At 71.5% G+C, this 56,024-nt stretch carries 55 protein-coding genes (2 of these 55 cut by a window edge); 18 read left to right on the top strand and 37 right to left on the bottom strand.

Annotation, left to right across the window (positions count from 1 at the left end; all coding sequences use genetic code 11):
• Positions 1-1,940 carry the 5' portion of an ATP-dependent Clp protease ATP-binding subunit gene (locus AS97_RS21780; RefSeq protein WP_059142484.1) on the bottom strand. It extends 586 nt beyond the left edge of the window, so the window shows 1,940 of its 2,526 coding nt (coding positions 1-1,940); it begins with the start codon at positions 1,938-1,940; its stop codon lies beyond the left edge, outside the window.
• A 476-nt stretch (positions 1,941-2,416) separates the two neighbouring features.
• On the opposite strand from AS97_RS21780, the gene AS97_RS21785 reads away from it, so the two are divergent.
• The gene (locus AS97_RS21785; protein WP_059142483.1) at positions 2,417-3,016 is read left to right on the top strand and encodes an SCO3374 family protein; all 600 of its coding nucleotides are present in this window, start codon (positions 2,417-2,419) and stop codon (positions 3,014-3,016) included.
• Between the two features lie 5 nt (positions 3,017-3,021).
• Here the strand turns inward: AS97_RS21785 and AS97_RS21790 are convergent, their stop codons facing one another.
• From AS97_RS21790 to AS97_RS21835, 10 genes are all read right to left on the bottom strand, one after another.
• The gene (locus AS97_RS21790) at positions 3,022-3,357 is read right to left on the bottom strand and encodes an Lsr2 family protein (RefSeq protein ID WP_059142482.1); all 336 of its coding nucleotides are present in this window, start codon (positions 3,355-3,357) and stop codon (positions 3,022-3,024) included.
• 221 nt (positions 3,358-3,578) lie between these two features.
• Positions 3,579-4,103, bottom strand: a complete 525-nt coding sequence (locus AS97_RS21795) for an amino-acid N-acetyltransferase (protein ID WP_059142481.1) — start codon at positions 4,101-4,103, stop codon at positions 3,579-3,581.
• 22 nt (positions 4,104-4,125) lie between these two features.
• Positions 4,126-4,521, bottom strand: a complete 396-nt coding sequence (locus AS97_RS21800) for a BlaI/MecI/CopY family transcriptional regulator (protein WP_078642159.1) — start codon at positions 4,519-4,521, stop codon at positions 4,126-4,128.
• Positions 4,522-4,675: 154 nt separating this feature from the next.
• Positions 4,676-4,858: a hypothetical protein gene (locus AS97_RS21805; RefSeq protein WP_059142479.1), complete on the bottom strand. Its 183-nt coding sequence runs from the start codon at positions 4,856-4,858 to the stop codon at positions 4,676-4,678.
• Between the two features lie 217 nt (positions 4,859-5,075).
• A complete protein-coding gene (locus tag AS97_RS21810) occupies positions 5,076-5,885 on the bottom strand; it encodes a hypothetical protein (RefSeq protein WP_079059178.1) in 810 nt (269 codons plus the stop codon).
• Between the two features lie 346 nt (positions 5,886-6,231).
• A complete protein-coding gene (locus AS97_RS21815) occupies positions 6,232-7,029 on the bottom strand; it encodes a type III pantothenate kinase (protein ID WP_059142477.1) in 798 nt (265 codons plus the stop codon).
• Positions 7,030-7,032: 3 nt separating this feature from the next.
• Complete coding sequence (nadC, locus tag AS97_RS21820) at positions 7,033-8,067, bottom strand: carboxylating nicotinate-nucleotide diphosphorylase (protein ID WP_059142476.1); 1,035 nt, start codon at positions 8,065-8,067, stop codon at positions 7,033-7,035.
• A complete protein-coding gene (locus AS97_RS21825; protein ID WP_059142475.1) occupies positions 8,064-9,827 on the bottom strand; it encodes an L-aspartate oxidase in 1,764 nt (587 codons plus the stop codon). Before AS97_RS21825 ends, nadC begins: the two co-directional genes overlap by 4 nt.
• Positions 9,824-10,795 carry a pantoate--beta-alanine ligase gene (gene panC / locus AS97_RS21830; RefSeq protein WP_210565490.1) on the bottom strand — a complete coding sequence of 324 codons (972 nt, stop codon included), beginning with the start codon at positions 10,793-10,795 and terminating at the stop codon, positions 9,824-9,826. The genes AS97_RS21825 and panC overlap by 4 nt, the downstream gene beginning before the upstream one ends.
• Positions 10,792-11,727, bottom strand: coding sequence for a DUF2520 domain-containing protein (locus AS97_RS21835; protein WP_059142474.1), 936 nt, complete (start codon positions 11,725-11,727; stop codon positions 10,792-10,794). The genes panC and AS97_RS21835 overlap by 4 nt, the downstream gene beginning before the upstream one ends.
• A gap of 147 nt (positions 11,728-11,874) precedes the next feature.
• Here AS97_RS21835 and AS97_RS21840 point away from each other — a divergent pair, with 147 nt between their 5' ends.
• Positions 11,875-13,149 carry a beta-eliminating lyase-related protein gene (locus AS97_RS21840; protein ID WP_210565491.1) on the top strand — a complete coding sequence of 425 codons (1,275 nt, stop codon included), beginning with the start codon at positions 11,875-11,877 and terminating at the stop codon, positions 13,147-13,149.
• On the opposite strand, the gene AS97_RS21845 is transcribed toward AS97_RS21840, so the two are convergent.
• On the bottom strand, positions 13,057-13,431 hold the full coding sequence (locus AS97_RS21845) for a hypothetical protein (protein ID WP_210567464.1): 375 nt from the start codon (positions 13,429-13,431) through the stop codon (positions 13,057-13,059). The genes AS97_RS21840 and AS97_RS21845 overlap by 93 nt on opposite strands.
• Before the next feature lie 98 nt (positions 13,432-13,529).
• Here AS97_RS21845 and AS97_RS21850 point away from each other — a divergent pair, with 98 nt between their 5' ends.
• Both AS97_RS21850 and AS97_RS21855 read left to right on the top strand, forming a co-directional pair.
• Positions 13,530-14,612, top strand: a complete 1,083-nt coding sequence (locus AS97_RS21850) for a DUF5937 family protein (protein ID WP_125758598.1) — start codon at positions 13,530-13,532, stop codon at positions 14,610-14,612.
• Between the two features lie 99 nt (positions 14,613-14,711).
• The gene (locus AS97_RS21855; protein WP_059142471.1) at positions 14,712-15,059 is read left to right on the top strand and encodes a helix-turn-helix domain-containing protein; all 348 of its coding nucleotides are present in this window, start codon (positions 14,712-14,714) and stop codon (positions 15,057-15,059) included.
• Between the two features lie 156 nt (positions 15,060-15,215).
• Here AS97_RS21855 and AS97_RS21860 read toward each other — a convergent pair whose 3' ends face one another.
• Complete coding sequence (locus AS97_RS21860) at positions 15,216-15,905, bottom strand: response regulator transcription factor (protein ID WP_059142470.1); 690 nt, start codon at positions 15,903-15,905, stop codon at positions 15,216-15,218.
• Positions 15,906-16,033: 128 nt separating this feature from the next.
• Entirely contained in the window at positions 16,034-17,230 is a 1,197-nt protein-coding gene (locus tag AS97_RS21865; protein WP_059142513.1) for a sensor histidine kinase, read from the bottom strand.
• Positions 17,231-17,338: 108 nt separating this feature from the next.
• Between AS97_RS21865 and AS97_RS21870 the strand changes: the two genes are divergently transcribed.
• A complete protein-coding gene (locus AS97_RS21870) occupies positions 17,339-18,361 on the top strand; it encodes an SAM-dependent methyltransferase (RefSeq protein ID WP_210565492.1) in 1,023 nt (340 codons plus the stop codon).
• Positions 18,362-18,435: 74 nt separating this feature from the next.
• On the top strand, positions 18,436-19,578 hold the full coding sequence (locus AS97_RS21875) for an NADH-quinone oxidoreductase subunit D (RefSeq protein WP_059142468.1): 1,143 nt from the start codon (positions 18,436-18,438) through the stop codon (positions 19,576-19,578).
• Between the two features lie 86 nt (positions 19,579-19,664).
• On the opposite strand, the gene AS97_RS21880 is transcribed toward AS97_RS21875, so the two are convergent.
• The 4 genes from AS97_RS21880 to AS97_RS21895 form a co-directional block, all read right to left on the bottom strand.
• Positions 19,665-20,651 carry a hypothetical protein gene (locus AS97_RS21880; RefSeq protein WP_059142467.1) on the bottom strand — a complete coding sequence of 329 codons (987 nt, stop codon included), beginning with the start codon at positions 20,649-20,651 and terminating at the stop codon, positions 19,665-19,667.
• A 248-nt stretch (positions 20,652-20,899) separates the two neighbouring features.
• A complete protein-coding gene (locus AS97_RS21885) occupies positions 20,900-21,859 on the bottom strand; it encodes an ABC transporter substrate-binding protein (RefSeq protein WP_059142466.1) in 960 nt (319 codons plus the stop codon).
• Positions 21,860-22,112: 253 nt separating this feature from the next.
• Positions 22,113-22,850, bottom strand: a complete 738-nt coding sequence (locus tag AS97_RS21890; RefSeq protein WP_059142465.1) for an ABC transporter permease subunit — start codon at positions 22,848-22,850, stop codon at positions 22,113-22,115.
• Positions 22,850-23,533 (bottom strand): ABC transporter permease, encoded by a 684-nt coding sequence (locus AS97_RS21895; RefSeq protein ID WP_059142464.1) that lies wholly within the window; start codon positions 23,531-23,533, stop codon positions 22,850-22,852. Before AS97_RS21895 ends, AS97_RS21890 begins: the two co-directional genes overlap by 1 nt.
• A gap of 139 nt (positions 23,534-23,672) precedes the next feature.
• On the opposite strand from AS97_RS21895, the gene AS97_RS21900 reads away from it, so the two are divergent.
• Entirely contained in the window at positions 23,673-24,830 is a 1,158-nt protein-coding gene (locus tag AS97_RS21900; protein WP_059142463.1) for a betaine/proline/choline family ABC transporter ATP-binding protein, read from the top strand.
• Positions 24,831-24,921: 91 nt separating this feature from the next.
• Here AS97_RS21900 and AS97_RS21905 read toward each other — a convergent pair whose 3' ends face one another.
• Positions 24,922-26,052, bottom strand: coding sequence for an alpha/beta hydrolase-fold protein (locus AS97_RS21905; protein WP_059142462.1), 1,131 nt, complete (start codon positions 26,050-26,052; stop codon positions 24,922-24,924).
• Positions 26,053-26,195: 143 nt separating this feature from the next.
• Here AS97_RS21905 and AS97_RS21910 point away from each other — a divergent pair, with 143 nt between their 5' ends.
• The 6 genes from AS97_RS21910 (at position 26,196) to AS97_RS21935 (ending at position 31,136) form a co-directional block, all read left to right on the top strand.
• Positions 26,196-28,025: a phosphatidylglycerol lysyltransferase domain-containing protein gene (locus AS97_RS21910; RefSeq protein WP_059142512.1), complete on the top strand. Its 1,830-nt coding sequence runs from the start codon at positions 26,196-26,198 to the stop codon at positions 28,023-28,025.
• 34 nt (positions 28,026-28,059) lie between these two features.
• Complete coding sequence (folP, locus tag AS97_RS21915) at positions 28,060-28,938, top strand: dihydropteroate synthase (protein WP_059142461.1); 879 nt, start codon at positions 28,060-28,062, stop codon at positions 28,936-28,938.
• The gene (locus AS97_RS21920) at positions 28,935-29,420 is read left to right on the top strand and encodes a nuclear transport factor 2 family protein (protein WP_014061652.1); all 486 of its coding nucleotides are present in this window, start codon (positions 28,935-28,937) and stop codon (positions 29,418-29,420) included. Before folP ends, AS97_RS21920 begins: the two co-directional genes overlap by 4 nt.
• 207 nt (positions 29,421-29,627) lie before the next feature.
• Positions 29,628-29,987, top strand: coding sequence for a dihydroneopterin aldolase (folB, locus tag AS97_RS21925; protein WP_014061653.1), 360 nt, complete (start codon positions 29,628-29,630; stop codon positions 29,985-29,987).
• Positions 29,984-30,577 carry a 2-amino-4-hydroxy-6-hydroxymethyldihydropteridine diphosphokinase gene (gene folK, locus AS97_RS21930; RefSeq protein WP_086707070.1) on the top strand — a complete coding sequence of 198 codons (594 nt, stop codon included), beginning with the start codon at positions 29,984-29,986 and terminating at the stop codon, positions 30,575-30,577. The genes folB and folK overlap by 4 nt, the downstream gene beginning before the upstream one ends.
• A 61-nt stretch (positions 30,578-30,638) precedes the next feature.
• On the top strand, positions 30,639-31,136 hold the full coding sequence (locus AS97_RS21935; protein WP_059142459.1) for a DUF3180 domain-containing protein: 498 nt from the start codon (positions 30,639-30,641) through the stop codon (positions 31,134-31,136).
• Positions 31,137-31,231: 95 nt separating this feature from the next.
• Here AS97_RS21935 and folE read toward each other — a convergent pair whose 3' ends face one another.
• The 6 genes from folE to dacB form a co-directional block, all read right to left on the bottom strand.
• Entirely contained in the window at positions 31,232-31,837 is a 606-nt protein-coding gene (gene folE / locus AS97_RS21940; RefSeq protein ID WP_059142458.1) for a GTP cyclohydrolase I FolE, read from the bottom strand.
• 127 nt (positions 31,838-31,964) lie between these two features.
• Positions 31,965-34,007 carry an ATP-dependent zinc metalloprotease FtsH gene (ftsH, locus tag AS97_RS21945; RefSeq protein ID WP_059142457.1) on the bottom strand — a complete coding sequence of 681 codons (2,043 nt, stop codon included), beginning with the start codon at positions 34,005-34,007 and terminating at the stop codon, positions 31,965-31,967.
• Between the two features lie 244 nt (positions 34,008-34,251).
• Complete coding sequence (hpt, locus tag AS97_RS21950; protein ID WP_043241584.1) at positions 34,252-34,791, bottom strand: hypoxanthine phosphoribosyltransferase; 540 nt, start codon at positions 34,789-34,791, stop codon at positions 34,252-34,254.
• 61 nt (positions 34,792-34,852) lie between these two features.
• On the bottom strand, positions 34,853-35,956 hold the full coding sequence (tilS, locus tag AS97_RS21955) for a tRNA lysidine(34) synthetase TilS (protein ID WP_210565493.1): 1,104 nt from the start codon (positions 35,954-35,956) through the stop codon (positions 34,853-34,855).
• A gap of 203 nt (positions 35,957-36,159) precedes the next feature.
• On the bottom strand, positions 36,160-37,299 hold the full coding sequence (locus tag AS97_RS21960) for a zinc-dependent metalloprotease (RefSeq protein WP_059142455.1): 1,140 nt from the start codon (positions 37,297-37,299) through the stop codon (positions 36,160-36,162).
• Positions 37,300-37,439: 140 nt separating this feature from the next.
• Positions 37,440-39,038, bottom strand: a complete 1,599-nt coding sequence (gene dacB, locus AS97_RS21965) for a D-alanyl-D-alanine carboxypeptidase/D-alanyl-D-alanine-endopeptidase (protein WP_125758942.1) — start codon at positions 39,036-39,038, stop codon at positions 37,440-37,442.
• 86 nt (positions 39,039-39,124) lie between these two features.
• Here dacB and AS97_RS21970 point away from each other — a divergent pair, with 86 nt between their 5' ends.
• Complete coding sequence (locus tag AS97_RS21970; RefSeq protein ID WP_014061662.1) at positions 39,125-39,616, top strand: inorganic diphosphatase; 492 nt, start codon at positions 39,125-39,127, stop codon at positions 39,614-39,616.
• 121 nt (positions 39,617-39,737) lie between these two features.
• Here AS97_RS21970 and AS97_RS21975 read toward each other — a convergent pair whose 3' ends face one another.
• The 3 genes from AS97_RS21975 to AS97_RS21985 form a co-directional block, all read right to left on the bottom strand.
• Complete coding sequence (locus tag AS97_RS21975) at positions 39,738-41,444, bottom strand: threonine/serine exporter family protein (RefSeq protein WP_210565494.1); 1,707 nt, start codon at positions 41,442-41,444, stop codon at positions 39,738-39,740.
• A gap of 277 nt (positions 41,445-41,721) precedes the next feature.
• Positions 41,722-42,429: a VTT domain-containing protein gene (locus AS97_RS21980; protein WP_059142452.1), complete on the bottom strand. Its 708-nt coding sequence runs from the start codon at positions 42,427-42,429 to the stop codon at positions 41,722-41,724.
• Between the two features lie 199 nt (positions 42,430-42,628).
• Positions 42,629-43,387 carry a MerR family transcriptional regulator gene (locus AS97_RS21985; RefSeq protein ID WP_059142451.1) on the bottom strand — a complete coding sequence of 253 codons (759 nt, stop codon included), beginning with the start codon at positions 43,385-43,387 and terminating at the stop codon, positions 42,629-42,631.
• A gap of 124 nt (positions 43,388-43,511) precedes the next feature.
• Here AS97_RS21985 and leuE point away from each other — a divergent pair, with 124 nt between their 5' ends.
• Both leuE and AS97_RS21995 read left to right on the top strand, forming a co-directional pair.
• Positions 43,512-44,201 (top strand): leucine efflux protein LeuE, encoded by a 690-nt coding sequence (gene leuE, locus AS97_RS21990; protein ID WP_210565495.1) that lies wholly within the window; start codon positions 43,512-43,514, stop codon positions 44,199-44,201.
• A gap of 84 nt (positions 44,202-44,285) precedes the next feature.
• Positions 44,286-45,698 carry a glutamate decarboxylase gene (locus tag AS97_RS21995; RefSeq protein ID WP_125758944.1) on the top strand — a complete coding sequence of 471 codons (1,413 nt, stop codon included), beginning with the start codon at positions 44,286-44,288 and terminating at the stop codon, positions 45,696-45,698.
• Positions 45,699-45,731: 33 nt separating this feature from the next.
• Here AS97_RS21995 and AS97_RS22000 read toward each other — a convergent pair whose 3' ends face one another.
• From AS97_RS22000 to AS97_RS22030, 7 genes are all read right to left on the bottom strand, one after another.
• A complete protein-coding gene (locus AS97_RS22000) occupies positions 45,732-47,141 on the bottom strand; it encodes a hypothetical protein (protein WP_210565496.1) in 1,410 nt (469 codons plus the stop codon).
• Between the two features lie 73 nt (positions 47,142-47,214).
• Positions 47,215-48,000, bottom strand: coding sequence for an ABC transporter permease (locus AS97_RS22005; RefSeq protein WP_059142448.1), 786 nt, complete (start codon positions 47,998-48,000; stop codon positions 47,215-47,217).
• Positions 47,997-48,974 (bottom strand): ATP-binding cassette domain-containing protein, encoded by a 978-nt coding sequence (locus tag AS97_RS22010; RefSeq protein WP_059142447.1) that lies wholly within the window; start codon positions 48,972-48,974, stop codon positions 47,997-47,999. Before AS97_RS22010 ends, AS97_RS22005 begins: the two co-directional genes overlap by 4 nt.
• 145 nt (positions 48,975-49,119) lie before the next feature.
• A complete protein-coding gene (locus tag AS97_RS22015; protein ID WP_210565497.1) occupies positions 49,120-49,749 on the bottom strand; it encodes a PadR family transcriptional regulator in 630 nt (209 codons plus the stop codon).
• Positions 49,750-49,818: 69 nt separating this feature from the next.
• Positions 49,819-50,388, bottom strand: coding sequence for a DinB family protein (locus AS97_RS22020; RefSeq protein ID WP_059142445.1), 570 nt, complete (start codon positions 50,386-50,388; stop codon positions 49,819-49,821).
• A 115-nt stretch (positions 50,389-50,503) separates the two neighbouring features.
• Positions 50,504-51,961 carry an aldehyde dehydrogenase family protein gene (locus tag AS97_RS22025; protein WP_210565498.1) on the bottom strand — a complete coding sequence of 486 codons (1,458 nt, stop codon included), beginning with the start codon at positions 51,959-51,961 and terminating at the stop codon, positions 50,504-50,506.
• Positions 51,962-52,051: 90 nt separating this feature from the next.
• Positions 52,052-52,915, bottom strand: a complete 864-nt coding sequence (locus tag AS97_RS22030) for a helix-turn-helix transcriptional regulator (protein ID WP_059142443.1) — start codon at positions 52,913-52,915, stop codon at positions 52,052-52,054.
• A gap of 305 nt (positions 52,916-53,220) precedes the next feature.
• On the opposite strand from AS97_RS22030, the gene AS97_RS22035 reads away from it, so the two are divergent.
• Positions 53,221-53,712: an ATP-binding protein gene (locus AS97_RS22035; protein WP_059142442.1), complete on the top strand. Its 492-nt coding sequence runs from the start codon at positions 53,221-53,223 to the stop codon at positions 53,710-53,712.
• Between the two features lie 47 nt (positions 53,713-53,759).
• Here AS97_RS22035 and AS97_RS22040 read toward each other — a convergent pair whose 3' ends face one another.
• Together AS97_RS22040 and AS97_RS22045 are read right to left on the bottom strand one after the other, a co-directional pair.
• Positions 53,760-54,911, bottom strand: coding sequence for a site-2 protease family protein (locus AS97_RS22040; RefSeq protein WP_059142441.1), 1,152 nt, complete (start codon positions 54,909-54,911; stop codon positions 53,760-53,762).
• A gap of 62 nt (positions 54,912-54,973) precedes the next feature.
• Entirely contained in the window at positions 54,974-55,207 is a 234-nt protein-coding gene (locus AS97_RS22045) for a DUF397 domain-containing protein (RefSeq protein WP_236669926.1), read from the bottom strand.
• A 302-nt stretch (positions 55,208-55,509) separates the two neighbouring features.
• Between AS97_RS22045 and AS97_RS22050 the strand changes: the two genes are divergently transcribed.
• Positions 55,510-56,024, top strand: the beginning of a protein-coding gene (locus tag AS97_RS22050; RefSeq protein WP_210565499.1) for a bifunctional 3'-5' exonuclease/DNA polymerase. It continues 1,171 nt past the right edge of the window; only the first 515 of its 1,686 coding nucleotides appear in the window; the start codon lies at positions 55,510-55,512; the stop codon falls past the right edge of the window.

Raw genomic sequence — 56,024 nt, forward strand, 5'->3', positions numbered from 1 at the left:
TGGGAGTCGGTCAGCCGACCGTCCTCCAGGATCTGCAGCAGCGAGTTGAAGATGTCCGGGTGAGCCTTCTCGACCTCGTCGAAGAGGACCACGGAGAACGGCTTGCGGCGCACCTTCTCGGTGAGCTGGCCGCCCTCCTCGTAGCCCACGTATCCGGGCGGGGAGCCGAAGAGCCGCGAGACGGTGTGCTTCTCGCTGAACTCCGACATGTCGAGCGAGATCATCGCGTCCTCGTCGCCGAAGAGGAATTCGGCGAGAGTCTTGCTGAGCTCGGTCTTACCGACACCGGACGGGCCCGCGAAGATGAACGAGCCACCGGGGCGCTTGGGGTCCTTGAGGCCCGCACGCGTGCGCCGGATGGCCTGGGAGAGCGCCTTGATGGCGTCCTTCTGGCCGATGACGCGCTTGTGCAGCTCGTCCTCCATGCGCAGCAGCCGGGAGGACTCCTCCTCGGTCAGCTTGAAGACCGGGATGCCCGTGGCCGTGGCCAGGACCTCGGCGATCAGCTCCTCGTCGACCTCGGCCACGACGTCCATGTCGCCGGCCTTCCACTCCTTCTCCCGCTTCGCCTTGGCGGCCAGGAGCTGCTTCTCCTTGTCGCGCAGGCCCGCGGCCATCTCGAAGTCCTGCGAGTCGATCGCGGACTCCTTCTCCCGGCGCACATCGGCGATCTTCTCGTCGAATTCGCGCAGGTCCGGCGGTGCGGTCATCCGGCGGATCCGCATCCGGGAGCCGGCCTCGTCGATCAGGTCGATCGCCTTGTCCGGCAGGAAGCGGTCCGAGATGTAGCGGTCGGCCAGGGTGGCGGCCGCGACCAGGGCCGAGTCCGTGATCGAGACGCGGTGGTGCGCCTCGTAGCGGTCCCGCAGGCCCTTGAGGATCTCGATGGTGTGGGGCAGCGACGGCTCGGCGACCTGGATGGGCTGGAAGCGGCGCTCCAGGGCCGCGTCCTTCTCCAGGTACTTGCGGTACTCGTCGAGCGTGGTCGCGCCGATGGTCTGCAGCTCGCCCCGCGCCAGCATCGGCTTGAGGATGCTGGCGGCATCGATCGCGCCCTCGGCGGCACCCGCACCCACCAGGGTGTGGAGCTCGTCGATGAACAGGATGATGTCGCCGCGGGTGCGGATCTCCTTGAGCACCTTCTTCAGGCGCTCCTCGAAATCACCGCGGTAGCGGGAGCCGGCGACCAGGGCGCCCAGGTCCAGGGTGTAAAGGTGCTTGTCCTTGAGGGTCTCGGGCACCTCACCCTTGACGATCGCCTGGGCCAGTCCCTCGACGACCGCCGTCTTGCCGACGCCGGGCTCGCCGATGAGGACCGGGTTGTTCTTGGTACGGCGCGAAAGCACCTGCATGACCCGCTCGATCTCCTTCTCGCGCCCGATGACCGGGTCGAGCTTGGATTCGCGGGCGGCCTGGGTGAGATTGCGGCCGAACTGGTCCAGGACGAGCGAGGTGGAGGGAGTGCCCTCCGCCGGGCCGCCGGCGGTGGCGGCCTCCTTGCCCTGGTAGCCGGAGAGCAGCTGGATGACCTGCTGCCGCACCCGGTTCAGATCGGCGCCCAGCTTCACGAGGACCTGGGCGGCGACGCCCTCGCCCTCGCGGATCAGGCCGAGCAGGATGTGCTCCGTACCGATGTAGTTGTGGCCGAGCTGAAGGGCCTCGCGGAGCGACAGCTCCAGGACCTTCTTGGCACGGGGGGTGAAGGGAATGTGCCCGGACGGGGCCTGCTGGCCCTGCCCGATGATCTCCTCCACCTGCTGGCGGACCGCCTCGAGCGAAATCCCGAGGCTCTCCAGGGCCTTAGCGGCGACACCCTCACCCTCGTGGATCAGGCCCAGGAGGATGTGTTCGGTGCCGATGTAGTTGTGGTTGAGCATCCGGGCTTCTTCCTGAGCCAGGACGACAACCCGCCGCGCGCGGTCGGTGAACCTCTCGAACATCGTTAATCGCTCCTCAGAGCGGTCAGAAAGATCGGGGACGATCCCCTCCCTGTCCTTCCGCATGCTAGTCCCGCAACCCGGGACAGCTCATTCCAACTGCCGACAACCGTCCGGATCACCCCCGCTGGCGCGGGGCAAACAGCCACTGGCTTCCTGCCCGAACAGCCGACAACTGCCTTAACCCGATGGTGCGAGACGATGTTCCCGCAGGCCAGGCATCTACGCCCACCGCCAGTACGCCGATGGCGAACGCCGCTTCCTCCCGACACGCGGACCGCCCCTCCCCACTAGGGATGTCTTACCCGCAAGCACAGATACTCCATGCCGTGGGGCCCGGTTCCATCCGCTACGGGCGAACAACCTTGCGCCCGTTCACCGGCCCTGCACGGCCTCTTACGGGCACGGTGCGCGCACGGGCCCGCACGGTAGGTCATCCGGGGCGTAACCAAGGGGGCGGGCGGAGAGTTCTGCTGGGCATGATCCACAGGGTCCACGGCGCGAGGCCGTCCGCACCGGCACCGGCCCCCTCGTCACGCTGGTACGAGCGGGAGCTGGGCTGGCCGACGGCCGGCAGCGATCCCGTCGAATTGCTCACGGGGGTGGCCTTCGACGTCATCGAACTGCCGGCCGTGGCCGGATGGGCGATGCTGCGGCGCGTACCGCGGACCGGTCCGGTCGCGGTGGAGGGCGCCTGGATGCGGCTTCTGGTGGCCCCTGGCAGCGCCGACGAGCTTCCGGGGCTGCTCGACTGGCTGGAGTGGGGCGGTGTGGCCCTGGACCTGGGCGCGATCGGCGCCGGCGGCCGGATCACCGCGCCATGCCCCTCCCGCTCCCGGCCGCCGCTCCTGGACGCCGGAGCGCCCGGAGAGCGAGGCCCGCAGGAGGCCGCCGTATGGCTGCGACCTCCCGACCCGAAGGGCGAGGTGGAGCCAACGCTGCCGAGGACAGGCTTCGGGGGCGATGGGGGCGCCCCCGATCTCGTACGGCTCGTGAACGCGGCGGCTACCGAATGCCACCGCATCCGATTGATGCGCGCCCGGCCGCTGCCAAGGCAGCGGCGAGCCGGGAAAGGCTGACGCGCTCAGCCGTTGGCCTTCTCGTATGCCTCACGAACGGTCGCCGGAACACGGCCGCGGTCGTTGACCTCGTAGCCGTTCTCCTTCGCCCAGGCGCGGATCTTCGCGGTGTCCTGGCTGCCGCCCGACGCCGCGCGCGCCTTGCCCCGGCCGCCGGAGGCCCGGCCACCGGTGCGCCGGCCGCCCTTGGTGTAGGGCTCCAGGGCGTCACGGAGCTTGTCCGCGTTGGTGGTGGTGAGGTCGATCTCATAGCTCTTGCCGTCAAGGGAGAACGTCACGGTCTCGTCCGCCTCGCCGCCGTCGAGGTCGTCGACAAGAAGGACCTGAACCTTCTGTGCCATGGGGTTCCTTTCAGGGAAAACGGGGGGTTCGGGGGTGCGGCGTTAGCCGCTGATGACTCACCCCCCAGGTAATTACACTACGAGAGAATAGGAAACCGCCTTTCCCGGAAAAACACAAACCCCCCGGGAAGGTTCGGCCGATCCACCAAGCGGGAAGCCTCATGGAAGGTCATGTTCCGGAGCTATGTGATAGGGGAGCGATTCGGACATAGGGCCCGCGATCACAGTTGCAGAAGCATCCGGCTGTTGCCAAGGGTGTTCGGCTTCACCCGTTCGAGACCAAGGAACTCGGCGACGCCCTCGTCATAGGAACGCAGGAGCTCGCTGTACACATCGCCGTCGACCGGCGTCTCACCGATCTCCACGAAGCCGTGCCTGGTGAAGAAGTCGACTTCGAAGGTGAGGCAGAAAATGCGCCGCACCCCCAGCCAGCGCGCCGTCTGCAACAGCTTGTCGAGCACCAGGTGGCCTACGCCGGTGCCCTTGAGAGTCCGATCGACGGCGAGAGTGCGGACCTCCGCGAGGTCTTCCCACATGACGTGCAGCGCTCCACAGCCAATGACCTCAGCGTCCTCGTCGCGCTCGGCGACCCAGAACTCCTGGATGTCCTCGTAAAGCGTCACGGTGGCTTTGTCGAGCAGGATGCGATCGTCCACGTAGGAGTCGATGAGGCGGCGCACCGCTCGTACATCGCCGGTCCGGGCACGGCGGACGGTGACTACTTTTGATAGTGGGGAGGACAACATGACCGGACGCTATCGCCCTGGGTCATCGCCCCGACTCACCGGGGCTCTCCCCGGTCTCCCCCAGTTGTGCGACACGCATGGCATCCCGTAGTGCGTCGCGCTGCTCTTCGGACATCATCCCGAAGAACGCGACGAGAGCGGCCGCGGGGTTGTCACTGGTCGACCACGCTTCGTTCATCAGTGCGGCCGAGTAGGCGGCGCGCGTGGAGACCGCGGCATATCGATAGGCGCGGCCTTCCACCTCCCGGCGCAGCCAGCCCTTGTGGTGGAGGTTGTCCATTACCGTCATGACGGTGGTGTAGGCGATCGAGCGTTCCCGCTGAAGGTCTTCCAGGACTTCGCGGACCGTGACCGGGCGGTTCCACTTCCACACCCGCGTCATGACCGCGTCTTCGAGATCTCCCAATGGCCGAGGCACACCGAGAATAATAGTGGGAGATGTCCCGAATGTCGGGAGGTCTGCGCAGGAAAAGCCACACGCCCCGGAACGCGATGCGTCCCGGGGCGTGGTCCGGCGTGCCGCCGCCGTGGTGTGCGGGGGTGGCGGCGTCCGATGGGCCCGATCGATCCGATCAGGCCGTCTCGCGCTCCGGGGCCGGGCCCTCGGCCTCGGAGCGGGCCGCCAGCGCCTCGTCCACCGCGGCGTCCTCCTTGGACTTGTTGGCGCCGCCCTGGCTCTTCACCATCGTCACGATGAGCGCGGTGAAGGCCACGGCCATAAAGACGGGCGGGATCAGCGCGGAGACATAATCCATGGCTCTCGGCCTCCTTATTGCTCGAGACCACCAGATTACGCGGCGCGCCGCGCTCTCCCGGAGCCGGGCACCGGTCCGGGCGCGGCGGCCCGGGGCGGGGGCCCGGGGCGGGGGCGGGGGCCCGGAGCCGGAGCCGAGGCGGGAGCCCGGAGCCGGAGCCGAGGCGGGAGCCCGGAGCCGGGACCGAGGCGGCGCCCCGGAGCCGGGCCCGGCGGGGTCAGGCGGAACGGGCCCCGGCGCCGAGGCTCGACCCGCGCTCCGGAGGCGGCGAGGGGCGGCGCTTGGGCGGGAAGACCTCCGCCGGCGTGGGCACCGGACGCCCCGGGCGCGGCGCCCGGCGGCCGGGCTCCCGTCGCTTCGGCTCCTCGCGGTCGCCGTGCTCCGGCGCCGCGGGCTTCTTGCGCGGCTGCGGCTCCCGCTTGGGCTCGTCGGCCTTCTGAAGGGCCTCCCGCACGATCTCCGCCCCCTTTCGCACCACTCCCCGCGCGGCCGTCCTGGGCGCCGAGACCCCGCCGGGCAGGGCGCGCAGCCGGGGCCCGACCGGGCTCGTGCGCGGCTGTACGACGGCGCCGGCGCGCTCCGCGAGCCGGGCGCGCACGCCCCGTTCGGCAAGGCGCTCGCAGTGGCTCAGCAGCGCGCGTCGGCGCGTCGCCTCACCACCCCCGGCGGCCGACCCGCACAGCGCGCGGAGCGCGGCCAGATCCTCGGCCAGCGGCTCATAACCCGCCGCGAGGGCGCCCTGGAGCTGTTCGAGATAGCCGACGGCGGCGCCGGGCAGGGCGGCGCGGTAGCGGGCGAGCTCGTCGAGCAGGAACGCTCGCAGCCGCCCGCCCTCGCGGACCGCTTCGTCCACGGCCTCGGCGAGCCGGAGACAGTCCTGGACCTCCTCCGCCCGGTCCGGGCCGAGGGGGCCGGCAGAGGGAGTGACGGGGTCGGGTCGGAGGGCGATGGCGAGGGCGCGTCGGAGCACACGCAGCTCATCCGCACTGAACGCCATTCCGCCGCGGGATCCATATGGCGTGGGCATGGGGCGACTTTAAGTGCTAAGCGGACAAATTTCGCTGAGCGTCGGACGGTGCGGCGCGTTGCGGACGCCGAGCCGCCATACGGGGGAAGTGCCGGACGGGGCCGCGCCGAGGCGGCCCCGTCCGGACCCGGCACCCGGGGCGGACCGTCGCATCCGGGTGCCGGTGTACATGGTCGACGGCCCTTCCGCTTGTCAATACGGAATTCGAAGTGCCGTCTTTCCCTTGACCGCCCGTGACCAATGGCGAAGAGCGGTCGGCGCCCCCGGCGAATCCAGAGCGCGGGAATTCGTTTCGGAATGCCGTCAATACGGTCGAGCACGCAGGTGAAGAGCTGATCGCCGGTGCTCAGCCGCGCGAGACGTTCCGCTCGTAGACCAGTCTGAGGCCGATCAGGGTCAACCAGGGCTCATGCTCATCGATCACTGAGGATTCTCCTAGCACCATGGGCGCCAGCCCGCCGGTGGCGATCACGGTGACGTCCTCCGGGTCCTGCGCCAGCTCCCGCGCCATTCGGCGGACGATCCCGTCCACCTGGCCCGCGAAGCCGTAGAGGATGCCGGACTGCATGGCCTCCACCGTGTTCTTCCCGATCACGCTGCGCGGGCGGGCCAGCTCGATCTTGCGCAATTGCGCCCCGCGTACGCCCAGCGCCTCGACCGAGATCTCGATGCCCGGCGCGATCACCCCGCCCACGTACTCGCCGCGCGCGCTGACCGCGTCGAAGGTGGTCGCGGTGCCGAAGTCGACGACCACGCACGGACCCTCGTACAGCTCGACGGCGGCCAGCGCGTTGATGATCCGGTCGGCGCCGACCTCCTTGGGGTTGTCCATCAGGATCGGCACACCGGTCTTCACGCCCGGCTCGACCAGAACGGACGGCACATCGCCGTAGTAGCGGCGGGTCACCTCGCGCAGCTCGTGGAGCACCGAGGGGACGGTGGAGCAGATGGAGATGCCCGCGATGCCGTCGCCCAGCTCCTCGCCGAGCAGCGGGTGCATGCCCATCAGGCCCTGCAGCAGCACGGCGAGTTCATCGGCGGTGCGGCGGGCGTCGGTGGAGATCCGCCAGTGCTCGACGATCTCCTCGCCGTCGAACAGGCCCAGCACGGTGTGGGTGTTTCCGACGTCGATGGTCAGCAGCATCGATTACTTCCCCTCGGCCTCGCGCAGGTCCAGGCCGATGTCCAGGATCGGGGAGGAGTGGGTGAGCGCGCCGACCGCCAGATAGTCGACGCCCGTCTCGGCGTACGTACGGGCGCCTGCGAGCGTCAGCCGCCCCGAGGACTCCAGCGCGGCGCGCCCGGCGACCAGCTCGACGGCCTCTCGGGTGCGCTCCGGGGTGAAGTTGTCCAGCAGGATGAGGTCCGCGCCCGCCTCCAGGACCGGCGGGATCTGGTCGAGGGTGTCGACCTCCACCTCGATCGGCACGTCCGGGAACTCGGCCCGCACGGCGCCGAACGCCTCCGCGACACCGCCCGCCGCGATCACGTGGTTGTCCTTGACCAGCGCGGCGTCCGAGAGCGACATCCGGTGGTTGACCCCGCCGCCGCAGCGCACCGCGTACTTCTCCAGGGCGCGCAGCCCCGGGGTGGTCTTACGGGTGTCACGGACCTTGGTCTTCGTCCCGTCGAGGGCATCGGCCCACGCGCGGGTCGCCGTCGCGATACCGGAGAGCCGGCACAGGAGGTTGAGCGCGCTGCGCTCACCGGTGAGCAGGTCGCGGGTGCGGGTGCGGACGCTGAGCAGCTTCTGGCCCGCCGCCACCCGGTCGCCGTCCTCGACATGCCGCTCGACCTCGAACTCGTCCGTACAGACGACGGACAGGATCGCCTCGGCGATCCGCAGCCCCGCGACGGTGCCCGCCTCACGGGCCGTGAAGTCACCGGTGGCGAAGGCGTCCTCGGGGACGGTGGCCACGGTGGTGACGTCCACGCCCTGGTCGAGGTCCTCCTCGATGGCCATGTGCGCGATGTCCTCGACCTGGATGGGGTCGAGTCCGGCACCGATCAGCAGCTCGGCCAGGTCGGGGTCCAGACCGCACTCCATCGGGTCGAGCCCGGAGCCGTCGGCGTCGTCGCCGCAGCCGCAGGCGTCGCCGCAGCCCGCCGCCTCGCCGGGGCGGCCGATCTGCAGCAGCGGCAGGGACACGGATGGCTGGCGGTCTTCGGCGGTGCTGCTCACGGGCGGGACTCCGTCTCGGTTCGGGGGGTGGTCGGTGGGGGAAACGCTTCGGAGTCCGTGGAACGGACGTCCAGGGCGCCGTCCGGGCGGAGGGTGACCAGGAGGTGGCGGCGCCAGGCCGCGTCGTCCCGCGCGGGGCGGTCCTCGCGCCAGTGGCAGCCGCGGGTCTCCTCACGGCGGAGCGCGGCGGCGACCAGGACCCGGGCGACCAGATGGAGGTTGGTGGCCTCCCAGGTCTCGACCCCGGGCTCGGCCGTCTTGCCGTCCCGCCGCAGCTGCGCCGCGGCGGCGTCGTGGACGCCCTCCAGCCGGTCGGCGGCGCGGGCCAGGCTCTCGGCGGAGCGCAGCACTCCGGCGCCGTGGGTCATGATGTGCTGGATCTCGTAGCGGGCCTCGGAGGCGAGCAGGGGCGCTTCACCAGGGGCACCTGGGGCACCGGTGTACGGCTGCTCGGCGGTCGCGGCGGGGCGCGCGGGGCCCTCTGCGGCGGTGATGTCCTCCGCGATGCGCTCCGCGAAGACCAGGCCCTCCAGAAGGGAGTTGGAGGCCAGCCGGTTGGCGCCGTGCACCCCGGTGCAGGCGACCTCCCCGCAGGCGTAGAGCCCGGGGACGGTGGTACGGCCGCGCAGATCGGTACGGACCCCGCCGCTCGCGTAGTGCGCGGCCGGGGCGACCGGGATGGGCTCGGTCACCGGGTCGATACCGTGCGCGCGGCAGGCGGCGAGGATGGTCGGGAAGCGCCGCTCCCACATCCGGGCCCCGAAGTGGCGGGCGTCCAGGTACATATGCTCGGCGCCACGCTCCTGCATCCGCCGCGTGATGCCCTTGGCGACGATGTCACGGGGCGCCAGCTCGGCCAGCTCGTGCCGGCCCTGCATGAAGCGCACGCCGTCGGCGTCGACGAGATGGCCGCCCTCGCCGCGCACCGCCTCCGAGACCAGCGGCTGCTGGCCCTCCGCCTCCGGGCCCAGCCACAGCACCGTGGGGTGGAACTGCACGAACTCCAGATCGCTGACCTCGGCCCCGGCGCGCAGCGCGAGCGCGACCCCGTCACCGGTGGAGACGGCGGGGTTGGTGGTCGCGGAGAAGATCTGGCCCATGCCGCCCGTGGCGAGGACCACCGCGCCCGCCCGCACCGCGCCCACGCCGTCCCGCTGGCCCTCGCCCATGACGTGCAGGGTGACCCCGGCCGCCCGGCCGGAGCCGTCCTTGAGCAGGTCGAGCACCAGGGCGTTCTCCACGGTGTCGATACCGGCCGTGCGCACCGCCTCGACCAGGGCCCGGGAGATCTCCGCACCGGTCGCGTCGCCGCCCGCGTGGGCGATCCGGCGGCGGTGGTGGCCGCCCTCGCGGGTCAGCAGGATCTCGCCGGTGCCGTCGTCGGCGTCGAAGCGGGCGCCGGTGGCGATGAGCCGGCGCACCGCGTCGGGTCCCTCGGTGACCAGCGTCCGTACCGCCCGCTCGTCGCAGAGCCCGGCGCCGGCCACCAGGGTGTCGTCCAGATGCTGCTCGGGGGTGTCGCCCTCGCCGAGGGCGGCGGCTATGCCGCCCTGGGCCCAGCGCGTGGAGCCGTCGTCCAGGCGGGCCTTGGTGACCACGGTGACCTTGGCCCCGGCCGCGGCACAGCGCAGCGCCACGGTCAGCCCGGCGACTCCGGAGCCGACGACCACGACATCGGCCTCGGTGGCCCAGCCGGGGGCGGGAGCGCGCAGGGCGGTGGCGGGGGCCGCGGCGTCGGGCCGCCCGGTCGGATGGGTCATCGGGCGGCTCCGATCCACAGGCGGATGTTGTCTATCAGGCGGGTGGCGCCGACCTTGGCCGCGACGGCCAGCACGGCCTCGCCGGTGTGTCCGTCGGAGACCTCGGTGAAGTCGGCGGGGTCGGCCAGGCCCAGATAGTCGAGGACGAGCGGCGGCTCGAGCCGCGCCGCCTCGTCGAGCACCACGCGCGCCGCGGACCGCACCACGGCGGGGGACGCGACCCGTATGACCTCGTGCTCCTCGGCGCCGGCCGGACCCTCCCCGGCCGCCAGCAGCCCCGCGTCGCGCCCCGCGAACAGCGCCCGGGACAGGGCCAGCGCGGTGTCCCGCTCCTGGGCCGACAGATAGCGGTTACGGCTGGAGAGGGCGAGGCCGTCGCCCTCCCGGACGGTGGGAACGCCGACGATCTCGACCGGGAAGTCCAGGTCGCGCGCCATCCGGCGGACCAGCGCCAGCTGCTGGGCGTCCTTCTCGCCGAAGAAGGCGGCGTCGGGGCGGGTGAGATGGAGCAGCTTGGCGACGACGGTGAGCATCCCGTCGAAGTGGCCGGGCCGCGAGGCGCCCTCATAGCGCTCGCCCATGGAGCCGGCGGTGACCCGGATATGCGGCTCGCCGCCCGGATACATCTCCTCGGCGGACGGGGCGAAGACGATGTCCGCGCCCGCCTCGGCCGCGACCTTGAGGTCGGCGTCGAGGGTGCGCGGATAGCGGTCGAGGTCCTCGCCCGCGCCGAACTGCAGCGGATTGACGAAGACGGTGACGGTCACCAGGCCCTTGGCGCCCACCCGGGCGCGGGCGGCGCGGATGAGCGAGGCGTGCCCGTCGTGCAGTGCGCCCATGGTCATCACGACGGCCGTGCGCCCCGGCACGGCGAAGTTCGCGAGCGCCGTGTCCAGATCCGAGCGATGGCGGAACAGCTCCACATCCGGCTCCCCAGGAAGCGCCTTGGTCCACAGCCTCGGGCTCATGACTCACTGCCTCCCCGGCCCCGTGCGTCGGTCACATCCGAGAGCACGCCCAGCAGGTCCTCCGCGAGCTCCGGCTTGAGCAGGCCGTGCGCGAGCGCCCGGTCCGCGGTCGTGCGGGCCATGGCCAGATAGCCGGCGACGGCGTGCGGGGCGTGCCGCCGCAGCTCGGCGACATGGGCGGCGACCGTGCCCGCGTCGCCGCGCGCGACCGGGCCGGTCAGCGCGGCGTCGCCGCTGCGCAGCGCGTTGTCCAGCGCGGCGCCGAGGAGGGGGCCGAGCATCCGGTCGGGGGCCTCGACCCCGGACCCGCGCAGCAGCTCCAGGGACTGGGCGACCAGCGTGGTGAGGTGGTTGGCGCCGATGGCGAGGGCGGCGTGATAGAGCGGGCGGGACTCCTCCGCGATCCACTCGGGCTCCCCGCCCATCTCGATGACCAGCGCCTCGGCGGCCAGCCGCAGCTCCTCGGGGGCGGTGACGCCGAAGGAGCAGCCGGCCAGCCGCTGGACGTCCACCGAGGTGCCGGTGAAGGTCATGACGGGGTGCAGCGCGAGCGGCAGCGCACCGGCCCGCAGCGCGGGCTCCAGCACACTGACGCCATAGCGGCCGGAGGTGTGCACCAGCAGCTGGCCGGGGCGCACCGCACCGGTTTCGGTCAGGCCCGCGATCAGCTCGGGCAGGGCGTCGTCGGGGACGGTGAGCAGCACCAGCTCGGCCCGCGCCAGCACCTCGGAGGGCGGGACGACCGGGACCTCGGGGAGCAGGGCGGCGGCCCGGCGCACGGAGGCGTCGGAGACACCGGAGGCGGCGACCGGGCGGTGTCCGGCCAGCCGCAGCGAGGCGGCGAGGGCCGGGCCGACGCGGCCCGCGCCGACGACCCCGACGGTGAGCCGGGCCGGGCGGTCCTGCGGCTCGGGAAGTGGTTGTGCGTTCACGCGACAGCGGCCTTCCGTTCCAGTCCTCAGGGGGTACCGGACGATTCCCCGCCATGCTACGCGAGTGTTTCCGGGGGAGTTCGGCCGCAGCCCGGGCCTGTGGACAACTCTGTGGTCCGATGGACACCCGTGCGACATGATCGGCCCATGAAGGACAGGACGGGCACGGCGGACGGGTCGGACGGCACGCGCATCGCCGCGGACGGGACGGCGGACAAGGCCCCGGCCGAGACTCCGGCCGGGGCGGACGACGCCACCGGCGACACGGAGCGGGCCGCGCGAGTGCGCCGCCTCACGGCCTGGCGCGGCTCCGAGCGGACGCTCACCCGCGGGCCCGCGGAGCGGCGGATCGCCGAGCGGCTGTCCGCCCTCACGGCCGCTCTTACGGCCGGCCCCTCGCCGTACGGCGGGGACGGCTGGGTGGACATCTACGGGGACGGCATCGTCGAGGAGCTGGAGCGGCGGGTCGCCGCGCTGCTCGGCATGGAGGCCGCGGCGTTCTTCCCCACCGGCACCATGGCGCAGCAGGTCGCGCTGCGCTGCTGGGCGGGGCGCACCGGCAATCCGGTGGTGGCGGTGCATCCGCTGTCGCATCTGGAGGTGCATGAGCGGGACGCGTATCTGACGGTGAGCGGGCTGCGCGCGGCGCATCCCACCAGCGAGCCGCGGCCGCCCACCGCCGAGGAGGTCCTCGGCCTCGACGAGCCGTTCGGCACGCTCGCCCTCGAACTCCCGCTGCGCGACGCCGGATTCGTGCTGCCCGAGTGGGACGAGCTGGTCGCGGTCGTGGAGGCGGCGCGGGAGCGGGACGCGGTGGTGCACTTCGACGGGGCGCGGCTGTGGGAGTGCACGGTCCACTTCGGCCGGGAGCTGCCGGAGATCGCCGGCCTGGCGGACTCCGTCTATGTGTCCTTCTACAAGTCGCTCGACGGCATCTCGGGAGCGGCGCTGGCCGGGCCCGAGACCCTGGTGGCGGAGGCCAGGGCGTGGCGCCACCGGTACGGCGGCCAGCTCTTCCAGCAGTGGCCGGCGGCGCTGGCCGCGCTGGACGGCCTGGACCGTGAGCTGCCGAGGCTTCCGTCGTACGTGGCGCATGCGCGGATGGTGGCGCAGGCGCTGCGGACGGCGTTCACGGCCGAGGGGGTGGGGTGGTCCCGGGTGCATCCGGAGGTGCCGCACACCCACCAGTTCCAGGTGTGGCTGCCGTATCCGGCGGCGGTGCTGGACGAGGCGGGGGTGCGGCTGGCGGAGGAGACCGGGACGACGCTGTTCCGTCGCTGGCGGGAGCCTGGGCCGCCCGGTCTGGCCGCGACGGAGCTGACGGTCGCCTCACCCGCACTCGACTGGACGGCCGACGATGTCACGGCCGCGGCCGGTGCCTTCTTCGCCCGGGTCCGGGAGCTCACGGAGAGGGACGGCTGACCGGAGCCGCAAGGCGGCCAGCGCCTCCCTGATCGCCCTGACGGTGCGCGGCATCGCCCTGACGGCATGCGGCATCGCCCTTACGGCGCCCGGCGCGTCCGTAAGGCGGTCATCGCGGCCACGGCGGCGGGCCGCGCGCCCCGCCGTCACGGCCTGGACGTAGCGGTACTCGCGCAGTTCCCGGACGGTGCGCCAGTCGTGGCGGCCCGGTGCGGGCGGGGCGGGCTCGCCGCGCCGGGCGGCCCGGTACAGATCGAGTGCGTACTGCTCGGTGAGGGACATGGCTCGACGGTCCGCCGGGCCCCGGGCACCCGTCACGCCGATTGACGGCGGGCGTCAAACGAGCGCGGCGCCGGGGCGGGGTCCCGCACCATGGGCTCATGGCCAATGTCATCGACATCGCCGGGCTGCCGCCCGAGCGCATCGTCTTCAGCCCGTCCCCGCTCGCCGAGCTGGGCGCCGCGCTCCATGTGCTGTCCGAGCCCGGCCACCACCCCGGGCTGCACGGCTGGGCCACCGCCACGTCCTCCGCTCTCAAGCCGGACCTCGCCGACCGGCTCTGCGAGGCGGACTTCCTGTGGCGCTCCTCCCGCTCCGATCTGCTGCTCCCGGCCATCCCCGGGGCGACGCTCGCGGAGGAACTGGACGCGCTGGACCGGATCGACGACGAGACGTTCGTGGCGGCCGCCTTCGAGATCGCCTGCTCCGCCGCGTACACCCGGCGCACCCCCTCACCGCTGGTCGACGCGGACGAACGGGCCCGGGTCCGCGAGATGGCGGCCGCCCGGGGGCCGCGCCAGGCGGCGTTCACCCACCGCATGCTGGAGGACCCGGACGGGCTGCGGGTCTGGTTGCGACGGCTGCTGGAGGACTGCGACCAGGCGTTCTTCGCCGACACCTGGCGGCGGACGCGGATCCAGCTGGCCGCCGACGCCCGCCACAAGGCGGAACTGCTGCAGCGCAAGGGGCTCGAAGAGGCGCTGACGGCGGCCTCCGCCGCGCTGTCGCTGTCGGAGGACGGGGACAGCATCCTGGTCGACAAGCTGGCGGGCGGCCGTACGACGGCGTACGGGGACGGCATCACCTTCATCCCGACCGCCTTCGGCTGGCCGCATCTCATCGTCCTGTACGCCCCCGGCTGGCGCCCGGTGATCCAGTACCCGGTCGCCGCGCCCGAACTCCCCCCGCCCGCCGCCCTGGAGCTCGTCCAGCGCCGCCTCGAGGCCCTGGCCCACCCGATGCGGATGCGGCTGTGCCGCACCCTGGCCCGCGGCCCGCACACCACCGGTGAGCTCTCCGAGTCCTACGGCATCACGCCCCCGGAGGTCTCCCGCCATATCGCCGTGCTGAAGAAGGCCGGTCTCCTCACCACCCGCCGCCGCGGCCGCTACGTGCTGCACCAGCTCGACCTGCCGTCGGTGGCCCGCCTGGGCAGCGAATTCCTGGAGAGCGTGCTGCGGTAGGTCCCTGTCTGTAGCGTGCGGTCCCAAGGGCTCCGCCTAAAATGTTCACCCCGGAGTGAACAGGGACCGGGCCATGAGCGGCAGAGGAGCAGAGCGGCGATGAGCAACCGAAGCCACCGGGCCGCACCCGAGCACACCCACCCCGACGACGTCCCGGTGCGGACCGCGCTCGCGGCGCTCGCCGACCCCGTACGGCTTCAGCTGGTCCGCGAACTGGCCACCACCGCCGACTGGGAGCACACCTGCGGCACCTTCGACGTGCCGGTGGGCAAGGCGGCCCTCAGCCACCACTTCTCGGTGCTGCGCGCGGCCGGGCTGATCGAGCAGCGCGACATGGGCCCCAAGCGGGTCAACCGGCTGCGCCGCCCGGAGTTCGACCAGCGCTTCCCCGGGCTGCTCGACCTGGTCCTGCGCGACCGGCAGGAGAACGGCGAGAACGAACGGTAGGACGGCCGTCCCCACCGTAAGGACGCGGCTTACACCGAAAAACGCCGCCGTAAGAACGCCGACTCCACCGTAAGAGCGCTGCCGTAAGAACGCCGACGCCACCGTAAGGACGCCGCCGTAAGAACGCCGCCCTCACCGGAAGAGCGCCGCCCCGCCTCAGCGAGCCGGTCCCGCCGAGCCCCCGGCCCGCACCAGCCCCGTCTCGTAGGCCATCACCACCACCTGCACCCGGTCCCGCAGCTCCAACTTGGTGAGGATGCGCCCGACATGGGTCTTCACGGTCGCTTCCGACAGCACCAGCCGCGCCGCGATCTCGCCGTTCGACAGCCCCTGCGCGACCAGCAGCACCACCTCGCGCTCCCGGTCGGTGAGCCGCTCCAGTTCCGGACGGACCCGACCGCCGCTTCCCCCACCGCCCGGCAGCATCGGCGCGAACCGGTCCAGCAGCCGGCGCGTCGTGCTGGGCGCGACCACCGCGTCACCGCTGTGCACCGCGCGGATCGCCGCGAGGAGTTCCGCGGGCGGCACATCCTTGAGCATGAAGCCGCCCGCCCCGGCCTTGAGCGCGGAGAAGGCGTACTCGTCCAGATCGAACGTGGTCAGGATGATGACCTTCGGAGCCCCCTCCCGCTCACATATCCGCCGGGTCGCCTCCACCCCGTCCAGCTTGGGCATCCGGACGTCCATGAGGACGACGTCCACCTCCGTGGAGCGCACCGCCTGCAGAGCCTCCACCCCATCGCCCGCCTCGGCGACGACCTCCATATCGGGCTGGGCCGCGAGCACCATCCGGAAGCCGGTACGCAGCAGCACTTGGTCATCGACGAGCATGACGCGAATCGACATTCCGGACGGGTCCCTTCCTCTGGCCTGGCAGCCGGCTTACAGCGGCCACGGCGCGACGTTACGCATGCGCATACGGGTCATGATGCGCCCACCACGCATGCGCATACGGGTCATGATGCGCCCACCGCTCAACGGACCGGCTTCAGCGGCAGCAGTGCGCTGATCCGGAAGCCGCCGCCCGGCCGCGGTCCCGCGTCCAGCGTGCCGCCCACCATGCCGACGCGCTCGCGCATCCCGATCAGCCCATGGCCGCTGCCGTCGGCGCCGCCGTCCTGGTACATCTCGCGCTGCGCGCCCCGCCCGTCGTCCTCGACCAGCAGCCCGAGCCCGTCGTCGAAGTAGGTGAGGCGGACGCTCGCGCCCACGTCCGGGCCGCCGTGCTTGCGGGTGTTGGTGAGCGCCTCCTGCACGATGCGGTACGCGGTCAGCTCGACCCCGCTGGGGAGCTGGCGCGGGCTGCCCACCACCTTGAAGTCCACCGGGAGCCCGGCGCCGCGCACCTGCTCCACGAGCTCGTCGATCTGCTCGACATCCGGCTGGGGGACGTAGTCGTTCTCCTCGCCCGGCTCCCCGGTGCGCAGCACGCCCAGCAGCCGCCGCATCTCGGCGAGCGCCTGGCGGCCGGTGCCGGAGATCGTCTCCAACGCCTGCCGGGCCTGTTCGGGCGAGGCGTCCATGACGTATGCGGCGCCGTCCGCCTGCACCACCATCACCGACACGTTGTGTGCCACCACATCGTGCAGCTCCCGCGCGATCCGGGCGCGCTCGGCGGCCACCGCGACCTTGGACTGCGCCTCGCGCTCCTTCTCCAGCCGGGCGGCCCGCTCCTCGAGCTGGGCGTAGTAGGCGCGGCGGGTGCGGATCGAGTCGCCGAGCACCCAGGCCAGTACGAACGGGATGGAGACGAAGACCGCCGAGACGAGGTCGTCCCACCAGCCCTGGTGGGACTGCGGCCAGCGGAGGGTGGCGAGGGGGGCCGCGGTGATCGCCACGCCCAGCGCGAAACGGGAGGCCCGGCGCGAGGAGGCGACCGCCACCGTGTAGACGATCACCAGCATGGCGAAGTCGGCCAGATTGGGCTTGACGTCGGCGGCCAGCTGGGCGACACCGCACAGGATGGCCAGCGCCAGCATCTTCTCGGGGGCGCGGCGGCGCAGCGCGACCGTCGCCCCCAGGGCCAGGACGATCGGCACGGCCGCGAACCGGGAACCCCGGCCCATCTCCGCCTCCACGACCCACAGGGAACCGAAGCCGACGAGGAGGACGGCCCAGAAGGTGTCCACCCCTGTCGGATGCCTGCGGAGAAATTCGTAGAGGCGCTGCACGTCACCCAGCGTAGGCACCGCCGAACCCTCTCGGGTCAACCCGAGGGGCGATCCGTACCGCCCGGCCCTACTCCCCAAGGTGGAGACGATTCCACATAGCGTGGCGGTGTGGCGACTGAGAAGCATGAGTGGAGCGGATGGCGTACGGCGGCCGAACGGGCGCTGTACGGAACGGGCGGATTCTTCCGGCGCCCGGAGGGCCCGGCCGGGCATTTCCGCACGTCGGTGCATGCCTCACCGCTTTTCGCCCGGGCGGTGGCGGAGCTGCTGGGCCGGGTGGACGAGGCGCTGGACCGCCCCGCCGAGCTGGCGCTGGTGGACCTCGGCGCCGGCCGCGGCGAGCTGCTCACGCGGGTGCTCGCCCTGGCCCCCGGCCTGCCGCATGAGCTGGACCGGCGGCTGCGCCCCTACGCGGTGGAGCGGGCGGAGCGGCCGGCGGGCCTGGACGAGCGGATCGCCTGGCGCGGCTCCCCGCCGCAGGGGTGCACGGGGCTGCTGTTCGCCAATGAGTGGCTCGACAACGTGCCCGTGGACATCGCCGAGACCGACGCGGACGGGGTTCCGCGCCGGGTCGAGGTGGACCTCGCGGCCGGTGACGGCACCGAGCGGCTGGGCGATCCGGTGGACGGCGAGGACGCGGCGTGGCTGGCCCGCTGGTGGCCCCTGGCGGGCGCCGAACCGGGGCTGCGCGCCGAGATCGGCCATCCGCGCGAGGCCGCCTGGGCGCGGGCCGTGCGCTCCCTGCGGGCGGGCCTCGCCGTCGCCGTCGACTACGGCCACGATCGCGCCGCCCGGCCCCCGTTCGGCACGCTGACCGGCTTCCGCGAGGGGCGCGAGGTCCGGCCCGTACCGGACGGCTCCTGCGATCTGACGGCGCATGTCGCGATGGACGCGTGTGCCGCCGCGGCCGGGCCCGGCGCAGGGCTGCTGACCCAGCGCGAGGCGCTGCGCGCGCTCGGCCTCGACGCCCGCCGCCCCCCGCTCGCCCTGGCCTCCACCGACCCCGCCGCCTACGTGCGCGCCCTCGGCGCGGCGGGCGAGGCCGCGGAGCTGACCGACCCCGGCGGTCTCGGCGCCTTCAGCTGGCTCCACCACCCGGTGGAGCTGGCGCACAACCCGCTCCGGCGGTAAGGCCGCCGCATCGCGTCCCGGGCGGTGTCACGAGCCCCCGCGGGGGCCTTCGGGCGAGCTGAGAGACTGGGGGCATGACGGAGACGACAGTCGGCATCGGCGGGGCCGCGGAGAGCACCGACATGGTGCTCAACATCGGCCCACAGCACCCCTCCACTCACGGAGTGCTACGGCTGCGGCTGGTCCTCGACGGCGAGCGGATCCAGAGCGCCGAACCGGTCATCGGCTATATGCACCGGGGCGCGGAGAAGCTCTTCGAGGCGCGCGACTACCGCCAGATCATCATGCTGGCCAACCGCCACGACTGGCTCTCCGCCTTCTCCAACGAACTCGGCGTCGTGCTCGCCGTCGAGCGGATGCTGGGCATGGAGGTCCCGGAGCGGGCGGTGTGGACCCGTACGCTGCTCGCCGAGCTCAACCGGATCCTGAACCACCTGATGTTCCTCGGCTCCTACCCCCTGGAGCTGGGCGGCATCACGCCGATCTTCTACGCGTTCCGGGAGCGCGAGGACCTCCAGCACGTCATGGAGGAGATCTCCGGCGGCCGGATGCACTACATGTTCAACCGGGTCGGCGGCCTCAAGGAGGACCTCCCGGCGGGCTGGCTGGGCCGGGCCCGGCAGGCCGTGGCCGAGGTCCGCTCGCGGATGGACGTGTACGACGACCTGGTGCTCGGCAACGAGATCTTCCGCGGCCGCACCCGCGACATCGGCGTCCTGACCCGCGAGACGGTGCACGGGTACGGGGTCAGCGGCCCCATCGCCCGGGCCTCGGGCGTCGACTTCGACCTGCGGCGCGACGAGCCGTATCTGGCCTACCCGGAGCTCCAGGACGTCCTCAAGGTCGTCACCCGCCAGGAGGGCGACTGCCTCGCCCGGTTCGAATGCCTGCTGGAGCAGTCGCACAACTCCCTGGCGCTGGCGGACGCCTGCCTGGACCGGCTCGACGAGCTCCCGCCGGGGCCGATCAACCAGCGGCTGCCGAAGGTGCTCAAGGCGCCCGAGGGCCACACCTACGCCTGGACCGAGAACCCGCTCGGCCTCAACGGCTACTACCTCGTCTCCAAGGGCGAGAAGACGCCGTACCGGCTGAAGCTCCGCTCGGCCTCGTTCAACAACATCCAGGCGCTCACCGAACTGCTGCCGGGCACGCTCGTCGCCGACATGGTGGCGATCCTGGGGTCGCTCTTCTTCGTCGTCGGCGACATCGACAAGTAGGCGACATCGACAAGTAGGCGGCATCGACCGGTAGTCGGCGACGGCACGTCGTCGGCGACGCCACGACGCGCGCGGGCGCGATCCCGTTACGAGATCGCGCTGCGCAGCTCCCCGAGGTCGATCTGTTCCGTCTCGTCGTGCGCGGTCAGGTCGATGACCTCGCCCACCGCGCCCTTCCTGGTCTCCGCGAGGGTCTCGTCGCCGATCACATCGGCGAGGTCCTCCTCGGCGGGTTCGGGCTCCCGCTTCTGCTTCTTCGGATGCTTCTTCTGGGTGCCGAAGTAGTCGAAGCCGCTCTCCGAACGGGAGGCGGCCCGGCGTGCCGCGGCATACGGCACCACCGCCGAGGCGGCCGTACGGGCGTGGACGGGCGGCTCCTGGGGGCCGTCGTCGTCCTGCCCGCCGACCGCCGGGGGCTTCCCCAGCGTGGCGGCACCGCCCTGGTCGCGGTTCTCGCGCCGGCCCTTGTGCCCGTCCCGCTCCGCGTCCTTCTGGGCGTCCGTCGCGGCGGCCGGGGCGTCGGACCGGGCACCCGCGGCGGCGGCCTGCTCCCGGCGCTCCTTCTGCCGTCGCGCGCTCTCCTTGAGCCGGCTCAGCGCCTCGTCGGCCTTGGCGTAGGCGGTGGCCGACGGCATGGCGCGCCCGGAGGCGGAGCCGTCCGGCTCGATCGACTCGACGCTCGACCCGGCGGATTCGGCGGGGACGGTCGCCGCTTCCAGCGCCTTCGCGGGGGAGGCGGCCTCCAGCGCGAGCCGGCGGCGGCCCTCCAGGGCGGTGGCCCGCTCGGTCTCGGCCGTGGCGTAGCGGCGCAGCAGCTCGGCGTGCTCATTGCGCAGCCGGGCCAGCTCGGCGCGCTTGGCACGCAGCCGGGTGTTGAGCGCGGTGCGGAGCTCGCTCGCCTTCTCGGCGTCCGCCTCGAGCTCCGCGATCCGCTCCTCGTACTTCATCTCCTGGCGCGCGGCCTCGCTCGCGGCCTCCGCGACGCGGCGGCCGGCCGAGCGGTCCCAACGGCGCATCAGGAAGGCGCCGACGACCGCGGCGGCGGCCGCGGTCGCGGCAAGTCCGCGGATCACGACCGTATCGCCGACCAGCCAGGCTCCGGCGGCGCAGGTTATTGACGCGACTGCGACCGAAGCGGAGGGAAGAAGCCTGTGCAGGGGTGGGGATTGGCGGTGGCGTCCACGTGGCATGGCCCGAAACCTACCGTGCAAAGGGGTCGCTTGGGTGCCCGCCGGGCCAGATCTGTTGTCAATCCGTTGGCAAATGCGGCGGTCGCGTGTCCGTGATCCCTTGCCAAGCCTTCCCGAGCGGGGTTTTGATCCTACTTCACCAGCCCCTTGTCCCGCAGGTAGTCGGCGGCCACATCCGTCGGCTTGAGCCGCTCGGCGTCAACCTTCTTGTTGAGTTCCCGAAGATCGGCGGTGGTCAGCACCTTGGTGAGCTTGTTCAGCGAGTCCGCGATCTTCTGCGAGCCGGCGGACTTCGCATTCACCACGGGAAGTACGTTGTCGGCATTCTGCAGATTTTTGTCGTCGTCGAGCAGAACGAGCCCGAACTGATCCAGCGTGCTGTCCGTGGTCGTGGTCAGGACCATCTGGTCCTTACCGTCCTTGACGGCCTGCTTGGCCTGGACGCTGCCGATGTCCAGCGGGTCGATGCCGGCGATGTCGATGCCGTACTTCTTCTCCAGACCCGGCTGGCAGAAGGGCCGCTTGGGGCATTCGTCGCCCGCCGCCAGGGTGATCTTCTGCTTCGACTTCCCGAGGTCGGAGAGCGTCTTGAGATCATGTTTCTTCGCGAAGTCACCGCTGACCGCGAAGGCGTTCTGGTCCACGGCCTTGCCGGGGTCCAGCACCTTCAGCCCGCGCGGTTCGGCGAGCTTCTTCAGCGCCGTGACCGTCTCGTCGACGTCCGAGGAGGCCACCGGGGCGGCATTCGACCCGTTCTTCTTCTGGTTGAGGAATTCGGCCAGCGTCGCCGCGTACTCCGGCACGACATCCATCTGGCCCTTCTCCAGGGCCGGTTCATACAGCTCGCGGGCGTCCACGGTCTTGATCGAAGTGGAATAGCCGGCGTCCTTCAGAACCCCCGCGTACAGCTCCGCGAGGATCTTCGACTCGGAGAAGGAGGCTGATCCGATCACCAGCGAGCCCTTGCCCGGTTTCCCGGAGCTGTCGCCGCCGCTCGACTTCTCCAGGCTGTCCCCGCCACACGCGGTCAGCCCGGCCGTCAGCGCGGCGACCCCCGCGACGGCCGCCGCCGCCCGATAGATCATGCTCATGGTTCCCCATCCGTAGTTGTCCGCTTCATCGCGTTCTTCCGCGTCGGCGGCGTTTCTGCGTTTTCTGCGTTGTTCGCGTTGTCTGCGTGGCCTGCGTGGCCTGCGTGGTCTGCGTCGTCCGCGCTCTGCGCGTTGTCCGTGTGCGGTGTCCGCGCTCTCTGCGTCAGTCGCGCCATCCGCGTCACCCGCGCCGCCCGCCCCAGGCGACCGGACGCGCGTGCGTCCGGTCGCGGGAGGGCCCGGCCCGCGGGTGCTACGTCGTCAGCGCCGGTGAGGCCGGGGCCTGGCCGGCGGGCGGGCGGCGGGACGCGGCGAGCCGCCGACCCGTCCTGCGCCGCATCGGGTCGAGCAGCAGCCCCAGCACCACGAAGACGCCCTCGACCACCAGCGCGAGGGCCGCGACCAGCACCGCCCCGGCCACCACCTGCGGAGTGTCGGTGAGCCGGAAGCCCGCCGTGATGATCCGGCCGAGACCGCCGCCGCCGGGCAGTGCGGCCAGCGTCGCGGTGGCCACGACCTGCACCGCCGCCGTCCGTACGCCCGTCATGATGAGCGGGAACGCCAGCGGCAGCTCGACCCTGCGGATCAGCTGGCCGCCCGTCATCCCCATCCCGCGGGCCGCCTCCACGACCTCCTGGTCCGCCTCGTGCACCCCGACATAGGCGTTGGTGAGCAGCGGCGGGATGGCGAACAGCACCAGCGCGATGATCGTGGGCCACTCGCCGTGCGTCCCCAGCGGGCTGAGCAGCAACAGCACCAGCACCGCGAAGGTGGGCACGGCGCGCCCCGCGTTGGAGATGTTGACCGCGAGCGCGCCGCCCTTGCCGATGTGGCCGAGGGCCACGGCGATCGGCAGCGCCACCGCGCAGGCGATGGCCAGGCAGGCGAAGGTCAGGAACAGATGCTGGCCGAGCCGGTGCCACACCCCGTCGGGGCCCGCCCAGTGCGAACCGGTGGCCAGCCAGGTCCACGCCTTGGCGACGACGTCCATCAGGTGGTGCCCTTCCGACTCTTGCGCGCCCACGGCGTCAGCAGCCGCTGGAGGGCGAGCAGCAGCAGATCCGCGACGACCGCCAGCGCCACGCACAGCACCGAGGCGGTGAGCACTTCGGCCTTGAAGAAGCTGCGCATGCCTTCGTAGATGAGGTTGCCGAGGCCGCCGTATCCGATGATCGCGCCCACTGTGGTGAGCGAGACCGTGGAGACGGTGGTGATCCGCAGCCCGGCCATCAGCGCGGGCAGCGCGAGGGGCAGCTCCACGCCGAAGAGCAGCCGCAGCGGGCCGTATCCCATGCCCCGGGCCGCCTCCCGCGCCTCTTCGGGCACCGAGGCGAGACCGGCCATGATGTTGCGCACCAGGATCGTGAGCGAATAGAGCACCAGACCGGTGATCACCACCGCGACCGAGACCCCGAACACGGGCAGCAGCAGCGAGAACATCGCCAGCGACGGCACCGTATAGAGGACCGTGGTCAGCCCCAGCACCGCCCCTGACACGGCCCGCCATCGGCGGGCCAGCAGCGCCAGCGGAAAGGCGACCAACAGACCGATCGCGACCGATGCGAGCGTGATCCACACATGCTCGAGCGTCGCGTCCGTCAGCTCCTGACCACGTGTGCGTACATACTCACCGCATATCCATTCGTTACTGATCAGACAGTTTCCGTCGGCCATACGCTCACCTCCCCCGTCGGGTCGCGGCCCGTTGCTCTTCACAATTCCTGGTGACCCTAACCCCGGGAGATGACAATCTCGTCCGATCGCCACACAACAGCAACAATGTCTGCCACGAATGCGGCAACAATGAGGAGCCATGATCCGTTTCGAGCATGTCACCAAGCGCTACGCCGATGGCACGACGGCCGTGGACGACCTCTCCTTCGAGGTGGCGGAGGGTGAGCTGGTCACCCTGGTCGGTCCCTCGGGCTGCGGCAAGACGACGACGATGAAGATGGTGAACCGGCTCATCGAGCCGACATCGGGGCGGATTCTGGTGGACGGCGAGGACATCGCCAAGGCCGATCCGGTCGCCCTGCGCCGCCGTATCGGCTATGTCATCCAGCAGGTCGGGCTGTTCCCGCACAAGACCGTGCTCGAGAACACCTCCACCGTGCCGCATCTCCTGGGCTGGCAGCGGAAGAAGGGGCGGGAGCGCGCCGCCGAGCTGCTCGACCTGGTCGGCCTCGACCCGTCCGTCTACGGCGACCGCTACCCCGACCAGCTCTCCGGCGGCCAGCGGCAACGCGTCGGCGTGGCCCGCGCGCTGGCCGCCGATCCGCCGGTGCTGCTGATGGACGAGCCGTTCGGCGCGGTCGACCCGGTCGTACGCGAACATCTGCAGACCGAATTCCTGCGACTTCAGTCACAGGTGCGCAAGACCGTGCTCTTCGTCACCCATGACATAGAGGAAGCGGTCCGGCTCGGAGACCGCATCGCGGTCTACGGCTCGGGGCGGATCGAGCAGTTCGACCCCCCGGCCACGGTGCTGGGCGCGCCCGCCACCCCGTATGTAGCCGACTTCGTCGGCGCGGACCGCGGGCTGAAGCGGCTGTCGGTCACCCCCATCGAGCCGGGCGACCTGGAGCAGCCGCCGGTCGTCCACCTGGACGACCCGCTCTCCAAGGCGGCCGCCCGGCTGGCCTCGGAGGGGGCGCGCTGGGCCGTCGTCCTGGACGACGCCGAGCGGCTGCACGGCTGGATCCCGGCGGACGCGGTCGACGGCCCGAAGGGGACCGTACGGGACCAGGCGCGCCGGATGGAGGCGTGGCTGCCGGTCGGGGCGCCGCTCAAGCAGGCGTTCAGCACGATGCTGCAGCATGACGCGGGCTGGATCGCGGTCCTGGACGATGACCGCTTCCTCGGCGTCCTCACCCCGGCCCGGCTCCATGAGGCCCTCCGGCGCTCGATCGACGCCGACGCCGACGGCATTGCCCGCGGCGACGTCCAACTGCAGACCGTCGCCGACGTATAGGAGCCCCCCGGGACTCCCCCGGGACTCCCCCGTCTTCCCCGGACTCCCCCGACGCCTTCAAAAGAGGCTTTCGGGGGCGCCCCGGAGACGCTCAGCGGTCGCTGAGGCGGCCGCCGAGCCACTCCAGCGCGGCGGGGACCTCCCGCTTCCAGGTGTTGAAGTTGTGGCCGCCGGTGCCCAGGATGATCGACGAGATGCGGGTCGGCTCCCCGCGCCGGTTCAGCCGCTTCACCTTGTTCACGAAGCGCACGGTGTCCCGGTAGTTCTGCTCACCGTGCTCGCTGCTGGAGACCAGCAGCGACACCGGCGGCGCCGGCTTGTGGGACAGCCGCCACATCAGGTCGTTCTCCCGCTCCAGCCGCTTGCTGCCGCCGAAGAGATCGCCCGTGGTCGCGTCGATCGGGGCCTTGTACGACGGGGAGAGCCCGGCCGCCGCGGAGAACGCGTCGGGGTGGCGCATCGCCATCTTCAGGGCGCAGTAGCCGCCGGTGGAATTCCCGATGACGCCCCAGTTACGGGCCCGCTGACCCACGCGGTAGTGGTCGGCCACCGCCTTCGGCAGGTCCTTGGTGAAGAACGTCTCGGTCCGCGGCCCATCCGGCACGTCCACGCACTCGGTGTCGCGCGGCGGCGCGACCGTCGGCCGCATCATCACCAGGACGAGGGGCTGCATCTTCCCCGCTTTGACCAGCCTGTGCGAATTCTGGGGGTATTTCATGCCATTGATGAGGGCTTCGGTGGTGCCCGGGTAGCCGGTCAGCACCAGCGCGGCGGGGAAGGTCCGCCGGGCGTACTCGGGCCGGAAGTACTCAGGTGGCAGATAGATGTACGCGGGGCTCGCGATCCCGGAGACCGGCCCCTGGATGTTCACCTTCTCGACCCGCCCGGCGACCTTGGGTGACGAGCCGCCGTCCACGGCCAGATGGCGGGTCTCGGTGACCCGCACCCGGGTACCGGGGGTGTCGTGGTCCACCACGACACCCGGCTCGTCCTGCGTACCGAAGAGGTCGGACCAGGAACCGTAGAACCCGAACGACTGATTGGCGAACAATCCGACCGCCGCGAACACGGTCAGCTGCGTCCCCAGTAGCATGCCGACCCGGCCGAGCACGGGAGCCACTCCGCGCCCGGACAACCGGGGCCACAGCCATATCGTGGCCGCGAACAGCAGCAACGCCGCGACGACCGCCGCGATCACGAGGTTGTTGCTCGTGAGACCCATCACTATCTTTCTGCCGGGCGGCCGGCTCCCCCGTGCCGCGGTTGGAACCCCGCTACCTCAATTGGCGTCTATCAGGGCGCAAATCATGCGGATGCCACGCGACAGAACCAAAGATCCTCTTGACCGAAGCGACGGGAATGCAGATGCCTGACAGTCAAGATGCCGAAACGTCCGGAGAGGTTCCCCACCGGATACGGCGCCTGCTGCGCGGCCCCAGGCCGGAGGCGGTGCCCACGGTCGTCGGCACCGCCTGCACGCTCATCGGGCTGATGGACATCGTCTTCCCCCGGCTGCGCCACAGCAGGGTGCACGCGCTGGCCGAGCTGCTGCCGGGCGCCGTGAGCTCCCTGGCCGCCGCCGCCTCGATCGTGGTCGGTCTGCTGCTGCTGATGCTCGCCCACGGCCTCAAACGGCGTAAGCGGCGGGCCTGGGTCGCCGCCGTGGCGCTGCTGCCCGTCGGCGCGGCCGCCCAGTTGCTCTACCGGCACTCGGTCATCGGCATGGTCCTCTCCCTCGTCCTGATGGGGGTGCTGATCCGCTACCGCGCCGAGTTCGCGGCGCTGCCCGATCCGCGCAGCCGCTGGATGGCACTGGCCAACCTCGTCGTCATGGGCGCGGTCAGCGTCACCCTGGGACTGCTGATCGTCCGTTCGCATCCGGACGCCATCGAAGGAAGCCCGTCGCTCGGCGCACAGCTGGAACACGTCCTGTGGGGCCTGTTCGGCTTCGAGGGACCGGTCGACTACCGCCACGGCGCGGACTACACCGTCGGCTACTCGCTCGGCGCGCTCGGCCTGCTGACCGTCGCCACCACCGCCTATCTCGCCTTCCGTCCCGAGCACCCCGCCGCCCGCCTCACCCCCGGGGACGAGGAGCGGCTGCGGGAGCTGCTCGCCACCCACGGGCGCCGCGACTCGCTCGGCCACTTCGCGCTCCGCCGCGACAAGGCCGTGGTCTTCTCCCCCAGCGGCAAGGCCGCGGTCTGCTACCGCGTGGTCTCCGGGGTGATGCTCGCCAGCGGCGACCCGGTGGGCGATGTGGAGGCATGGCCCGGCGCGATCGCCTGCTTCATGGAGGAGGCGCGCGCCCACTCCTGGACCCCGGCGGTGATGGGCTGCAGCGAGACCGGCGGCGAGGTGTGGACCCGGGAGACCGGCCTGGACGCGCTCGAACTCGGCGACGAGGCCATCGTCGATGTGGCGGACTTCACCCTGTCCGGGCGCGCCATGCGCAACGTACGCCAGATGGTCAAGCGGATCGAGCGGGCCGGCTACCAGACCCGGGTGCGGCGCGCCGCCGACCTGGGCCCCGAGGAGCTGGAGGCCATCCGGCGCGCCGCCGCCGACTGGCGGGGCACCGACACCGAGCGCGGCTTCTCGATGGCGCTGGGCCGGATCGGCGACCCGGCGGACGGGGACGCGGTCATCGCCACCGCCCACAAGGCCGCCGACGAGGGCGCCGAGGGCCCGTACGGGGACCTCAAGGCCGTGCTGCACTTCGTGCCGTGGGGCCGGGACGGGATGTCGCTGGAGCTGATGCGGCGTGATCGCAGCGCCGACCCGGGCATGAACGAGCTGCTGATCGTGGCCGCGCTGCAGGCCGCCCCCGAGCTGGGTGTGGAGCGGGTGTCGCTGAACTTCGCGATGTTCCGCTCGGCGCTGGCGCGCGGCGAGAAGCTGGGCGCGGGACCGGTGCTGCGCGGCTGGCGGGCGCTGCTGGTGTTCCTCTCCCGCTGGTTCCAGATCGAGTCGCTGTACAAGTTCAACGCCAAGTTCCAGCCGCGCTGGGAGCCGCGCTTCGTGGTCTTCCGCAACACCCGTGACCTGCCCCGGATCGGCCTGGCCGCGATGCAGGCCGAGGGCTTCGTCTCGCTGGCCCTGCCCCGGCTGCTGCGCCGCGGACCGCGCCCCGAGCCCCGGCCCTGCGCCCATCGGCAGCTGGCCGACGGGCAGGGGCTGCAGCAGGCGGCCTGATCCAGAACGCACCCCCTACGCCTAGGCTGGGCACATGAGCACGTTGCATGGGCGGGGCCGGGTGGCCGGACTGCCGGAGTGGGACCGGTGCGCGGTGATGGGCGTGGTGAACGTCACGCCGGACTCCTTCTCCGACGGCGGCCGGTGGTTCGACACCGAACTGGCCGTCAAGCACGGTCTCGATCTGGTCGCCGCCGGGGCCGACCTGGTGGACGTCGGCGGTGAGTCGACCCGGCCCGGCGCGGCGCGCGTCGACGAGGCCGAGGAGCTGCGCCGGGTGATCCCCGTCGTCCGGGAGCTGGCCGCGGCCGGTGCCGTGATCAGCGTGGACACCATGCGGGCCGCGGTGGCCGAGCGGGCGGTGGCGGCCGGGGCCCGGCTGGTCAACGACGTCAGCGGCGGCGGCGCCGACCCCGCGATGGTGCCCATGGTGGCCGCGGCGGGGGTGCCGTTCGTGGTGATGCACTGGCGCGGCCAGTCGATCGACATGAACAACCGAGCGCTCTACGCGGACGTGGTCGGCGAGGTCGTCGCCGAGCTGCGCGGCAGCCTGGAGCAGGCCGTCGCGGGCGGTATCGACCCGGAGCGGATCGTGATCGACCCGGGCCTGGGCTTCGCCAAGGACGCCGGGCACGACCTGACGCTGGTCGCCCATCTGTCCGCGCTGCGGGAGCTGGGCCGGCCGCTGCTGGTGGCGGCCTCCCGCAAGCGGTTCCTGGGGCGCGTCCTGGCGGGTGACGGGGGCAGCCCGCCGCCCGCCAGGGAGCGGGACGCCGCCACGGCGGCGGTCACCGCGCTCGCGGCGCGCGAAGGCGCCTGGGCCGTCCGGGTACATGAGGTACGGGCCAGCGCGGACGCGGTGCGCGTGGCGCGGGCCATCGAAGCGGCCGAAAACACGGCGGGAGCGCTGTGACTTCCCTTACGGACAACGAACGTGTGGCGCAGGTGAACACCGCGCTGTACGACGCCATGGAGCAGGGTGACCACACCACGCTGCAGCGGCTGTGGCTGGACTCCCCCGACACCGAGGTGTCCTGTGTCCACCCGGGCTGGCCGGTGCTGCGCGGCCGGGGCGAGGTGCTCCGCTCCTATGCGCTGATCATGGCCAACACGGACTACATCCAGTTCTTCCTGACGGATGTCGAGGTGTCGGTGATGGCCGACACCGCCCTGGTGACCTGTACGGAGAACATTCTCAGCGGCGCCCCCGCGGAGGAGGAGGGCCAGCTCGGCCCGCTGGTCGGCCAGCTCGTCGTGGCCACGAATGTGTTCCGCCGCACGGAGGACGGCTGGAAGGTCTGGTCGCACCACGGCTCCCCGGTGCTCGCGGAGAGTGACGACGAGGAGCCGGGCGGTCCCGAAGGCCCCGCCGACGACGGGTTGTTGCCGGGCTGACCCGACCCCGTTCGAGCCCCGCGAGGTGGGGGTAGAAGGCTGTGACGCGGAGCGTCGGCAGCCGGCACCGCCCACCCCATGGGCGAATGCCGCCGGGGCCCGCAGGTAGATTGCGAGGCAGGTACCCCCGCAGACGGCAGGGGACGGGTGGTGCGCTCCGGCCAGGAGGGCGTGCCCGCGTACCGACGACCAGCAGGAGTGATTCAGGTGGATCGTGTCGCGCTGCGCGGCCTGAAGGCTCGCGGGCACCACGGCGTGCTACCCCATGAGCGCGAGGAGGGCCAGGACTTCGTCGTGGACCTCGTGCTCGGCCTGGACACTCGGCCCGCCGCGGCCGACGACGACCTCGGCAAGACCGTGCACTACGGCGTGGTGGCGGAAGAGGTCGTGGCGGTGGTGCGGGGTGAGCCGGTCGATCTGATCGAGACGCTGGCCGAACGGATCGCGGACCGGTGCCTCAAGCACGACGTGGTGCGGGAGGTCGAGGTCGTGGTGCACAAGCCCCAGGCCCCGATCACCGTGCCCTTCGACGACGTGACCATCACCATCACCCGGAGCCGAGTATGAGCAGCAGCGACCCGACCGTGCAGCCCGTTCCCATCTCCGTGGTGGAGCAGGTGGACGCCGCCGATGTGACGTTGAGCAACCCCAAACGAGCGGTGATCTCGCTCGGCAGCAATCTGGGCAACCGCCTGGAGATCCTCCAGGGCGCCATCGACGCGCTGGGGGACACCCCGGGCCTGCGGGTCAAGGCCGTATCGCCGGTGTACGAGACGGACCCGTGGGGCGTGGAGCCCGGCACCCAGGCCACGTACTTCAACGCGGTGGTGCTGATCAAGACGACGCTGCCGCCGTCCTCGCTGCTGGAGCGCGGCCACGCGATCGAGGAGGCGTTCGAGCGGGTGCGGGACGAGCGCTGGGGCCCGCGCACCATCGACGTGGACATCGTGGCGTATCAGGACGTGGTGTCCGACGACCCCCAGCTGACCCTGCCGCATCCGCGCGCCCATGAGCGCGCCTTCGTGCTGGTGCCGTGGAACGACGTGGATCCGCAGGCCGAGGTCCCCGGGCGCGGGGCGGTCGCGGGGCTGCTGGCCGCGATGGGCCAGGAAGGTGTCCGGGTCCGCACCGATCTGGAACTGCGACTGCCCGAGTAGACGTTGATCCGGATAGATTCCGGACACGTTGGCACGTACTGAATTGAGGGGCGACCGCTCGGTGAAGCAACTTCGGATCGGGGTGCTGGTCGGGCTGTTCGCCGTGGCCGGTGTGGTGTCGTGGGCGGGCGCCCGGCTGTGGGACACGTTCGGGTCGCTGCCGAGCGTCCCGGTGGCGGCGCCGATCGTGCTGGCCCTGATCGCGGTCGTGCTGGCCGCCACCGCGCTGTCGCTGCGGTCCCGGCTGCGCGCCCAGCGGGAGCGGCAGCCGGGCGCCAAGGGCGTGGACCCGATGGTGGCCGCCCGTGCGGTGGTCTTCGGGCAGGCCAGCGCGCTGGTGTCGGCGCTGATCGCGGGGATGTACGGCGGGGCGGGCGCCTTCCTGGCCATGGAGCAGCTCGATGTGCCCGCCCGCCGGGATCAGGCGATCTACGCCGGGGCGTCGGTGCTGGCGGCGGCGGGGGTGGTGGCGGCCGCGTTCTTCCTGGAGCGGGTCCTCAAGCTCCCGGAGGACGACGACAACGACGGCAACGGCCCGAGCGCCGCGGCCCGCGCCTGAGGCGCGGCAGAGCCCCAAAGGCCACCAGCCGGCCCGTACGGGCCCGTCAGGCCGGACCGAGGCTCTTCATCCCGGCCTGAGGCGCCAGGAGCCGCTCAGCGAGCCATGATGAGGCTCATCGCCTCGGCCCGGGTCGCCGGGTCGCGCAGCTGGCCGCGGACGGCCGAGGTGAGGGTCTTGGCGCCGGGCTTGCGCACCCCGCGCATGGTCATGCACATGTGCTCGCACTCGACCACCACGATGACCCCGCGCGGCTCCAGTATCCGCATCAGGGATTCGGCGATCTGGGTGGTCAGCCGCTCCTGGACCTGGGGGCGGCGGGCGAAGACATCGACCAGCCGGGCCAGCTTGGACAGCCCGGTGATCTTGCCGTCGTGGGACGGGATATAGCCCACATGGGCCACGCCCACGAAGGGCACCAGGTGGTGCTCGCAGGACGACATCACCTCGATGTCCTTGACCAGCACCATCTCGTCATGGCCCAGGTCGAAGGTGGTGGTCAGGACGTCCTCGGGCTCCTGGCGCAGCCCCGCGAAGATCTCCTTGTACGCCCGGGCCACCCGGCCCGGCGTCTCGCGCAGCCCCTCCCGGTCGGGGTCCTCGCCAACGGCGATCAGCAGTTCGCGGATCGCGTTCTCGGCGCGCTTCTCGTCGAACACGCCAATGGGGCTCTCGCCGTCCAGCGTCACCGGGTCGGTCATGGAGCTGCCTCGTTCCTCACATACACACAACGAACGCGTAAATGCCGCGTTCACCAGGCTAGAACCTGGTGAACGCGGCATTCATTCCGGGGCCACCGGGGACGGGTGCCGCCCCAGGTGGTGGGGGTCAGCTCTCCGAACCGGAGCCCGACTCCTCGGGGCGCTCGGCGGCGTCCTCCGGGGTGGTGCTCTTGGTCAGCGAAGCCGCCGAGGTGGGCTGGGCACCGTTCGCCGGGGCGAGCTCCCTGGGGGAGAGCACCGGCGGGCGGGTCGAGGGCGTACGCCGCGAGGAGCCGGTCCACGCCGGGCGGGCCGGACGCTTCACGATCGGGGCGAAGATCTCGGCGATCTCCTCCTTGTTCAGCGTCTCCTTCTCCAGCAGCGCCAGCACCAGGTTGTCCAGGACGTCCCGGTTCTCGACGAGAATCTCCCAGGCCTCGTTGTGCGCGGCCTCGATGAGCTTCTTGACCTCCTCGTCCACCAGCGCGGCGACCTCTTCCGAGTAGTCGCGCTGGTGAGCCATCTCACGGCCGAGGAAGGGCTCGGAGTTGTCCGAGCCGAACTTGATCGCGCCGAGCCGCTCGGTCATGCCGTACTGCGTGACCATCGCGCGGGCGGTGGTGGTCGCCTTCTCGATGTCGTTGGACGCGCCCGTGGTCGGGTCGTGGAAGACGAGCTCCTCGGCCGCCCGGCCGCCCATCATGTAGGCGAGCTGGTCCAGCATCTCGTTGCGCGTGGTCGAGTACTTGTCCTCGTCCGGCAGGACCATGGTGTAGCCCAGGGCCCGGCCTCTGGAGAGGATGGTGACCTTGTGCACCGGGTCGCTGTTCGGAGAAGCCGCCGCGACCAGGGCGTGACCGCCCTCGTGGTACGCGGTGATCTTCTTCTCCTTGTCGCTCATGATCCGGGTCCGCTTCTGCGGACCGGCCACGACACGGTCGATCGCCTCGTCCAGGAAGTGGTTGTCGATCAGCTTCTTGTCGCTGCGGGCCGTCAGCAGGGCGGCCTCGTTCAGCACGTTCGACAGATCGGCACCGGTGAAGCCGGGGGTGCGACGGGCGACGGCCGACAGGTCGACGTCCGGGGCGACCGGCTTGCCCTTCTGGTGGACCTTGAGGATCTCCAGTCGGCCCTGCATGTCCGGGCGGTCGACGGCGATCTGCCGGTCGAAGCGGCCCGGGCGCAGCAGCGCCGGGTCCAGGATGTCGGGCCGGTTGGTGGCGGCGATCAGGATGACCCCGCCCTTCACATCGAAGCCGTCCATCTCGACGAGCAGCTGGTTCAGCGTCTGCTCGCGCTCGTCATGGCCGCCGCCCATGCCCGCACCGCGGTGCCGGCCGACGGCGTCGATCTCGTCGACGAAGACGATGGCCGGGGCGTTGGTCTTGGCCTGCTCGAACAGGTCGCGGACACGGGAGGCACCCACACCCACGAACATCTCGACGAAGTCGGAGCCGGAGATCGAGTAGAAGGGGACACCCGCCTCGCCCGCGACGGCGCGCGCGAGCAGCGTCTTACCCGTACCGGGCGGGCCGTAGAGCAGCACACCCTTGGGGATCTTGGCGCCCACGGCCTGGAACTTCGCCGGCTCCTGCAGGAACTCCTTGATCTCCTGGAGTTCCTCGACCGCCTCATCGGCGCCCGCCACATCGGTGAACGTCGTCTTCGGCGTGTCCTTGGTGATCAGCTTGGCCTTCGACTTGCCGAAGTTCATCACCCGGGAGCCGCCGCCCTGCATCTGATTCATCAGGAACAGGAAGACCACGACGATCAGCACGAACGGGAGCAGCGAGAGCAGAATCCCGACGAAGGGGTTCTGCTTCGACGTCGAGACGTTGTACCCGTCGGGGATCCCATTGGGCTTCTGGGCATTGGCCTGCAGAGTCTTGGCGAGATCGACGCCCTGGTCACCGATGTAGGTGGCCTGGAGCTTGTCGCTGCCCGAGATCTTGGCGACGTTGTCCTTGAGCTTGATCTTTACCTTGTGCTCGTCGCCGGTCGTCAGTTCGGCGGACTGGACCTGGTTCTGGTTGATCGCCTTGACGACCTGACTGGTGTCCACCGACTTGTAGCCGCCGGACGAGCCGACGACCTGCATCAACACGACCACGGCGAGGACGGCCAGCACGATCCACATGACCGGCCCACGGAAGTAGCGCTTCACGTCCATCCATACGGGGCGAAGCCGCCCCGTCCCTCCTGCCACAGTGAGGCACAGCAGCCCTGGAGGGGCCGCCTGTGCGTGCGGTGTATTGCGGTGTATGAGCTGTGTAATCCTCAGTCTCAAAAAAGACTGACCTTCGGACGGTACCCCAGCATTGTCACCCGACGCCGCCGTGGACTGTTAACAAAACCGCCTTCCCCTGCTCCAACGGCGGAAAACCCCGCCAGGTTCCCAGGGGACCGCGGCGCCGTCAGCCGCCGTAGACGTGGGGGGCCAGGGTGCCGACGAACCGCAGGTTCCGGTACTTCTCGGCGTAGTCCAGGCCGTAGCCGACGACGAACTCATTGGGGATGTCGAAGCCGACCCACTTCACCTTGATGGCGACCTTGGCCGCCTCCGGCTTGCGCAGCAGGGTGCAGACGTTCAGCGAGGCCGGCTCGCGCGAGCCCAGGTTCGACAGCAGCCACGACAGCGTCAGTCCGGAGTCGATGATGTCCTCGACGATCAGGACGTGTTTGCCCTTGATGTCGGTATCCAAGTCCTTCAGGATACGCACCACCCCGGAGGACTGGGTGCCCGCGCCGTAGGACGACACGGCCATCCAGTCCATGGTGACGGGCGTGGACAGGGCACGCGCCAAATCCGCCATCACCATGACCGCGCCCTTGAGCACGCCGACGATCAGCAGATCTTTGCCCGCGTACTCCTCGTCGATGGTGGCCGCCAGCTCCGCCAGCTTCGCGTTGATCTCTTCCTCGGTGATGAGGACCGACTTCAGGTCGGTGCCCATGTCCTTGTCGTCCACCCGCGCCACTTTCGTTCGACGTACCGGCTCATCTGGCTCGGGCGGATCAGCCCTGCCGGATGACCAGTCTGCCACCCTCACGGCGGACCTCGACGCGGCCGGGGAGGTTGATGGCCCGCTGCCCCCGCCAGCCGGTGATCAGCCGGTCCACCTCTTCGATGTGGCGGGCGAAGAGCGAACCGGCCGGCGCACCCGCGGCGATGGCGGCGCGGCGCAGTACCCGGCGGCGGACGGCGGTGGGCAGTCCGTGCAGGCCGACGGTGTCGAGATGCACGGCCTGCGCACCACCGGCCGCCGCCGGTGCGGTGGTCATCACATCGGCCTCGGCGCGGGCGGCCCAGGCGTCGAGGGCGTCGGCGTCGTCGCGGGAGAGCTGGGCGGTGCGGGCGAGCGCCTCGACGACGCCCTTGCCCAGCGCCTTCTCCAGGATGGGCAGCGCCTCGTGGCGGACCCGGGAGCGGGTGTAGGACGGGTCCACGTTGTGCGGGTCGTCCCAGACGGGCAGCGACTGGGCCAGGCACGCCTCGCGGACCGTGTGCCGGTCCAGCCGGAGGAACGGGCGGCGGTAGCGGCCGTCGGCCCCGGAGACCCAGGCCATGCCGGACAGCGAGCGGGTGCCGGAGCCGCGGGCGAGGCCGAGCAGAACCGTCTCGGCCTGGTCGTCACGGGTGTGGCCGAGCAGCACGGCGGTGGCACCGTGGCGCTCGGCGGCGGCGTCCAGCGCGGCGTAGCGGGCGTCCCGGGCGGCGGCCTCGGGGCCGCCGCCGCGGCCGACGGACACGGCGATGGCCTCGACCGGCGCCAGGCCCAGCGCCCGCATCCGGTCGGCGACCTCGGCGGCGCGGGCGTCGGAGTCCTGCTGCAGGCCGTGGTCGACGGTGACCCCGCCGGCGCGCAGGCCGGCCCGCGGGGCCTCGAAGGCGAGGGCGGAGGCGAGCGCCATGGAGTCGGCGCCGCCGGAGCAGGCGGCGAGCACGAGGGGAGCGTCGTCGCGCGGGGCGGAGCCGCGGGGGGCGGGGGCCGAACGCGTCGAGGGCGAAGAGGCGGCGGAGGGCGAGCAGGGGGACGAGGCCGAGTGGGTGACGAGGACGTCGTGGAGGACGCGGCGGACCGCGAGGCGTATCGCGGCGACCGCTGGATGGGGACCCATGTCCGTTTCCCATCTGTCATTCGAGGGAGTGCCTCGGGGGGTGCGAGGAGTTACGCGGCGTTTCGTCACGCTGCGTATGTCGATGGTGACAGAAGCGAGCTGTTCCCCGAGCATCGCACGCCTACCCGTCGCCAACGGTCCCTCGGACGAGTGATTAATGGGGGCGTTCGTCCGTTTCCGCGTGTGCCGGGAGTGTGCCGGTTCTAGGACTCCGCCTTACGGTGCACCCGCGCGACCCACTCGGCGGGTTTGCTGATCTCCGCCTTGGTCGGAAGGGTGTTGGGCGAGGTCCAGACACGGTTGAAACCGTCCATGCCGACCTCGTTCACCACGGCCCGGACGAATCGCTCACCGTCACGGTACTGCCGCAGCTTGGCGTCGAGCCCCAGCAGCTTGCGCAGCGCCTGGTCGAGCCGGCCCGCGCCGCTGGCCCGGCGCTTCTGGAACTTCTCCCGGATCTCCGCGACGGACGGCACGACCTCCGGCCCCACCCCGTCCATGACGTAGTCGGCGTGCCCCTCCAGCAGCGACATCACCGCGGTCAGCCGGGCCAGGATCTCCCGCTGGGCCGGGGTCTGGACCAGCTCGATGATGCTCGGCGCGCCACCCCCGTCCGCCTCGTCCCGCTCATCACCGGGACGGCCGCCGCTCAGCGACTGGAATGCCTCGCGGACCCGCTCCAGCAGGGTGGCCGGGTCCACATCGGTCTCGCCGAGGAACGCCTGGATCTCGGACTCGATGTGGTCGCGCAGCCACGGCACGGCGGTGAACTGGGTGCGGTGGGTCTCCTCGTGCAGCGAGACCCACAGCCGGAAGTCGTGCGGGGCCACGTCGAGTTCGCGCTCCACGTGGACGATGTTGGGTGCCACCAGCAGCAGCCGGCCGCCGCCCGGGGAGCCGGGCAGCTCGCGGGTCGCGGGCGCGAAGGTCTCGTACTGGCCGAGCACCCGGGAGGCCAGGAAGGACAGCAGCATCCCCAGCTCGACGCCGGTCACCTTGCCGCCGACCGCGCCCAGCACCGCCCCGCCGGGCAGTCCGCCGCGCCGGTCCTGCATCTTGCCGAGCAGCGGTTTGAGGATCTGCCGGAAGCCCGCCACATTGGCCTTGATCCAGCCCGCGCGGTCCACGACGAGGACGGGGGTGTCCGAGGCCGGGCCGCCGGAGACGGCCATCCGGGTGAAGGAGCGGACGTGCTCCTCCGAGGACTTGGCGTGCCGCCGCAGCTCCGCGACGACGGCACGCGCCTCCTCGCGACTCACCTCGGGCCCGGGGCGCACCAGCCGGGTCGCGGTCGCGACCGCGAGATTCCAGTCGACCATCTCCACACCACCGATGCTCGTCATGGCTTCACGGTACGTGGCCCGCGCCCCATCCGGGAGGACACCGAGGTCCGTACAGGCAGCCGCCCCGCGTCCGGGTCACCCTCGTGGCCTTACGGCGGCCACCGTGGCGTGGCCGCCGCGCGGCCGGGTCGCCCCCGCGCTCAGCGGCAGCCGCAGTTGGCGAGGGCCGAGGCCATCCGGTCCAGGGCGCGCTGGGCGCCGTCGGCGTCGGTGGTGCCGTTGGTCATGAACGCGAAGACCAGCAGCCGGCCGTCCGCGTCCACGACCGAGCCCGCGAGGCTGTTGACCCCGGTGAGGGTGCCGGTCTTGGCACGGACCACGCCCCGGCCGACCGCGTCCTGGGCGTAGCGGGTGCGCAGGGTGCCGCTGAAACCGGCCACCGGCAGCCCGGTGAGCAGCGACCGCAGTTGGGGGTGGTCGCGGTCGGCGGCGCGCACCAGCACCTGGGAGAGCAGCCCGGCGGACACCTGGTCGGCGCGGTCGAGCCCGCTGCCGTCCGCGATCCGGGCACCGCCCAGCGGCAGCCCGAGCTTGCGCAGCCGCTGGGTCACGGCCTTCGCCCCGCCCGCGAAGCTGGCGGACTCGCCGGCCGCGAGGGCGGTCTGCCGGGACAGGGCCTCCGCGATGTCGTTGTCGCTGGTGGTCAGCATCCGCTCGACGAGCGAGGACAGCGGCTGGGAGCGGACGGAGGCCACCGTACGGGCGCCCTTGGCGGCCGTGCGCGAGCCGGGCTCGCCCTTCACCTCGACGCCGCGGTCGCGCAGCATCGACGCGAAGGTGCCGGCCGCGTCGGCGGCCGGGTCCTCGGCGCGCGGGGCCGGGCCATGGTCGCTGTCGTCCTTACGGCCCTCATCGGCCATCAGGGGGACGACGGGCGAGAGGTTCTCGTTGGGGCCGATCGGGTGGAGCTTCGGCCCGGAGTAGAGCGAGGTGTCGTAGCCGAGCCGGTAGGGGCCCGCGCCGCGTTTCTTGAGGGCGCGGGCGGTGTCATCGGCCAACTGGCGGAGTGCGGCGGGGTGGTCGTCCCCCTTGACGGCCCGCGCGGTGAGCGTGGGGTCGCCGCCGCCGACCAGCACGATGTCGTGTCTGCCCGCGCCCGCCACGACGCTGGTCCTGATGCGGTGGTCCGGGCCGAGGGCGGAGAGGGCCGCGGCACCGGTCGCGAGCTTGATCGTCGAGGCGGGGATCGTGGCCGTACCCGCCTTGCTGCCGAACACCTGCTGACCGGTGGTCACGTCCATCACCGCCACCGAGCGCTCATCGCCCAATGCGGGATCCTCCAGCAGCGGTTCGAGCGTGTCGGCGAGCCCCGCCCCGGTGGGCGGCGGCACGGCGTCCCCACCGCTGTCCGGCGACTTGGGCGCGGGGCGCGCGCCGAGCGCGGCCAGGACGGGCGAGGCGCTGGGCGCGGGCCGCCCCGGACCGCCGTCCCGTCCGCCGCCCGGGGCCCGGTCCTCGGCGGCGCGGGCGCGTTCGGCCGTCCGCTGTCCGCCGTCCCAGGGCCCGGCCACGAGCACGGACACCACGGCGACCACCAGACCGGTCGCGGCGGAGACCGTCACCAGCTGCCAGGTCCGCTGCCGCTCACGGGGTGTGCGCCGCCATTCGCGCCGGATCCGGGCGCGCACGCGGTCCCATTCGTACAGCCCACGACCGCGCGCGCGGTCGAACTCGCGTCGCCCACGGCTCAGCCGGTGCCGCAGCCACTCCCTGACCTGCCACGATCGGGCTTCAGGCACGACCGACCAGCCCCTTTCGCCACCACACACCTGCGTGGGGGACACTTAATCACCAGACGTATGTGTTGATCATGGAGGAGCCACCCGTGGAGTTCGACGTCACCATCGAGATCCCGAAGGGTTCGCGGAACAAGTACGAGGTGGACCACGAGACGGGTCGCATCCGTCTTGACCGGCGACTCTTCACGTCGACCAGCTACCCCGCGGACTACGGCTTCGTCGAGAACACCCTCGGCGAGGACGGCGACCCGCTGGACGCACTGGTCATTCTCGACGAGCCGACGTTCCCCGGCTGCCTGATCAAGTGCCGTGCCATCGGCATGTTCAGGATGACCGACGAGGCGGGTGGCGATGACAAGCTGCTTTGCGTACCGGCCTCGGACCCCCGGGTGGAGCACCTGCGTGATATTCACCACGTTTCGGAGTTCGATCGCCTGGAAATCCAGCACTTCTTCGAGGTCTACAAGGACCTCGAGCCGGGCAAGTCGGTCGAAGGGGCCAACTGGGTGGGCCGCGCCGAGGCCGAGGCCGAGGTGGAGGCGTCCATCAAGCGCCTCGAGGCCGCCGGCGGCCACTGAGTCCTGAGCACGCCGGAGGGCGGGGCACCCTGCGGGTGCCCCGCCCTCCGGCGTTTCCGGGCCCGGGACGGCGGCCCCGGACGGGCGAGGCCCGGGACGGCGGCCCCGGGCGGCGCGCCCGTCAGAAGCCCCTCGTGCGCTTGGCGGCGCGGCGGCCGGAGGGGTCGATGGTGGCGCCGGGGGTCTTCAGGAAGAGGCGCGCGGCCTCGCCTCCCAGGTTCACCCCTATGGCGATCGCCAGGGCCAGTGCCGCCGCCTGGGTGAGGAACGGAATGCCGCGGTCCAGGTTGCCCTGGGCCAGGGCGAGCAGGCCGAAGTAGGTCGCGCTACCGGGCAGCAGCGGCCCGATCGCCGCCGTGACGTACGGCAGCGCCGAGGCGTACCGATAGCGTGAGAGCAACTGGCCGAAGAGGCCGACCAGCCCGGCGGCCACGGTCGTGGCGGCCACCGGCGGGACGTCGGCGGTATCGGCCAGCGCGGCGTAGACCACCCAGGCGACCCCGCCGTTGAGCGTGGCGAACAGCACGGTGTGACGTTCCTGCTGGAGCAGGATGCAGAAGGTCAGCGCGAGCAGCATCGCCGCCAGGATCTGGATCACCGGCCGCTCCACATGGCGCAGCGCCGCCTCCGGGTTCAGCTTGGCGTCGAGCTGGACGCCGCCGTACAGCACCGTGAGCACCCCGCACACGATGCCCACGATCAGATAGCCGACCTCCAGCAGGCGGGCCGCCGCGGTGATGTAGTAGCCGGTCAGCCCGTCCTGGACGCCCGCGACCAGCGCTCGCCCCGGGATCAGCGCGAACAGCCCACCGGTGATCACTGCGGACGCCTGAAGCCCGGAGTTCATGAGGCTGAGCGCCACGCCCATCGCGGCCGGCGGCATCGCCGCGGCCACGAACTGGTAGAACTCCGGAAGCCCGCGCCCCGACGCCAGCCACGCCAGCCGGTCGCCGAGCATCGCGCCGATGGCCGCCGCGAAGAAGACCGGCCAGTCACCGCCGACCAGCATGCTCGCCGCGCCGGCCAGCCCTCCGCCGGCCACCGTGAGCGCCCAGCCGGGGTAGGGGTGACGGTTACGGCGTATCTCGGCGAGCCGCCGGTACGCCTCCTCCAGCGTGAACTCCTCCTGCGAGGTGATGTCGTCCACCAGCCGGAAGACCGCCGACAGCCGGGTGTAGTCGGTGCCCCGGCGCCGCACGGTCCGGCTGGCGGTGACCGGGTCGTCCACCAGCGAGGGCTGGTAGCTGACCGACAGCAGGGTGAAGGTGACGGTCGGCTCGCAGCGGTCGAGCCCGTACGCGTGCGCCACGCCGAGCATCGCCGCCTCGACGTCCTCGGCCCCCTCGCCGCCCGCGAGCAGCAGCTCGGCGATGCGGAGGGTGAGGTCGAGCACACGCGGCACGGCCGGGCCGGTCTCGTCCTGCTGCTCGACGCGCTCGGGCGTCGGGCGCTCGCTGATCGGCATGCGCAGCATCGTGCGCATCCGGTCCTGCCAGGGGGCGTCCTTGGTCAGCCGGACGACGGGGAAGCCGTTCGCCGGGGTGATGGCGGGGAAGCCGCCGGTGGTCTGATTGTTCTGCGGGGTCTTCACCCCGGGGGGCGGCACGAAGGCCGAGCCCTCGGGTTCGACGGAGGTCTCCGCCGCCAGCCCGTTGGGGACGGCGAATTCCGATGTCGGGTGCTCATCCTCGGGCGGAGGCGGCATGGGTATGCCGAGGGGCGGGGTGAAGGCGCTGTGCGCCTCGTCGGAATGGGGCTTCTGGTTCTCCCCCGTGTCCGTGTCCACCGCGCTCGCACCGCGCGGCGCCTGCTGACGGTCCGGCCTCACGTCTCCTCGCTCCTCACCAGCCCTCCCCGTACGGTTTCCAGCAGCCAAGGATGCAGCATCGGCGGCCACCGGAGCCCATTGTGCGGGGCGGTGACCGCCGAGGGGGAGTGGGGGCGGGTGTGTGTGACGGGCGTGAATGCAGGTGAACGAGGTGCAGGCGAGACGGGAGACGCCGGGGTGACGGGGAACGCCACGGCGCCGGGGCGCTCAGCGGCCCCGGCGCTCAGTGGCCCCGGCGCTCAGCGGCCCCGGCGCTCAGCGGCCCCGGCGCTCGGCGTCAGCGCTTGGCGTGGCGCCCGCGCGGGCCCTGGTTCGGAGCGCCCGAGGCCGGGCCCTGCGGATCCGGCTCCGCGGCGGCCTCCTTCTTCGCCTTGCCGCGGGCCCGGAGGAACTCGATCACGATCGGGATGATCGACAGCAGCACGATCGCGATCAGCATCAGCTCGATGTGCTCATGGACGAAGTCGACCTTCCCGAGCGCCGAGCCCAGCAGGGTGACGCCGGTGCCCCACAGCACGCCGCCGATGATGTTGAAGATGATGAACGAGCGGTAGTTCATCCGGCTCACGCCCGCGATGATCGGCGTGAACGTCCGCACGATGGGCACGAAGCGGGCCAGGATCAGCGACTTCGGCCCGTGCTTCTCGAAGAACTCATGCGCCTTCTCCACGTTCTCCTGTTTGAAGAGCTTGGAGTCGGGGCGCCGGAACAGCGACGGCCCCACCTTCCGGCCGAAGAGATAGCCGACCTGGTCACCGACGATCGCGGCGACCGCGACAGCCACGCACACCAGCCACAGCTCCTGCTTGATCACATCGGTGGTCACCAGCAGGCCGGTGGTGAAGAGCAGCGAGTCGCCCGGCAGGAAGAAGCCGATGAGCAGACCGGACTCCGCGAAAACGATGGCCAGGACACCGAGCAGACCGAACGTCTCGATCAGATAGTCCGGGTCCAGCCACTGAGGGCCGAGCGCGAGGGTGTTCACAGGTGGGAGGCTCCTGGGTCGAGGGAAGCAGGCTCGTGCGAGGCCCGGCCGCAGGGTCGGGGCGGACTGATTCACGGAGAACATCGACAGAGTTCTTCGCAGTGTGCCGCCCAAAGCTATCAACGCCGTGTGACTGCCCTTGGTTCCCACCGCAAGGACGCCCGCCCTCGGCCCCGCCCTCCAGGGATGCTCCTAGGCCCTAACGGTGCCGCTCCGCGTTGGCGAGGATCGCGTCCCGGAGGTAGACGGCCAGCCCCGGCCCGGCCTTGTCGATGTTCTCCGTGAAGCGGTGGTCGGAGACGTACATCCGGCCCAGGCAGCTGTGCATCTCATGGCCGCACTCGTAGTGGTTCCGGCTGATCCCCTGCCGGTGCTCCTCGGCCAGGTCCATCGCCGCCTCGGAGGTCGGCGGGGTGCCCGCGCGCATCAGCGCGACGAAGCGGTTGCCGAGCCCGTCCGCCTCCTCCTGGATCCGCTTCCAGTCCTCCTTGGTGTACGAGGCGGCCCTGCGCTGGGACTCCTTGTACGCCTCGGTGTTCCCCCAGCGCTGCTCGACCTCCTCCTGGTGCTCGTCCGGGTCGAAGTCCCCGAAGACCTCGAACTTCTCCTCGGGGGTCAGATTGATGCCCATCTTCCGCGCCTCCATGGCCTGTTCGACGGCGGCGGCCATCTTCCGCAGCCGCTCGATCCGGTCCGTCAGCAGCCGGTGCTGACGCCGCAGGTGGGCCTGCGGATCGATATCCGGGTCGTCGAGCAGCACCGCCACCTCTTCGAGCGGAAAGCCGAGCTCCCGGTAGAACAGGATCCGCTGCAGCCGGTCGAGGTCGGCGTCGTCGTAGCGCCGGTGCCCCGCCGTGCTGCGGGTGCCGGGGCGCAGCAGTCCGATCTCGTCGTAATGGTGCAGCGTGCGCACCGTGACGCCGGCGAAGCCCGCGACCTGTCCCACGGAATAGCTCATGACCTGGTCCGCTCTCCTTCAGTTCGGTACGGGTTCCACGGTGCGCCCTTACGCCGCGTGAGGTGCAAGTCCGGATGGCGAAACTCGCTGGGCGGCGGCGCGGGTGGCTGTCATTCTGCCGATCGTGCTGGGGATAACCGATCTTTCGACCTATCTGGCCGGTCTGGCGCTGATCATCCTGCTGCCGGGTCCCAATTCGCTGTATGTGGTGTCGGTAGCGGCCCGCCGCGGCCCCCGTACCGCCTATCGGGCGGCGGCCGGGGTGGTGTGCGGGGACGCCGTGCTGATGGCGCTGTCGGCGGGCGGGGTGGCCTCGCTGCTGAACGCCAGCCCGGTGCTCTTCGCGGTGGTCAAGTTCGCGGGCGCGGGCTATCTCACCTGGCTGGCGGTGGGCATGCTGCGCGGGGCGCGGGCACTGTGGCGCCGCCGGCCGGGGAGCGCGGGCGCGGCCATGGAGTCCGCGCATGCCTCCATGGAGTCGGCGGACGCGGCCAAGGGGTCCGCGGAGGGCGAGCGCCCGTACCGCAGGGCGCTGATCATCAGCCTGCTGAACCCGAAGGCGATCCTCTTCTTCATCTCCTTCTTCGTGCAGTTCGTGGATCCGGACTACGCCCATCCCGCGCTGTCCTTCCTGGCGCTGGGCGCCTGGGCGCAGTTGTTCAGCATCACCTATCTGTCCGTGCTGATCTTCAGTGGTACGTATCTCGCGGCGACCCTCCGCCGGCGCCGACGGCTGAGGGCGGGGCTCTCGGCGGCGGCGGGCACGGCGTTCCTCGGCTTCGCGGCGAAGCTGTCGCTCAGCAGCGCGGGGTAGCGAGGGGCACGGCGCTGGGCGCGCCACGAGGGGACACGGCGCGGTATCGGGGCATATCGCTGATATGCCCCTAATTTAACGAAGATGGCACTTCATCACGGCACCCCCACCCCGCCCCACCGGGGACATCGCTCGGAGTTCTCCGTCAATCCGGTCTACGGCGAGGCCAATCCGGTGAGCGGGATGACCGGCAGGCCCCCGCACCACTGCATCCCGGACGAGCCGATGGCGCCCACGACCGCGTATCAGTTCGTCCATGACGAGCTGATGCTGGACGGCAACGCCCGCCAGAATCTGGCCACCTTCGTCACCACGTGGATGGAGCCGCAGGCGGGCAGGCTGATGGCCGACTGCTTCCCCAAGAACATGATCGACAAGGATGAGTACCCGCGCACCGCCGAACTGGAGCGGCGGTGTGTGGTGATGCTCGCCCATCTGTGGCACGCCCCCGACCCGGACACGGCCGTGGGCTGCTCCACCACGGGGTCGAGCGAGGCGTGCATGCTGGCCGGAATGGCCTTCAAGCGACGCTGGGCCAAGCGGAATCCGGTGAGCTATCCGGCGACCGCCCGCCCCAACCTGGTCATGGGGACCAATGTCCAGGTGTGCTGGGAGAAGTTCTGCGACTTCTGGGAGGTGGAGGCGCGCCAGGTGCCCATGGAGGGCGACCGGTTCCACCTCGATCCCCAGGCCGCCGCCGAGCTGTGCGACGAGAACACCATCGGGGTCGTGACGGTCCTCGGCTCCACCTTCGACGGTTCGTATGAACCCGTCGCCGAGGTGTGCCGGGCGCTGGACGACCTCCAGGAGCGCACGGGCCTGGACATCCCGGTGCATGTGGACGGCGCCTCGGGCGCGATGGTCGCACCGTTTCTCGACCAGGACCTGGTGTGGGACTTCCAGTTGCCGCGGGTCGCCTCCATCAACACCTCGGGGCACAAATACGGCCTGGTCTACCCCGGGGTGGGGTGGGCGCTGTGGCGTACGGCGGACGCGCTGCCCGAGGAGCTGGTCTTCCGCGTCGACTACCTGGGCGGCGACATGCCGACGTTCGCGCTCAACTTCTCCCGCCCCGGCTCCCAGGTGGCCGCCCAGTACTACACCTTCGTGCGGCTGGGCCGGGAGGGCTACCGCGCCGTCCAGCAGCAGACCCGCGACGTGGCGCGCTCGCTCGCCGAGCGGATCGAGGCGTTCGGGGACTTCACCCTGCTCAGCCGCGGCGATCAGCTCCCGGTGTTCGCGTTCACCACGGCGGAGGGGGTCGGCACCTTCGATGTCTACGACGTCTCGCGACGGCTGCGCGAACGCGGCTGGCTGGTGCCCGCGTACGCCTTCCCGCGCAACCGGGAGGACCTGTCCGTGCTGCGGGTGGTGTGCCGCAACGGCTTCTCGGAGGACCTCGCCGATCTCTTCCTGAACGACCTGGGGTCGCTGCTGCCGGACCTGCGGTCACAGCCCGCGCCCACGGGGAAGACCGCCCAGGCGTTCCACCACTGAGCCCGGTGTCTCCGCTTCTGGGAACGACGGCGGTCAGCGCGTGCGGGCCGGGGCCCGGAGCAGCTCGGCCCGGCGCCGGACCGCCTCCAGCGCGCCGGGCCTGCGGCCGGGCACCCTGCTCCGCAGCTCCATCAACGGCGGGGCCAGGGCGCTGGCCCTGGCCCGGTCCTGGACGAACTGCCACTGGTGGTGCGCCCGGTCCACGGCCCCCTCGACCTCGGGATGGCCGACCGGCTCCCCGTTGCCCAGCCGCGCGTCGGCCACCGCGAGCCACAGCTCACAGGCGCGGGCCGGGTCCCCGGCGATACGGGAGAGATCGGCCCGGACCTCCAGCCAGTGGATCGCCTCGTCGGAACGGGGACCGGTGGTCCGGAGGGCCTCCTGCTCCCAGGCGGCCGCCATCGAGGCGGCCTCGCTGTGCCGCCCCGAGTTGGCCGCCTCGAATATCGCCGCGTGCGTGGCGGCGAGCGGATCGGCCACAGGCGCCCGCCTGGGCGGCGGGGGCAGGGGCGCGTGCGTCGGCTGGGGCGGGCGCGGTGATGGTGGCGCCGGTCGGGGATCGGCGGAGAGGAACGATTCGGGAGGGCCCGGCGGCATGCTCGGCGGCGTGACCGCCACCGGCCCGGCAGCCCCAGCCGACCCGGCTGCCCCAGCCAGCCCGGCAGCCCCAGCCGGTCCCGTCTGCCCAGCCCATCCAGCGGCATCCGGGCCAGGAGCGGCGTCCGGGGCCGGATACGCCTCATCCGGCCCGGCGCCGTCCAGCAGCAGCTCGGGGCCGCTGCCCAACCCGGCTTCCAGCGCGGCCCGCTGGTGCAGCAGCACGAGCGGCGGGCGTTCGGCGGCGCCCCGCAGCAGCCCGGCGAACGCCCGGCTGTACTCCGGCGTCGCCATCTCCCGCTTGGACGGGGCTCCCCGCTTGGACGGGGCGGGCGCCACCGTGCCGTACAGCGTCAGCCCGGCCGCGAGTCCGGACGGCCCGGCGGCCCTCAGCGGCGGCCATGCCGTCTCGTCGGCCACCAGATCGGCGACCACGACGGTGCTGCCCGGCCGCCGCCGGCCGAGCTCGGCCGCCAGCCAGTGCCAGGGCAGCGCCGTATAGCGGGCGGTCCTCGGCGTCGTACGGGCCAACGCCAGGTGCGGCAGCCGCTGTTTGGCGTCGAGGGTGAGCTGGCCCGCGAGATGGACCAGCACCGGGCCCGGGTGCGCGGCGGCGGTGCGCAGATGCGTCAGCACGGTCTGCGGGTCGGCCGGGTCCACGAGTTGGACGACGCTGGCGCCGCCGGGCGTGCCCAGCAGCGCCGCCGGCGGTACGGCGGCGAGCTGAGGCAGCGCGGCGGCCGCGTCCATCAGTCGCTGTTTGCCGGCCGGGCCGGCGGCGAGCAGCAGGGCGTATCCGGGCCCGCTCACCGTCTCCGCCCCCGTGCCCGACCTGTCGTTCCCCATATGTGCACCGTATCCGCAACCGGCGACGACCGGTGGGAGTGTGCCCCGCCGGACGTCCGGCCCGGCACCGCCGTCAGCGGCTGAGCCGTCCGTAACGCCGCACGGCGAGCGGCGCGAAGACCGCGATCAGCGCCAGTGGCCAGCAGACGGCGAGGAGTTGGGCATGGTCCGCTGCCCAGCCCTCGCCGCCGCCACCCGGGCCGCCGAACAGATCGCGGATCGCGGTGGCCGTCGCCGACATCGGGTTCCAGACCGCGAGGGCCCCGAGCCAGCCGGGCATGGTCTCGGGCGAGGCGAAGACATTGGAGAGGAAGCCCACCGGCCAGACCAGGATCTGGACGGCCTGCACCATCTCCGGCCGTCCGGCGGCCATGCCCAGGAAGATCCCGAGCCATAGCATCGCGAACCGCAGCCACAGCAGCAGCCCGACGGCGAGCAGCCCGTCACCGACGCCGCCGTGCCAGCGCCAGCCCATCGCCAGACCGACCCCGAGCAGGACGAACAGACCGAGCGCCGACTGGAGCATGTCCAGCACGCTGCGCCCGGCCAGGACCGCCGAACGGGCCATCGGCATCGAGCGGAAGCGGTCGATGACGCCCTTGTTGAGGTCCTGGGTGATGGCGAGCATCGTCCCTTCGAGGCCGAACACCATGGTGAGCGCGAGCGTGCCCGGCACCAGGAAGTCCTTGTAGTCGCCGCCGCCCGGGACGGTCATCCCGCCGCCGAGGAAGTAGGCGAACATCAGCAGCATCATCACCGGGAAGACCAGCTGGACGACCACCTGGACGGGCTGCCGGGCCCAGTGGGCGAGCCCGCGGCGGGTCATGGTCCAGGAGTCGATGAGGGTCGCGGTCGTCATACGGGGGTCTCCTCCTTCGCCGTGTCCGCCCGTTCCCCGGTGAGATGCAGAAAGACCTCATCGAGGGTGGGGCGGCGCAGCACGATGTCCTCCGCCTCGATCCCGGCCGCCGCCAGCGCCCGTACGGTCTCGGTGAGCGCGGCGACCCGGTCGGTGACCCGTGCGCCGAGCCGCCGGCGGTCGGGGTCGGTCTCGACCTCGCGGGCGCGGGTCGCCATGCCCACGACCGAGGCGGCGGCGGGCAGTTGGCCCGCGTCGCGCAGCACCACCTCGATACGGTCCCCGCCGAGCCGGGCCTTGAGCTCGTCGGCGGTTCCGTCGGCGATGGCCCGCCCGCCGTCGATCACGCAGACCCGGTCGGCGAGTTGGTCCGCCTCCTCCAGGTACTGGGTGGTGAGCAGCACGGTCGTACCGCCGTCCACCAGCGAACGGACCGCGTTCCACACCTCCGTACGGCCCCGGGGGTCGAGCCCGGTGGTCGGCTCGTCCAGGAAGAGGATCCGCGGCCGCATCACGAGGCTCGCCGCCAGGTCCAGCCTGCGCCGCATGCCGCCGCTGTACTGGCTGACGGCCTTGGTGCCGGTGCCGGCCAGGCCGAACCGCTCCAGCAGCTCGTCCGCGCGGGCGGCCGCCTGCCGACCGCCCAGGTGGTAGAGGCGGCCGAACATCTCCAGGTTCTGCCGTCCGCTCAGCTCCTCGTCCACCGCGGCGTGCTGGCCGACCAGGCCGATGCGGTAGCGGACCTGGTCGGGGTCGCGCAGCACGTCGTACCCGGCGACCTCGGCCCGGCCGCCGTCAGGGCGGAGCAGGGTGGCCAGGATCCGTACGCAGGTGGTCTTGCCCGCGCCGTTGGGGCCGAGCACGGCGTGCACGGTGCCCCGCGGGACGGTCAGATCGAGCCCGGCGAGGGCTTGTTTGTCCCGGTAGCTCTTCCGCAGTCCCTCGACGACGATCGCGGGATCGCTGTCGGCCAAGGTCTTCCCCTCTCCTTCTGTGCTTCTCCTCCGCGTAGTCAAGTTTGACTACGCGGACCGGAACGTACTGCCCGCGACACCTACTAGTCAAACTTGATTAATAGCGACGACCGCCGTCAGCCGTACTCCCTCGGCATGGTCTTCCTCAGTCCGCGTCGGGCGGCGCGTACGGGTTGGGGACCCCCTCCGGCAGCACCTCCACCGACCGCTCCCCCTCCCCCGCCATCACATACGCCCCGCCCTCGAGCCGCTCGATCAGCCCGCGGGTCCACTCGGCGCCGCTGTCCGCGGAGTGCACCCAGAACTTCATGATCTCGCCGATATGGCCCCACTCCTCGGAGGTCCCGCCCGGCGGCGTCCAGTGCTGGGTCACCTCGGCCCGCCACTCCTCCAGCGCCGCCACCCGCCGCTTCAACAGGGCGATCGCCTCGGCGCGGGGCAGGTCGACGATGAAACCCACCCCGGCCGTCAGCTCGTCGATCTTCTGGTCATGGCGCAGCAACGCGTCCCGCAGCAGACGGAAGTACTCCTCCTCGCCCGCCTCGGTCAGCTCGTACTCGGTCCGCGGCGGGCCGCCGACCGTACTCGGCGCGACGTCGTGCGCGCGCATCAGGCCCTGTTTGGCCATCTGTTTGAGGGCGTGGTAGATCGACCCGGGTTTGGCGTTGGACCACTCATGCGCGCCCCAGAACTCCAGGTCGTTACGGACCTGATAGCCGTGCGCCCGCCCGTGTTGGCGCACGGCCCCCAGCACCAGCAACCGGATCGCTGACATCGCCCGCTCTTCTCCATCCTGGTCCCGGCCCCGCCGTGACCAGGCTAGGCCGTCGCCGGGCCCGGCGGATCACCCCTCCAGGATCGACCAGTCCGGCTCCGGCATCGCCCCCGTCTCGAAGACCAGGTCGAAGGCGCCCTTGCCGTCGATCGTCTCGCGGATGATGTCGGCGTGACCGGCGTGCCGGGCGATCTCCTCGATCAGATGGAGGATGGCCCAGCGCCAGGTGCGGGTGCCGCCCTCGTCCCAGGGGAGCCGGAGGGCCTCGAAGGTCGTGTCCAGCGACGGCAGGGCCCGCACCGCCTCGTCGGTCTCGCGCGCCACCTCCTCGTACAGGGCGAGCATCGCCTCCACCGTCTCGTCCTCGGTGGGCTCGAAGGTGTGCTCCCACTCGGCCATCTGGTCCTTGGCGTTCCCCGGCGCCTTGCCCTGGAGGACGCGCAGCCAGCCGCGCTCGCCGGTGGCCACATGCTTGAGCAGCCCGGCCAGGGAGAGCGCGCTCGCGCTGGGGGTGCTGCGGGCCTGCTCCTCGGTCAGTCCGTGCACCGAGCGGCGGATGCCGCCGCGCTGCGCGTCCAGGTACGCGAGCAGCGCACCGCGCTCGTCGTCACATGCCTCGGGGTTCACGATCACGGGCATGGCTGCCGCCTCTCATCTGGAGGGCGCCCGGGTCCGGCGCCCTTCGATGAACCCCACGTTAGGAAGGCTTGCGGTCAGCTTCTGTCCGCGTGTCGGCGCGCGATTCCGTGCCGGCTCAGAACGGGAACTGGCTCCGGCCGTGCTGGATGGAGATCCACTTGGTGGTGGTGAAGTCCTCGATCATCGACTCCCCGTTGAGCCGGCCGAGGCCGGAGTGCTTCTCCCCGCCGAACGGCACGATCGGCTCGTCGTGAACCGTGCTGTCGTTCACATGGATCATGCCGGTGTGGATTCGCTGGGCGAACCGCACCCCGCGCTCGATGTCGCCGGTGTGCACGGCGCCGCTGAGCCCGTAGTCGGTGTCGTTGGCGATCCGGACGGCCTCCTCTTCGCCGTCGAACGGAATCAGCGTCACCACCGGGCCGAAGATCTCCTGCCCGAGGATCGCCGCGCCCTCCGGGACCCCGCTGAGCACGGTCGGCCCCATCAGGGTGCCCTCGGTGCGCCCCCGCACCAGCGCGGTGGCACCCTCGGCGATCGTCTGCTCGACGAGCGAGGCCATCGCCTCGGCCTGGCCCTCGTTGATCAGCGGACCGATGTGGGTGGTGGGATCGCCCGGGTCGCCCACCTTCAGCGTCTCCACCTTGGCCACGAACTTCTCGGTGAACTCCCGCTCCACCGCCCGGTCCACCAGCACCCGGTTGGCCGCCATGCAGACCTGCCCCTGGTGGACGAAGCGGCTGAAGACGGCCGCGTCCACCGCGTAGTCCAGGTCGGCGTCGTCCAGCACGACCAGCGCGCTGTTGCCGCCCAGCTCCAGGACCGTGCGCTTGAAGTGGGAGGCGGCCACGGTGGCGACATGCCGGCCGACCTTGTCGGAACCGGTGAAGGAGATCACCTTCGGTATGGGGTGCTCGATCAACGCGTCGCCTATCTCCGCTATGTCGGTGACCACGACATTGAGCAGCCCGGCGGGCAGCCCGGCCTCCTCGAAGATCTTGGCGACCAGGCCACCGCCGCAGACCGGGGTGTTCTGGTGCGGCTTGAGGACGACGGCGTTGCCGAGCGCCAGCGCGGGGGCGACCGACTTCAGCGACAGCAGGAAGGGGAAGTTGAAGGGGCTGATGACGCCGACCACGCCCACCGGCAGCCGGTAGAGGCGGTTCTCCTTGCCGTCGACCGGCGACGGCAGGATGCGGCCCTCGGGCCGCAGCGCCAGATGGACCGCCTCCCGCAGGAACTCCTTGGCGAGATGCAGCTCGAAGCCCGCCTTCACATGGGTGCCGCCGCACTCCGCGATGATCGTCTCGGTGAGCTCCTTCTCGCGGTCCTCGATGATCCGCAGCGCCCGCTCGAAGATCGCCCGCCGGGCGTAGGGGTTGGTGGCGCCCCACTCCGGCTGCGCCCGCTCGGCCACCCGGTAGGCCAGGTCCACCTCCTCGACGGTCGCCACGGTGATGGAGGCCAGCTTCTCCCCGTTGTAGGGGTTGAAGTCGACGATGTCCCAGGAACCGCTTCCGCCGCGCCACTCGCCATCGATGAACTGAAGGGCCAACTCGGAGAAGTAGGACATGCCATCCCTATCTGCAGGACGCGGTGCCGCGCACCGACAGCCGCGCACGGGTGGGGGGTATTCCTGACAGAACGTCATCCTACTGACGAGTCAGGCATCGTGAAGGAGCCCTCGGAGCAAATCCCGGCTCTTCTCCGGGGACAGGCTGTCCGCACTGAGCCGCTCCAGCACCCGCTCGTACTGGGAGACCTCATCGCGCTTGTCCAGATAGAGCGCGCTGGTGAGCTGCTCCAGATAGACGATGTCGGGAAGGTCGGACTCCGGGAAGCGCAGCCGGGTGAACGCCCCGCTCTCCCCCGCGTGCCCACCGAAGGCGAACGGCATCACCTGGAGCGTCACCTGCCGATGCTCGGAGACCGCGATCAGATGGCGCAGCTGGGCGGACATCACGCCGCGCCCGCCGTAGGGGCGGTGCAGCGCGGCCTCGTCCAGCACCACATGGACCGCCGGGGCGCGCTCGGAGACCAGCAGCTTCTGCCGCTCGAGGCGCAGCGCCACCCGCCGCTCGACCTCCTCGGCGCACGCCTGGGGCTGGCCGCGGGTGACCACGGCATGGGCGTAGCCCTCGGTCTGCAGCAGACCGTGCACGAACTGGACCTCGTAGCAGCCGATATGGGAGGCGGCGCCCTCCAGGCCGACATAGGTCTGGAACCAGCCGGGCAGCACATCGCCGTAACTGTGCCACCACCCGGCGACATTGGCCTCGCGGACGAGCCCGAGCAGTGCCGCGCGCTCCGCGTCGTCGGTGACTCCGTACAGCGTGAGCAGATCCTCGATGTCCCGCGCCTTGAAGCTCACCCGGCCCAACTCCATGCGGCTGATCTTGGATTCGGAGGCCCGGATCGAATAGCCCGCCGCCTCGCGGGTGATGCCACGGGCCTCGCGCAACCGTCTGAGCTGAGAGCCCAGGAGGATACGGCGCACCACCGATCCACTCGACTCGCCTGCGGCCATTTCCGCGATCCTCCCTGTACGGAAAGCATCCTTGCGAACGGCGCCCCCGCAGCCTCTGGGGGTGAAGTCTGCCACTGTTCGGGCTCCGCGCCGTAGGCGCGTCGTTACTCAGCCCGAGGTTGTACGTCAGTGTACGGAGTCAGATATCCGGCTAAAACCGATCGGACCGGACCAACCGATCTGCGTGCACGTGCATTTGCCCTTGCATCTGACGTGCGCATTCGGAACCATAGGCTGTGCGCGCGTGCTAGCTGGTACGAAATCTGGCCAGAGTTCGTCACGGCCACGGATGCAGGAGTGCTCGCATGGGGAGCGAAGGTTCGGCCCTGCTGGAACCCTTGTGGCAAGGGCTTACCGCGATCGATCCCTCCGCCGTCTCCGGATCCGCCTCCTGCGCCCTTCCCGCCCGCTTCGAGGCGGTCAAGGGGGCCCGGCAGTTCACCGGCTCCATCCTGCGGCAGTGGAACATCCCCGAACTCCTCGACGAAGTGGCGCTCGTCGTCTCCGAACTGGTCACCAACGCGCTCCGGCACGCCCTGCCCGGCACCGCGGCGACGGCCGGTGAGCCCGAGCGGCCGGTGCGGCTCCATCTGATGCGCGGCCCCTCACGGCTGGTGTGCGCCGTACGCGACCCCAGCGAGGTGGGCCCGGTGGCCGGTCAGGCGGGCTGCGGCGAGGAATCCGGGCGCGGGCTCCATCTCGTGGAGTCCTTCACGGACGGCTGGGGCTGGCAGCCGCTGCCGGGCACCCCGCACGGAAAGATCGTCTGGGCCGTCTTCCATCTCCCCCCGGCGTGAGCCGCCTCCCCCACGCCTGAGCGCGACGCGCCCCTCCGCAGCGGCGGTCACGGGCGGGTGGACTCCGGCGGGGCCGTGGTAATGCCCAGGCCGTACAACTGGAAGAGCCGGTTCACATCGTGCATCGTGATGATTCCCTCCAGCTGCCCGTGGTCCACCACCAGCACCGGCATACCGCCGCCCCCCGGACGCGCCCGCTCCAGCACCTCGCTCAGCAGCTCACCGGGCTCGGCCACGGTGCACCGCGACAGCGGCGTCGCCACATCGCGCACCCGCTGGGTCTCCCGCGCCTCGGTCGGCACCGCCGCGAGCGCGCGCAGGTGGACGGCCCCGCTGAGCTGTCCCTCGAAGTCCAGCACCGGCATCACCGAATGCCGGGAGTGGGCCGCCACGTCGTCGATGAACCGTCCCACGGTCAGCCAGTCGGCCCCGGCGGCGACCGGCGCCGACATCGCGTCCGCCACCCGCACTCCGCGCAGCGCCGTGTTGACTCCGGCCCGCTGCCGCTCCGCGTTGGCGATGATCACCATGAAGAGGCCGATGAGCGAGAGCCACAGCCCGCCGGTGTTCCCGCGCAGGAAGGAGATCCAGCCGAGAGCGATGAGCGCCATCCCGAGGATCTGGCCGCTGCGCCCCGCCGCCCGGTCGGCGCGCTCCCGGTCCCCGGTGCGCCACCAGATCGCGGCCTGCACCACCCGGCCGCCGTCCAGCGGCGAGGCGGGCAGCAGATTGAAGACGCCCAGCAGCAGATTGGCCCAGCCCAGCCAGATCAGCACGGCGGTCGGCACCCCCCATCCGGTGAGCGCATGCACCCCGATCCCCACGCCGAGGGCGACACCGCCGATGACCAGGCTGGTGAGCGGTCCGATGACGGCCACCCAGAATGCGACCCCGGCGGTGCGGGGCCGTCCCATCTTGGTCATGCCGCCTAGCGCCCAGAGCGTCACGTCCTCCACCGAGACGCCCTTACGGCGGGCGGCGACCGCGTGCGCGGCCTCGTGGAGCAGCAGGCTGCCCATCAACAGCGCAGCGCCGACGACGCTGGCGAGGGCGTAGACGGCGCCGGTACGGCCGGGGGTCCACGCGGGCAGCGTCTCGTGCCCCAGCCCGTAAGCGAGCAGGACGATCAGCACCGGGACGCTCCAGTGCATCCGCAGTGGAACCCCGAGTATGCGTCCGACCCGGACCGAGCCGCTCATCGCCGTCTCACATCAGTCGGGTGCCCCCGCTCGCCACTACCAGTGTCGCGCGTCCGCGGCGATCAGCCCATACCGGCAGGATCGCGCGCAAGGTGGTCGAACTCGCCGTCCTTGGCGCCGAGCAGCATCGCCTCCACCTCGGCCGGGGTGTAGATCAGCGCCGGTCCGTCGGGGAACCGGGAGTTGCGGACGGCCACGTTCCCACCGGGCAGTTTGGCGAACTCGACACAGGAACCCTGGGAGTTGCTGTGTCTGCTCTTCTGCCAGACGACCCCCTGGAGGTCCGCGGCCGCCATGCCGTTGTAGGGGTGGTCGCGCACAGGGCTTCTCCACTGTTCGTGCATGCGTGCAGCTGTCAACTGTCTCGGATCATAGCGGCGTTCCTTTGCAAACGCATGGGCAAATGCAGCTGCGTATGCACAGGTAGATGCACAGACAGATGCACGTGCACCATGCGTATCTGCATGATCACCCAGCACCCGGCATCTCCTGCCCGGAGTGAAGAAGAGCAGTCGCATGTATGACGTCCGAGCCCCCCTCCAGGTTGAGCGGACCTCGTTGCGGGGCGTTGTCATACCCCCCTGCGAGACTCACGGGCATGAGGTGGGCGGCGGCGGAGACGGACGACGGGGGTGTTCGTCTCTGCCCGCTCGACCCCCAGGGAAAGGCCGCCGGACCGGTAGTGGAGGTCACGGCGGCCCAGGGCGGGATCGCCGAGGCCGTGCGATCCCGCCCCGAGGCCGACCGATGGGTCTGGCGGTCCACCGCCGAGGTCTATCCGCGGCTGCTGGCCGCCGGGGTCCGGGTCGAGCGCGCCTATGACATCGAGGCGGCCGAGGCGCTGCTCCTCGGCCATGAGGGGCGCTCAGGCGCACCGCGTTCGCTCGCCGCCGCCTGGGCCCGGCTGCGCGGGCTGCCCGTCCCCGAGGATCCGCCGCCCCGGGCGGCCGGAGGCCAGCCGTCGCTGTTCGAGCCCGGTCCGCCGCCACTGCCGCCGGGCGCCGACCCGCTGGAGGCGCTGCTGGCGGTGTACGCGGAGCAGCTGGTCCGTACGGAGGCGGCCGAGCACCCGGACCGGATGCGGCTGCTGACCACCGCCGAGTCCGCGGGGAT

Source organism: Streptomyces sp. AgN23 (assembly GCF_001598115.1).
In the GTDB taxonomy this organism is placed as follows: domain Bacteria; phylum Actinomycetota; class Actinomycetes; order Streptomycetales; family Streptomycetaceae; genus Streptomyces; species Streptomyces antimycoticus.

Coding starts and splice junctions, on each gene's coding strand:
- AS97_RS21785 (WP_059142483.1), top strand. CDS start 2,417: ATGATCCACAGGGTCCACGGCGCGAGGCCGTCCGCACCGGCACCGGCC.
- AS97_RS21790 (WP_059142482.1), bottom strand. CDS start 3,357: ATGGCACAGAAGGTTCAGGTCCTTCTTGTCGACGACCTCGACGGCGGC.
- AS97_RS21795 (WP_059142481.1), bottom strand. CDS start 4,103: ATGTTGTCCTCCCCACTATCAAAAGTAGTCACCGTCCGCCGTGCCCGG.
- AS97_RS21805 (WP_059142479.1), bottom strand. CDS start 4,858: ATGGATTATGTCTCCGCGCTGATCCCGCCCGTCTTTATGGCCGTGGCC.
- AS97_RS21810 (WP_079059178.1), bottom strand. CDS start 5,885: ATGCCCACGCCATATGGATCCCGCGGCGGAATGGCGTTCAGTGCGGAT.
- AS97_RS21815 (WP_059142477.1), bottom strand. CDS start 7,029: ATGCTGCTGACCATCGACGTCGGAAACACCCACACCGTGCTGGGCCTG.
- AS97_RS21825 (WP_059142475.1), bottom strand. CDS start 9,827: ATGACCCATCCGACCGGGCGGCCCGACGCCGCGGCCCCCGCCACCGCC.
- panC (WP_210565490.1), bottom strand. CDS start 10,795: ATGAGCCCGAGGCTGTGGACCAAGGCGCTTCCTGGGGAGCCGGATGTG.
- AS97_RS21840 (WP_210565491.1), top strand. CDS start 11,875: ATGAAGGACAGGACGGGCACGGCGGACGGGTCGGACGGCACGCGCATC.
- AS97_RS21845 (WP_210567464.1), bottom strand. CDS start 13,431: ATGTCCCTCACCGAGCAGTACGCACTCGATCTGTACCGGGCCGCCCGG.
- AS97_RS21850 (WP_125758598.1), top strand. CDS start 13,530: ATGGCCAATGTCATCGACATCGCCGGGCTGCCGCCCGAGCGCATCGTC.
- AS97_RS21855 (WP_059142471.1), top strand. CDS start 14,712: ATGAGCAACCGAAGCCACCGGGCCGCACCCGAGCACACCCACCCCGAC.
- AS97_RS21860 (WP_059142470.1), bottom strand. CDS start 15,905: ATGTCGATTCGCGTCATGCTCGTCGATGACCAAGTGCTGCTGCGTACC.
- AS97_RS21875 (WP_059142468.1), top strand. CDS start 18,436: ATGACGGAGACGACAGTCGGCATCGGCGGGGCCGCGGAGAGCACCGAC.
- AS97_RS21885 (WP_059142466.1), bottom strand. CDS start 21,859: ATGAGCATGATCTATCGGGCGGCGGCGGCCGTCGCGGGGGTCGCCGCG.
- AS97_RS21890 (WP_059142465.1), bottom strand. CDS start 22,850: ATGGACGTCGTCGCCAAGGCGTGGACCTGGCTGGCCACCGGTTCGCAC.
- AS97_RS21895 (WP_059142464.1), bottom strand. CDS start 23,533: ATGGCCGACGGAAACTGTCTGATCAGTAACGAATGGATATGCGGTGAG.
- AS97_RS21900 (WP_059142463.1), top strand. CDS start 23,673: ATGATCCGTTTCGAGCATGTCACCAAGCGCTACGCCGATGGCACGACG.
- AS97_RS21905 (WP_059142462.1), bottom strand. CDS start 26,052: ATGGGTCTCACGAGCAACAACCTCGTGATCGCGGCGGTCGTCGCGGCG.
- AS97_RS21910 (WP_059142512.1), top strand. CDS start 26,196: ATGCCTGACAGTCAAGATGCCGAAACGTCCGGAGAGGTTCCCCACCGG.
- folP (WP_059142461.1), top strand. CDS start 28,060: ATGAGCACGTTGCATGGGCGGGGCCGGGTGGCCGGACTGCCGGAGTGG.
- folK (WP_086707070.1), top strand. CDS start 29,984: ATGAGCAGCAGCGACCCGACCGTGCAGCCCGTTCCCATCTCCGTGGTG.
- folE (WP_059142458.1), bottom strand. CDS start 31,837: ATGACCGACCCGGTGACGCTGGACGGCGAGAGCCCCATTGGCGTGTTC.
- ftsH (WP_059142457.1), bottom strand. CDS start 34,007: ATGGACGTGAAGCGCTACTTCCGTGGGCCGGTCATGTGGATCGTGCTG.
- hpt (WP_043241584.1), bottom strand. CDS start 34,791: ATGGGCACCGACCTGAAGTCGGTCCTCATCACCGAGGAAGAGATCAAC.
- tilS (WP_210565493.1), bottom strand. CDS start 35,956: ATGGGTCCCCATCCAGCGGTCGCCGCGATACGCCTCGCGGTCCGCCGC.
- AS97_RS21960 (WP_059142455.1), bottom strand. CDS start 37,299: ATGACGAGCATCGGTGGTGTGGAGATGGTCGACTGGAATCTCGCGGTC.
- AS97_RS21985 (WP_059142451.1), bottom strand. CDS start 43,387: ATGAGCTATTCCGTGGGACAGGTCGCGGGCTTCGCCGGCGTCACGGTG.
- AS97_RS21995 (WP_125758944.1), top strand. CDS start 44,286: ATGGCACTTCATCACGGCACCCCCACCCCGCCCCACCGGGGACATCGC.
- AS97_RS22000 (WP_210565496.1), bottom strand. CDS start 47,141: ATGGGGAACGACAGGTCGGGCACGGGGGCGGAGACGGTGAGCGGGCCC.
- AS97_RS22005 (WP_059142448.1), bottom strand. CDS start 48,000: ATGACGACCGCGACCCTCATCGACTCCTGGACCATGACCCGCCGCGGG.
- AS97_RS22015 (WP_210565497.1), bottom strand. CDS start 49,749: ATGTCAGCGATCCGGTTGCTGGTGCTGGGGGCCGTGCGCCAACACGGG.
- AS97_RS22020 (WP_059142445.1), bottom strand. CDS start 50,388: ATGCCCGTGATCGTGAACCCCGAGGCATGTGACGACGAGCGCGGTGCG.
- AS97_RS22025 (WP_210565498.1), bottom strand. CDS start 51,961: ATGTCCTACTTCTCCGAGTTGGCCCTTCAGTTCATCGATGGCGAGTGG.
- AS97_RS22030 (WP_059142443.1), bottom strand. CDS start 52,915: ATGGCCGCAGGCGAGTCGAGTGGATCGGTGGTGCGCCGTATCCTCCTG.
- AS97_RS22035 (WP_059142442.1), top strand. CDS start 53,221: ATGGGGAGCGAAGGTTCGGCCCTGCTGGAACCCTTGTGGCAAGGGCTT.
- AS97_RS22040 (WP_059142441.1), bottom strand. CDS start 54,911: ATGAGCGGCTCGGTCCGGGTCGGACGCATACTCGGGGTTCCACTGCGG.
- AS97_RS22045 (WP_236669926.1), bottom strand. CDS start 55,207: ATGGCGGCCGCGGACCTCCAGGGGGTCGTCTGGCAGAAGAGCAGACAC.